Annotated in this window: 61 protein-coding genes, 1 tRNA gene and 1 other RNA gene (1 of these 63 running past the window's edge); 57 read left to right on the top strand and 6 right to left on the bottom strand. The window is 42.7% G+C overall.

The features are described from left to right. Together ACFSMW_RS06445 and ACFSMW_RS06440 are read right to left on the bottom strand one after the other, a co-directional pair. Positions 1 to 187, bottom strand: the start of a protein-coding gene (locus tag ACFSMW_RS06445) for a LysM peptidoglycan-binding domain-containing protein (RefSeq protein WP_390354102.1). It extends 1,112 nt beyond the left edge of the window; only the first 187 of its 1,299 coding nucleotides appear in the window; its start codon is at positions 185 to 187; its stop codon lies beyond the left edge, outside the window. A gap of 64 nt (positions 188 to 251) precedes the next feature. Then, positions 252 to 788, bottom strand: a complete 537-nt coding sequence (locus ACFSMW_RS06440) for a cysteine hydrolase family protein (RefSeq protein WP_390354101.1) — start codon at positions 786 to 788, stop codon at positions 252 to 254. Positions 789 to 948: 160 nt separating this feature from the next. Between ACFSMW_RS06440 and tadA the strand changes: the two genes are divergently transcribed. The 8 genes from tadA (at position 949) to ACFSMW_RS06400 (ending at position 5,898) form a co-directional block, all read left to right on the top strand. Continuing rightward, entirely contained in the window at positions 949 to 1,413 is a 465-nt protein-coding gene (gene tadA, locus ACFSMW_RS06435) for a tRNA adenosine(34) deaminase TadA (protein ID WP_390354100.1), read from the top strand. 258 nt (positions 1,414 to 1,671) lie between these two features. Further along, positions 1,672 to 1,936, top strand: an RNA gene (gene ffs, locus ACFSMW_RS06430) — signal recognition particle sRNA large type. A gap of 203 nt (positions 1,937 to 2,139) precedes the next feature. Then, positions 2,140 to 3,828, top strand: a complete 1,689-nt coding sequence (gene dnaX, locus ACFSMW_RS06425) for a DNA polymerase III subunit gamma/tau (protein ID WP_390354742.1) — start codon at positions 2,140 to 2,142, stop codon at positions 3,826 to 3,828. Positions 3,829 to 3,876: 48 nt separating this feature from the next. Continuing rightward, a complete protein-coding gene (locus tag ACFSMW_RS06420; protein ID WP_390354098.1) occupies positions 3,877 to 4,197 on the top strand; it encodes a YbaB/EbfC family nucleoid-associated protein in 321 nt (106 codons plus the stop codon). 120 nt (positions 4,198 to 4,317) lie between these two features. Continuing rightward, complete coding sequence (gene recR, locus ACFSMW_RS06415) at positions 4,318 to 4,914, top strand: recombination mediator RecR (RefSeq protein WP_390354096.1); 597 nt, start codon at positions 4,318 to 4,320, stop codon at positions 4,912 to 4,914. 24 nt (positions 4,915 to 4,938) lie between these two features. Next, a complete protein-coding gene (locus ACFSMW_RS06410; RefSeq protein ID WP_390354094.1) occupies positions 4,939 to 5,154 on the top strand; it encodes a YaaL family protein in 216 nt (71 codons plus the stop codon). Between the two features lie 134 nt (positions 5,155 to 5,288). Then, a complete protein-coding gene (locus ACFSMW_RS06405; protein WP_390354092.1) occupies positions 5,289 to 5,555 on the top strand; it encodes a pro-sigmaK processing inhibitor BofA family protein in 267 nt (88 codons plus the stop codon). Positions 5,556 to 5,703: 148 nt separating this feature from the next. Continuing rightward, positions 5,704 to 5,898 (top strand): sigma factor G inhibitor Gin, encoded by a 195-nt coding sequence (locus ACFSMW_RS06400; RefSeq protein WP_390354091.1) that lies wholly within the window; start codon positions 5,704 to 5,706, stop codon positions 5,896 to 5,898. Positions 5,899 to 6,009: 111 nt separating this feature from the next. Here the strand turns inward: ACFSMW_RS06400 and ACFSMW_RS06395 are convergent, their stop codons facing one another. After that, positions 6,010 to 6,411 carry a Uma2 family endonuclease gene (locus ACFSMW_RS06395; RefSeq protein ID WP_390354089.1) on the bottom strand — a complete coding sequence of 134 codons (402 nt, stop codon included), beginning with the start codon at positions 6,409 to 6,411 and terminating at the stop codon, positions 6,010 to 6,012. 111 nt (positions 6,412 to 6,522) lie between these two features. Between ACFSMW_RS06395 and ACFSMW_RS06390 the strand changes: the two genes are divergently transcribed. Continuing rightward, positions 6,523 to 7,608 (top strand): N-acetylmuramoyl-L-alanine amidase, encoded by a 1,086-nt coding sequence (locus tag ACFSMW_RS06390; RefSeq protein WP_390354088.1) that lies wholly within the window; start codon positions 6,523 to 6,525, stop codon positions 7,606 to 7,608. A gap of 159 nt (positions 7,609 to 7,767) precedes the next feature. On the opposite strand, the gene ACFSMW_RS06385 is transcribed toward ACFSMW_RS06390, so the two are convergent. Then, a complete protein-coding gene (locus ACFSMW_RS06385) occupies positions 7,768 to 8,814 on the bottom strand; it encodes a MerR family transcriptional regulator (protein ID WP_390354086.1) in 1,047 nt (348 codons plus the stop codon). A gap of 363 nt (positions 8,815 to 9,177) precedes the next feature. Here ACFSMW_RS06385 and tmk point away from each other — a divergent pair, with 363 nt between their 5' ends. From tmk to rsmI, 9 genes are all read left to right on the top strand, one after another. Continuing rightward, positions 9,178 to 9,810, top strand: coding sequence for a dTMP kinase (gene tmk, locus ACFSMW_RS06380; RefSeq protein WP_390354085.1), 633 nt, complete (start codon positions 9,178 to 9,180; stop codon positions 9,808 to 9,810). Positions 9,811 to 9,827: 17 nt separating this feature from the next. Then, positions 9,828 to 10,157 carry a cyclic-di-AMP receptor gene (locus ACFSMW_RS06375; protein ID WP_390354083.1) on the top strand — a complete coding sequence of 110 codons (330 nt, stop codon included), beginning with the start codon at positions 9,828 to 9,830 and terminating at the stop codon, positions 10,155 to 10,157. 21 nt (positions 10,158 to 10,178) lie between these two features. After that, positions 10,179 to 10,619 (top strand): YaaR family protein, encoded by a 441-nt coding sequence (locus ACFSMW_RS06370; protein WP_390354081.1) that lies wholly within the window; start codon positions 10,179 to 10,181, stop codon positions 10,617 to 10,619. A 150-nt stretch (positions 10,620 to 10,769) separates the two neighbouring features. Next, on the top strand, positions 10,770 to 11,759 hold the full coding sequence (gene holB / locus ACFSMW_RS06365; protein ID WP_390354079.1) for a DNA polymerase III subunit delta': 990 nt from the start codon (positions 10,770 to 10,772) through the stop codon (positions 11,757 to 11,759). A 4-nt stretch (positions 11,760 to 11,763) separates the two neighbouring features. Continuing rightward, positions 11,764 to 12,591 (top strand): PSP1 domain-containing protein, encoded by an 828-nt coding sequence (locus tag ACFSMW_RS06360; protein ID WP_390354077.1) that lies wholly within the window; start codon positions 11,764 to 11,766, stop codon positions 12,589 to 12,591. 14 nt (positions 12,592 to 12,605) lie between these two features. Continuing rightward, positions 12,606 to 12,971: a DNA replication initiation control protein YabA gene (gene yabA / locus ACFSMW_RS06355; RefSeq protein ID WP_390354075.1), complete on the top strand. Its 366-nt coding sequence runs from the start codon at positions 12,606 to 12,608 to the stop codon at positions 12,969 to 12,971. A gap of 83 nt (positions 12,972 to 13,054) precedes the next feature. Continuing rightward, on the top strand, positions 13,055 to 13,798 hold the full coding sequence (locus ACFSMW_RS06350) for a tRNA1(Val) (adenine(37)-N6)-methyltransferase (protein WP_390354073.1): 744 nt from the start codon (positions 13,055 to 13,057) through the stop codon (positions 13,796 to 13,798). Further along, positions 13,788 to 14,054 (top strand): GIY-YIG nuclease family protein, encoded by a 267-nt coding sequence (locus tag ACFSMW_RS06345; RefSeq protein WP_390354071.1) that lies wholly within the window; start codon positions 13,788 to 13,790, stop codon positions 14,052 to 14,054. The genes ACFSMW_RS06350 and ACFSMW_RS06345 overlap by 11 nt, the downstream gene beginning before the upstream one ends. Before the next feature lie 4 nt (positions 14,055 to 14,058). After that, positions 14,059 to 14,949 (top strand): 16S rRNA (cytidine(1402)-2'-O)-methyltransferase, encoded by an 891-nt coding sequence (gene rsmI, locus ACFSMW_RS06340; protein WP_390354069.1) that lies wholly within the window; start codon positions 14,059 to 14,061, stop codon positions 14,947 to 14,949. A 44-nt stretch (positions 14,950 to 14,993) separates the two neighbouring features. On the opposite strand, the gene ACFSMW_RS06335 is transcribed toward rsmI, so the two are convergent. Then, on the bottom strand, positions 14,994 to 15,287 hold the full coding sequence (locus ACFSMW_RS06335) for an AbrB/MazE/SpoVT family DNA-binding domain-containing protein (RefSeq protein ID WP_390354067.1): 294 nt from the start codon (positions 15,285 to 15,287) through the stop codon (positions 14,994 to 14,996). Between the two features lie 321 nt (positions 15,288 to 15,608). On the opposite strand from ACFSMW_RS06335, the gene metG reads away from it, so the two are divergent. From metG to ACFSMW_RS06210, 25 genes are all read left to right on the top strand, one after another. After that, positions 15,609 to 17,567, top strand: coding sequence for a methionine--tRNA ligase (gene metG, locus ACFSMW_RS06330; RefSeq protein ID WP_390354065.1), 1,959 nt, complete (start codon positions 15,609 to 15,611; stop codon positions 17,565 to 17,567). 220 nt (positions 17,568 to 17,787) lie between these two features. Further along, positions 17,788 to 18,555 (top strand): TatD family hydrolase, encoded by a 768-nt coding sequence (locus ACFSMW_RS06325; protein WP_390354063.1) that lies wholly within the window; start codon positions 17,788 to 17,790, stop codon positions 18,553 to 18,555. 257 nt (positions 18,556 to 18,812) lie between these two features. Further along, the gene (locus tag ACFSMW_RS06320) at positions 18,813 to 20,114 is read left to right on the top strand and encodes a ubiquitin-like domain-containing protein (RefSeq protein WP_390354061.1); all 1,302 of its coding nucleotides are present in this window, start codon (positions 18,813 to 18,815) and stop codon (positions 20,112 to 20,114) included. A 197-nt stretch (positions 20,115 to 20,311) separates the two neighbouring features. Further along, positions 20,312 to 20,878: a ribonuclease M5 gene (gene rnmV / locus ACFSMW_RS06315; RefSeq protein WP_390354059.1), complete on the top strand. Its 567-nt coding sequence runs from the start codon at positions 20,312 to 20,314 to the stop codon at positions 20,876 to 20,878. Further along, positions 20,871 to 21,761, top strand: coding sequence for a 16S rRNA (adenine(1518)-N(6)/adenine(1519)-N(6))-dimethyltransferase RsmA (rsmA, locus tag ACFSMW_RS06310; protein WP_390354057.1), 891 nt, complete (start codon positions 20,871 to 20,873; stop codon positions 21,759 to 21,761). Before rnmV ends, rsmA begins: the two co-directional genes overlap by 8 nt. 126 nt (positions 21,762 to 21,887) lie before the next feature. Then, positions 21,888 to 22,805, top strand: a complete 918-nt coding sequence (gene yabG, locus ACFSMW_RS06305) for a sporulation peptidase YabG (RefSeq protein ID WP_390354055.1) — start codon at positions 21,888 to 21,890, stop codon at positions 22,803 to 22,805. Between the two features lie 330 nt (positions 22,806 to 23,135). Beyond that, on the top strand, positions 23,136 to 23,399 hold the full coding sequence (veg, locus tag ACFSMW_RS06300; protein WP_390354053.1) for a biofilm formation stimulator Veg: 264 nt from the start codon (positions 23,136 to 23,138) through the stop codon (positions 23,397 to 23,399). 167 nt (positions 23,400 to 23,566) lie between these two features. Then, positions 23,567 to 23,743 carry a small, acid-soluble spore protein, alpha/beta type gene (locus ACFSMW_RS06295; protein ID WP_390354051.1) on the top strand — a complete coding sequence of 59 codons (177 nt, stop codon included), beginning with the start codon at positions 23,567 to 23,569 and terminating at the stop codon, positions 23,741 to 23,743. Between the two features lie 223 nt (positions 23,744 to 23,966). Continuing rightward, on the top strand, positions 23,967 to 24,818 hold the full coding sequence (ispE, locus tag ACFSMW_RS06290; RefSeq protein ID WP_390354049.1) for a 4-(cytidine 5'-diphospho)-2-C-methyl-D-erythritol kinase: 852 nt from the start codon (positions 23,967 to 23,969) through the stop codon (positions 24,816 to 24,818). 69 nt (positions 24,819 to 24,887) lie between these two features. Beyond that, entirely contained in the window at positions 24,888 to 25,721 is an 834-nt protein-coding gene (purR, locus tag ACFSMW_RS06285) for a pur operon repressor (protein WP_390354047.1), read from the top strand. A 323-nt stretch (positions 25,722 to 26,044) separates the two neighbouring features. After that, positions 26,045 to 26,335: a septation regulator SpoVG gene (gene spoVG, locus ACFSMW_RS06280; protein ID WP_390354046.1), complete on the top strand. Its 291-nt coding sequence runs from the start codon at positions 26,045 to 26,047 to the stop codon at positions 26,333 to 26,335. Between the two features lie 467 nt (positions 26,336 to 26,802). Continuing rightward, entirely contained in the window at positions 26,803 to 28,182 is a 1,380-nt protein-coding gene (gene glmU / locus ACFSMW_RS06275; protein ID WP_390354044.1) for a bifunctional UDP-N-acetylglucosamine diphosphorylase/glucosamine-1-phosphate N-acetyltransferase GlmU, read from the top strand. Between the two features lie 15 nt (positions 28,183 to 28,197). Then, positions 28,198 to 29,151: a ribose-phosphate diphosphokinase gene (locus ACFSMW_RS06270; RefSeq protein ID WP_390354042.1), complete on the top strand. Its 954-nt coding sequence runs from the start codon at positions 28,198 to 28,200 to the stop codon at positions 29,149 to 29,151. 379 nt (positions 29,152 to 29,530) lie between these two features. After that, positions 29,531 to 30,160 carry a 50S ribosomal protein L25/general stress protein Ctc gene (locus ACFSMW_RS06265; RefSeq protein ID WP_390354040.1) on the top strand — a complete coding sequence of 210 codons (630 nt, stop codon included), beginning with the start codon at positions 29,531 to 29,533 and terminating at the stop codon, positions 30,158 to 30,160. Positions 30,161 to 30,238: 78 nt separating this feature from the next. After that, positions 30,239 to 30,799, top strand: coding sequence for an aminoacyl-tRNA hydrolase (gene pth / locus ACFSMW_RS06260; RefSeq protein WP_390354038.1), 561 nt, complete (start codon positions 30,239 to 30,241; stop codon positions 30,797 to 30,799). A gap of 108 nt (positions 30,800 to 30,907) precedes the next feature. Further along, positions 30,908 to 31,138 carry an anti-sigma-F factor Fin gene (locus tag ACFSMW_RS06255; protein WP_390354036.1) on the top strand — a complete coding sequence of 77 codons (231 nt, stop codon included), beginning with the start codon at positions 30,908 to 30,910 and terminating at the stop codon, positions 31,136 to 31,138. A 172-nt stretch (positions 31,139 to 31,310) separates the two neighbouring features. After that, positions 31,311 to 34,838 (top strand): transcription-repair coupling factor, encoded by a 3,528-nt coding sequence (gene mfd, locus ACFSMW_RS06250; protein ID WP_390354034.1) that lies wholly within the window; start codon positions 31,311 to 31,313, stop codon positions 34,836 to 34,838. 294 nt (positions 34,839 to 35,132) lie between these two features. After that, the gene (gene spoVT, locus ACFSMW_RS06245) at positions 35,133 to 35,669 is read left to right on the top strand and encodes a stage V sporulation protein T (RefSeq protein WP_390354032.1); all 537 of its coding nucleotides are present in this window, start codon (positions 35,133 to 35,135) and stop codon (positions 35,667 to 35,669) included. Positions 35,670 to 35,897: 228 nt separating this feature from the next. After that, positions 35,898 to 37,481 carry a putative polysaccharide biosynthesis protein gene (locus ACFSMW_RS06240; protein ID WP_390354030.1) on the top strand — a complete coding sequence of 528 codons (1,584 nt, stop codon included), beginning with the start codon at positions 35,898 to 35,900 and terminating at the stop codon, positions 37,479 to 37,481. Between the two features lie 18 nt (positions 37,482 to 37,499). After that, on the top strand, positions 37,500 to 38,936 hold the full coding sequence (gene yabN, locus ACFSMW_RS06235; RefSeq protein WP_390354028.1) for a bifunctional methyltransferase/pyrophosphohydrolase YabN: 1,437 nt from the start codon (positions 37,500 to 37,502) through the stop codon (positions 38,934 to 38,936). 6 nt (positions 38,937 to 38,942) lie between these two features. Then, a complete protein-coding gene (locus ACFSMW_RS06230; RefSeq protein ID WP_390354026.1) occupies positions 38,943 to 39,197 on the top strand; it encodes an RNA-binding S4 domain-containing protein in 255 nt (84 codons plus the stop codon). 120 nt (positions 39,198 to 39,317) lie between these two features. Further along, positions 39,318 to 39,617: a sporulation protein YabP gene (yabP, locus tag ACFSMW_RS06225; protein WP_390354025.1), complete on the top strand. Its 300-nt coding sequence runs from the start codon at positions 39,318 to 39,320 to the stop codon at positions 39,615 to 39,617. After that, positions 39,614 to 40,219 carry a spore cortex biosynthesis protein YabQ gene (gene yabQ / locus ACFSMW_RS06220; RefSeq protein ID WP_390354024.1) on the top strand — a complete coding sequence of 202 codons (606 nt, stop codon included), beginning with the start codon at positions 39,614 to 39,616 and terminating at the stop codon, positions 40,217 to 40,219. Before yabP ends, yabQ begins: the two co-directional genes overlap by 4 nt. Positions 40,220 to 40,224: 5 nt before the next feature. Continuing rightward, positions 40,225 to 40,605 (top strand): FtsB family cell division protein, encoded by a 381-nt coding sequence (locus ACFSMW_RS06215; RefSeq protein ID WP_390354023.1) that lies wholly within the window; start codon positions 40,225 to 40,227, stop codon positions 40,603 to 40,605. Positions 40,606 to 40,679: 74 nt separating this feature from the next. Next, complete coding sequence (locus ACFSMW_RS06210) at positions 40,680 to 41,063, top strand: S1 domain-containing RNA-binding protein (protein WP_390354022.1); 384 nt, start codon at positions 40,680 to 40,682, stop codon at positions 41,061 to 41,063. 292 nt (positions 41,064 to 41,355) lie between these two features. On the opposite strand, the gene ACFSMW_RS06205 is transcribed toward ACFSMW_RS06210, so the two are convergent. After that, positions 41,356 to 41,429: transfer RNA gene (locus ACFSMW_RS06205), tRNA-Met, on the bottom strand. A gap of 333 nt (positions 41,430 to 41,762) precedes the next feature. Here ACFSMW_RS06205 and spoIIE point away from each other — a divergent pair. The 14 genes from spoIIE to lysS all read left to right on the top strand — a co-directional run bounded on the left by spoIIE (position 41,763) and on the right by lysS (position 57,087). Further along, entirely contained in the window at positions 41,763 to 44,201 is a 2,439-nt protein-coding gene (gene spoIIE, locus ACFSMW_RS06200; RefSeq protein ID WP_390354020.1) for a stage II sporulation protein E, read from the top strand. An 84-nt stretch (positions 44,202 to 44,285) separates the two neighbouring features. After that, positions 44,286 to 45,020 (top strand): VWA domain-containing protein, encoded by a 735-nt coding sequence (locus ACFSMW_RS06195; RefSeq protein WP_390354018.1) that lies wholly within the window; start codon positions 44,286 to 44,288, stop codon positions 45,018 to 45,020. Further along, positions 44,992 to 45,909 carry a protein kinase domain-containing protein gene (locus tag ACFSMW_RS06190; RefSeq protein WP_390354016.1) on the top strand — a complete coding sequence of 306 codons (918 nt, stop codon included), beginning with the start codon at positions 44,992 to 44,994 and terminating at the stop codon, positions 45,907 to 45,909. Before ACFSMW_RS06195 ends, ACFSMW_RS06190 begins: the two co-directional genes overlap by 29 nt. Before the next feature lie 199 nt (positions 45,910 to 46,108). Beyond that, positions 46,109 to 47,518: a tRNA lysidine(34) synthetase TilS gene (gene tilS / locus ACFSMW_RS06185; RefSeq protein WP_390354014.1), complete on the top strand. Its 1,410-nt coding sequence runs from the start codon at positions 46,109 to 46,111 to the stop codon at positions 47,516 to 47,518. 2 nt (positions 47,519 to 47,520) lie between these two features. Beyond that, positions 47,521 to 48,069 carry a hypoxanthine phosphoribosyltransferase gene (gene hpt / locus ACFSMW_RS06180; RefSeq protein ID WP_390354012.1) on the top strand — a complete coding sequence of 183 codons (549 nt, stop codon included), beginning with the start codon at positions 47,521 to 47,523 and terminating at the stop codon, positions 48,067 to 48,069. Between the two features lie 145 nt (positions 48,070 to 48,214). After that, a complete protein-coding gene (gene ftsH / locus ACFSMW_RS06175) occupies positions 48,215 to 50,275 on the top strand; it encodes an ATP-dependent zinc metalloprotease FtsH (protein WP_390354011.1) in 2,061 nt (686 codons plus the stop codon). Between the two features lie 195 nt (positions 50,276 to 50,470). Beyond that, positions 50,471 to 51,247, top strand: coding sequence for a type III pantothenate kinase (locus ACFSMW_RS06170; protein WP_390354009.1), 777 nt, complete (start codon positions 50,471 to 50,473; stop codon positions 51,245 to 51,247). A 19-nt stretch (positions 51,248 to 51,266) separates the two neighbouring features. Continuing rightward, positions 51,267 to 52,139 (top strand): Hsp33 family molecular chaperone HslO, encoded by an 873-nt coding sequence (gene hslO / locus ACFSMW_RS06165; protein WP_390354007.1) that lies wholly within the window; start codon positions 51,267 to 51,269, stop codon positions 52,137 to 52,139. Between the two features lie 138 nt (positions 52,140 to 52,277). After that, positions 52,278 to 53,198: a cysteine synthase A gene (gene cysK, locus ACFSMW_RS06160; protein WP_390354005.1), complete on the top strand. Its 921-nt coding sequence runs from the start codon at positions 52,278 to 52,280 to the stop codon at positions 53,196 to 53,198. A gap of 258 nt (positions 53,199 to 53,456) precedes the next feature. Further along, a complete protein-coding gene (folP, locus tag ACFSMW_RS06155) occupies positions 53,457 to 54,287 on the top strand; it encodes a dihydropteroate synthase (RefSeq protein ID WP_390354003.1) in 831 nt (276 codons plus the stop codon). Then, complete coding sequence (gene folB / locus ACFSMW_RS06150; RefSeq protein ID WP_390354002.1) at positions 54,280 to 54,645, top strand: dihydroneopterin aldolase; 366 nt, start codon at positions 54,280 to 54,282, stop codon at positions 54,643 to 54,645. The genes folP and folB overlap by 8 nt, the downstream gene beginning before the upstream one ends. Beyond that, the gene (gene folK, locus ACFSMW_RS06145) at positions 54,642 to 55,154 is read left to right on the top strand and encodes a 2-amino-4-hydroxy-6-hydroxymethyldihydropteridine diphosphokinase (RefSeq protein ID WP_390354000.1); all 513 of its coding nucleotides are present in this window, start codon (positions 54,642 to 54,644) and stop codon (positions 55,152 to 55,154) included. The genes folB and folK overlap by 4 nt, the downstream gene beginning before the upstream one ends. Beyond that, positions 55,124 to 55,348 carry a helix-turn-helix domain-containing protein gene (locus tag ACFSMW_RS06140; protein ID WP_390353998.1) on the top strand — a complete coding sequence of 75 codons (225 nt, stop codon included), beginning with the start codon at positions 55,124 to 55,126 and terminating at the stop codon, positions 55,346 to 55,348. Before folK ends, ACFSMW_RS06140 begins: the two co-directional genes overlap by 31 nt. A 254-nt stretch (positions 55,349 to 55,602) precedes the next feature. Continuing rightward, a complete protein-coding gene (gene lysS / locus ACFSMW_RS06135; protein WP_390353996.1) occupies positions 55,603 to 57,087 on the top strand; it encodes a lysine--tRNA ligase in 1,485 nt (494 codons plus the stop codon). Positions 57,088 to 57,671: the final 584 nt, after the last annotated feature.

Raw genomic sequence — 57,671 nt, 5'->3', positions numbered from 1 at the left:
TATATAAGCTATCTCCGGCTTTGACTATGTAAAATTGCCCCATAATGGGGATGACCAATGCTTGCCCTGTAACAAGCTGATCCGGTGCATCCAATTCGTTCGCCTGAATGATTGCTTGCGCGGCAATGCCGTACATACTGGCGATATTACCCACTGTTTCCCCTTGGCGGGCTATATGGATCTGCATGTGTTTCCCTCCCTCTGCATAATGAATTCTTTTTATATGATATGAAGAGAAAAAACAAGTTATGTCATGAAATCGGATCGATATCAGCTTTCATGACGGAATGCATCAGGTACAATGCGTATTCATTGCCATCTTCATCCTCTGAGGCCATGCAGTCCTTGGGAACCCACATATTGAAACCGTACATATAAGCATCCTTTGCGGAAAATAAAACACAAATATCTCCTGCAATGCCAGACATGATCAGATGTTTTTTGTTAATTTCCTGCAATAGTGATTGTAATGGCGTCTGGAAAAATGCGGAATGCTGGGGTTTCATCAAAAAATAATCATCTTTTGTCGGGCGCAGTTGTTCGATGACGTGTTTACTTGTTTCATTGGTACAGTGCTCAATGATTTGATGCAAGTCTGCTTGCCAAACGCCGTAATGATCATTAACATAGATGACGGGAATATGATGGTCATTGGCAAACTTTTTCAATTTGACCATATTCGGCAATATTTTCTCTGTATGTGTGATCAGTTTATCCGCTCCATCGAATTGAAAATCATTGATCACGTCAATAAAAACAACAGCGCTGTCTTGATAATTATGAGACATAGGCAGCTCCTTTACTTTTTTCCTGTTATTGCTATCAGCGGCTAACCGGATGAATAGCTTTTGCCAGGCAGAATGTTTAATGTGTATCATAATAGTTATTTACATATTATTATTTCCCTTCTCGCTTTTTTAAAAACTAATTTGAAAGCTGTGATGCAATATGTCTGATGAAAAGTTTATGGCACTGGCGCTGGCAGAGGCAAAAAAAGCGCAGAAAATCGAAGAAGTACCGATCGGCGCGGTCATCGTGTATGGGGACGAAGTGATCGCAAGCGGGTATAATGTCCGCGAAAACATGCAAAAAACACTGTCTCATGCAGAACTGCTTGCCATCAACGCCGCGAATGAGAAGATTGGCAGCTGGCGCTTGGAAAATTGCACACTGTATGTCACGCTGGAGCCTTGCCCGATGTGTGCTGGAGCGATCGTTCAGTCCCGCATTCCAAGAGTTGTCTTCGGAGCTGCTGATCCGAAAGCTGGATGTGCCGGCACCTTGATGAATTTGCTTGATGACAGTCGATTCAACCACCAGGTAAAGGTGACAGGCGGTGTGCTGAAAGAGGAATGCAGCCAGCTGTTGAAGGATTTTTTTCGGCAACTGCGCAGTGAAAAAAGAAAAACATAGTCTCAGAAAACTGACATCGTTTCACCGTCAGATGTTTTTCATGATTTTTTTGATCTGTTTGACGTGAGGAACGATATCGGTTTATAAGGGTGCCTTTTCCATATAACGCATGGTCCATAGACCATGACACCAACTGATTTGAACGTCAATTAAAATTTCAGCCATGTGCTGGTCTGTTTGGGTAATCGTTTTGACGTATATCAGACGTCCTGGGACATGATTTGCATTTTTCTTCTAAAATCAGTATAATATATCATATCGTGCTAGGCGGGGAGGTAGCGGTGCCCTGTACTCGCAATCCGCTGTAGCGAGGCTGAATTCCCATTCGAGGTGTACGGTTTGATGGTCTGCCTTAAGGAATTGGTGCTGACGTTTAGGTCCTGCGCAACAGAAACCCATGAACCCTGTCAGGTCCGGAAGGAAGCAGCAGTAAGTGGTCATTTCTGTGTGCCGCAGGGTCACCTAGACTGAGCCATGAACTTAAGTAACGCATGGGACCGTCACATCGACAATGGGTGCACGGTTACTACATAAAAATTTAAACTAATATAACAAAAGAGCCCCCCATTGCCATATCGGCAAAGGGGGTTGTTTGTCTATTGCGCAGTCTCCTCCACTACACTAATGCGTTGCCAGACCCCATTACAGTTCCACATTGAAAATCCTTCACATTCACCCGGTAAATAGGATATAATTAGGAAGATATGGTAGAAGGGGTCGTGAATGATGAGCTATCAGGCGTTATATCGCAAGTGGCGTCCGCGCAGTTTCGCGGATGTCGCAGGACAGCAGCATATCACAAGAACATTGCAAAATGCGATGGTGCAAGAGAAATTTTCTCATGCTTATTTGTTTACCGGTCCAAGGGGAACAGGAAAAACAAGTGCGGCGAAGATATTTGCCAAGGCGATAAATTGCGAACACCAGCCTGCCAAAGAACCGTGTAATGAATGTGCGGCTTGCCTCGGCATTCAGGACGGATCGATTTCAGATGTCATTGAAATTGACGCAGCCTCCAACACAAGTGTGGAAGATATACGTGAGATACGGGATAAAGTGAAATATGCCCCAAGTGCGGTTGCTTATAAAGTGTATATCATTGATGAGGTGCACATGATCTCGACAAGCGCCTTCAATGCCTTATTGAAAACGTTAGAAGAACCGCCCAAGCATGTTGTCTTTATTCTGGCGACAACGGAACCGCATAAAATCCCGCTGACAATCATATCCCGATGCCAGCGTTTTGATTTTAAACCAATTTCCAATCAAGCTATTATCGAACGGATGCGGCACATCATCCAAGCAGAAGAAATCAATGTTTCCGAGGATGCCCTCCATGCAGTCGCACTGGCTGCTGAAGGCGGAATGCGTGATGCATTAAGCATCCTGGACCAGGCCATTTCTTATAGCGACGAAAGTGTTGGACTCTCGGATGTACTTGCAGTTACTGGCGGTGTTTCTCAGCAAATCTTGACACAAATAGCCGACAGCATGTTTGAAAGAGATATGCAGCAGGCACTGAAATTATTGGATGAGTTGATACAGAACGGAAAAGACCCTGGGCGCTTCGTATACGATATGATCTATTTCCTGCGTGATATCCTGTTGTATAAAAGTGCACCGGACTTAGCGGGTATCCTGGAACGTGCCATGCTTGATGACGCATTCAAGGAATTGGCTGAGAAGCTTACCGGGAATTGGATTCAAGACGCTATCATGCAGTTGAACCAGTGTCAGCAGGAAATCAAGTGGACGAACAATCCGAAGGTTTTCATTGAAATCACAATTATCTCCATCACAAATCGCTATCATCAATCCGACACGCAAAACAATGTGGACGAAACAGAAATCATCCATTTGAAAAATAAATTGTCCCAACTGGAAAAAGAAATGGAGAAAATAAAACAAACTCCAGTCCAGGTGAATGAACAAACACCAGCTGAGCCTCGCAAAAGGCCGGCAAGACAGACGAAAAACAGTTATAAAATACCTTATGAAAAGGTGCGCATGTGCTTGCAAGATGCCCAAAAACAATCATTAAAGCAAGTACAAGGCGAGTGGGCGAACTTTTTAAGCAAGCTGAAAGCACAAAGTGCTCCTGCACATGCTACTATTCAGGATTCCAAGCCTGTTGCAGCATCGGAGAAAACCGTTGTGGTAGCATTCAAATACGAAATTCACTGTTCCTTGTTTTTGGATAATCGTCAAATGGTGGAAAATGTGCTCGCAGGCACCGTACAAAAAGAGCTGACCATCATTCCGATACCGGTGGACGATTGGAAAGCGCTGCGCAGTGAATACGTGAAGGAACATGAGTCAGCAGATGAGCAGCAGCATGCACAGCAAGCAGAAGATCCATTCATTGCTGAAGCAAGAAAGCTTGCAGGCGATGATTTGATTCAGATACATGATTGACGAATATATAAAATAACCTACATTCCATGTATAAGGGAGGCGTTTTCCATGAAAGGTATGGGAAATATGGGCAATATGATGAAACAGATGCAAAAAATGCAGAAGAAGATGATGAAAGCACAGGAAGAATTATTCGAGATGGAGTTTGAAGCGACTGCCGGCGGTGGTATGGTAACCGTAAAAGCGAATGGCAAAAAAGAAATCATTGACGTAGAGATCAAAGAAGAAGTCGTAGATCCCGATGATGTGGAAATGCTGCAGGATTTAGTACTGGCAGCTACCAACGATGTGCTAAATCAAGTAGATGAAAAGTCCAATGCAACGATGGGGCAATTCACAAAAGGCTTGCCGGGCGGCGGCATGTTCTAAAATAAATAGGGAGATCCTGTTACCCGGCGCTATCCTGATGAGGAAACGACAGTGCTGGCCAGCCAATTACAGGCAAGCGACAATTGCCTGTAATTGGTTTAGCTTTTAGGAGGGCGTTTGATGTACTATCCAGAACCAATTTCCAAACTGATTGACAGTTTTACGAAATTGCCGGGAATCGGGCCGAAAACGGCTGTTCGACTGGCTTTTTTTGTTTTGAATATGCAAGATGATGATGTGATGGAGTTTGCACAAGCATTGATCAATGCCAAACGTGAACTGACACATTGTTCCATTTGCGGCCATATTACTGACCAGGATCCTTGCGCCATTTGTCAGGATACCAGTCGGGATACCTCTGTCATCTGCGTTGTACAGGATCCGAAAGACGTGATTGCGATGGAAAAAATGAAAGAATTTCATGGCAAATATCATGTGCTGCATGGGGCAATTTCTCCGATGGATGGCATTGGTCCAGAGGATATCAATGTTCCGTCACTATTAAATCGACTAAAGGATGAAGAAGTGAAGGAACTGATATTGGCTACCAACCCGAACATTGAGGGTGAGGCAACTGCCATGTATATTTCCAGGCTTGTCAAACCGTCAGGCATCAAGACAACACGCATCGCCCATGGGCTGCCAGTTGGCGGTGATTTGGAATATGCCGATGAAGTGACATTATCCAAAGCACTTGAGGGTAGAAGAGAACTGTAGTAGTTTAAATGGGTGGGTGATACCGTGGCCAAGAAGCTAAAAAAGCAAGATGTTGACAATGCGTTATTGGACGCCGTCTTTACAGTGGAAGCGGAATGGAAGCAGCTCCGTTCCATCATTTCCCAAAGTATTGAACCGACAATGGATGGACAAAACAGTGTCGCTTTAGCACAAGCGAAATATCTATACTTGCTTCGCGAAGCAAGACACCGTAAAATTAGTGCGATTCGTTATAATTGAAAATAAAAGAGCAAAGAGACAAGGTGAGAAAGTTCCCTTGTCTCTTTTTTACATATACAGCTGCCCCAGTTCTACATGTACCGGTTGAAACATACATACTAATATAAGGACAGGATCAAAGGAGCTGAAGTCCAGTGAGTTCAACGGTTGTCATTTCAATTGTCGTCGCGCTGATCATCATTTTATTGTTTGTTGGCGCCCCTGTAAAGCCGATGCGTTTTATCGGACAAGGCATCGTCAAGCTTGGTATCGGTGTTTTGTTTTTATTCTTCCTTAACGTATTTGGCGGAGCAATCGGGCTGCATGTGCCTATCAATCTCTTCACGGTGTTTATTTCCGGTTTCTTGGGAATCTTCGGTGTTGCTTCCCTTGCCGCCATACAAATGTTCATATTTGTTTGAAATGGATGGAAGAAACACACAAAGCCGTCTTATCTGTAGAGACCGGAACAAGCTGTCCCCATAGCAGCTTGTTTTTCTATGAAATTTTTTTGATTGAGACGTATATATTTACGAGATTCGGAGATGATAGAAGTATGGAGGTGGGAACATGGCAAAACCAATATTGGAATGGGAAAGCTGTGGCATATGCGAGGAGAAAAAAGAGCAAGGTATCCATTTGTACAACATGTTTATTTGCTGCGAATGTGAGTATAATATGATTCACACAGAACCACGTGAAGAAAAGTACCACTATTACTTGCAAAAACTTAAAAATATCAGCCAGCCTAAATTATATTCATAATAACCATCCAATTTGTATTCCTTCCCTATTAATATATGAAGTTGCGAGTCTTTGCCGTGTTGCAAAGGCTATTTTTTTGACATAAAAATAGCCCTATGTGGGTGGGCCAAATCATTCTTTAAATATATTTTTCAAATCAATTTGCAGCTCTGGCAGAATATGCCCTGTCAGCTGTTCATCTTTTACATAAACAGCCGTTTGCTTGAAATCTTTTTCTTTGGAAAGATAAACCTCGACTGACATATTATATGGATCGACTATCCAATACTCCCGTACTCCGGCCTTTAGATAACTGTTGAACTTAATCATCCGATCATTTCTTGCTGTCAAAGGAGAAAGCACCTCTATAACCAAATCCGGTGCTCCGTTTATATATTTTTCACCAATTTTGTCTGGATTGCAAACCACAAAAAGATCTGGCTGCACCCAATCCATGATGTCTTCAGGTTTTGAATTTTCATCAGCAAAGAGACAAACGTCCATCGGTGCAGAATTTGTGAATATATTATTCAAGGCCGTCACTTTTTCACACAAACTGACAAACTATTTTCTAGCCTATATGTATAATAGACTTCCTTCTTGGCAAACCTTGCAATATAGCATTCTATCAAGGAGGAATTTTTCATGAGAAAAACACTAGCCATCGGCTTGGCTGTTTTTGCCTTCCTACTATTTTTTATTCCGAAAGTTGAAGCCGAAAGCGGACAATTATATCAGGTGAATTCGGAAAAGTTAATGGTGCGGGCGTCTGCTGATCCACAGGGAGAAATAGTATCCGAACTGTACAAAGGTGATCTTGTAACTATTTTTTCGGAAACCTTCGGCTGGGGCAGGACCTTTTTCAATGGTCAGGAAGCCTGGGTGGCCATGCATCATCTTACACGAATAAATGATGAAACAGATTCTATGAAAAAGCCGGAAAAAAAAGATATACAGGAGAAAACCGATAAAGCAAAAAGTAATACAAATGATAAGCAAGCAAAAAAGGAAGAAACGAAGCAAGCGGAAGGAAAAAAAGCAGAAGGCAAATCCAATGAAACCCATGACAATGACTCTGTCAGCCCATCAAAGCAATCAAGGAATGATCAATGGCAAAAGAAAGATGGCGCGGAGAGAAAGCTGTCATCATCCATCAATATAGAAAAAAAGAATAAACACCAAAAACAAAAGAAACCTTTGTCAGGCTATCATTTTGTGATTGATCCTGGTCATGGCGGAAAAGATCCTGGGACAAAAGGGGCGGATGTGCTGGAGAAAACGTTGACATTGCGTACAGCAAAAAAAGTAGCAAAGAACTTGAATCAGCAGGGCGCTGCCGTTACCATGACAAGGACAGACGATCGTTTTATATCGCTGGCAAGAAGGGTGCAAATCAGTAATGCTCATCAGACGGATGCGTTCATCAGTCTTCACTTCAATTCTTACCCGAACACAAGTATAACTGGTCTGAACACTTTTTATTACAGCGGCGGGAAAGATGCACAGCTTGCAAAAAAGCTTCAGTCAGCACTTATTCGCCATATCGGGCTTGCTGACCGCGGTGCAAGGAAAGCTGATTACTATGTGCTGCGTCATAACAAGGATTTGGCTGTGCTGATAGAACTTGGTTTCCTAAGTAATCCGCAAGAGCGGGCCAAAGTGCAGACCGAGGCCTATCAACAACAAGTTGCCAAAGGTATCACAGCAGGGCTGGAAGATTATTTTAAATGACGAAAACCAGGCGTTTGATACAGCGCCTGGTTTTCGTATGGAGATATGATGTTACTTAACCACCAACAATTTTAAGCAATGCTCCTATGCAAAACGATGAGTTTTCCCTTTTTTACCCTCCACACGAATACCTCTGTCTGGGCGATAAGCCAGCCGCAATTATAAAGCAGGCTGCTTGACTGCGTGTATAACGGATAAGATATCATTGATTGTTATGGCCGCCACATGATAGCGGTGCTTGGTCAGCCAATCTTCCAAAATGGATCTGTCAGCATAATATTCATCCTCTATGGCATCAACTGCCAATTCATTACCGGCCTCTTGGAACGCTTCGAGGACTTTCTTTCGGTGACGGCCATTCTCAAACATCAGATCGGCAATACAGATTTGACCGCCTGTTTTTAATACCCTGTCCATTTCCACGAAGGCGAGTAATTTCTCGGCATCAGGTAAATGATGCAATGCATAACTGGAAACAACGGCGTTAACTTGCTGGTCCAACACAGGCAAGGCGAGAAAATGTCCCTTGCGCACCTCAATTTCAGGGTGTTTTTGCTTGCAGGCTTCCAGCATATTTTCCGCTTGATCGACTCCAATGACATGTACGCCCTTTTGCAGGAACTTCGCACCCAAATTCCCTGTGCCAATGCCAATATCAAGGCAGGTATCATTTGTTTTCATTTGCACATAATCAGTAACCATTTGCAGTGCCTTATCATAGTCTTGGTGCACATTGAAACGGTATCCTTGCATTTTGATGTTGTCATCATAGTCATCAGCCTGATCGTTGAAATTCCATCGATCTTGCCACTCTGTTCGCTTTGTTTTGATATGCTTCAATTGTTTCGCTAATTCATGTATATCTTGCATCTGAAAATCCTTTCCCTCTGTTCGTTTCACCATTTGATCTATGGTTTGGATCATATCTTTGATGGCCAGCCACCTTTCAAAGAGAGCTGACCGCTGGATATTCAGGTACTGATTCATATCCATGTCGTCATTTTCCAGCAATTTTTTGATATCAGCTACCGGAACATCGATTTCACGTAATGCCAGAATGGTGCTTAATCGCAGCAAATTTTTCTCATTGAAATTGCGATAACCGTTTGTTATATCTTTTTCAGGCGTCAGCAAGCCTTCTTTCTCGTAAAATCGAATGGCCTTCGCCGTTGTATGCAGTGTTTCAGCTGCTTGCAGGATACGCATTGCCACCACCTCCAGTTTTTATCATAAACGTTGACCATGGGGGAAGGTAAAGTGTTTTTTTAAAATTCTTTACGATATCAATCCATTAATACGAATTAAAATCGATTACTTGGTAAAAACGCTCTTAGATAACCATACTTCTAAAGGGCCGTTGAAATTTCTTTTATGTATGTTTTAAAAAAACAATCGAAACATGCTACAATAGATATGAATTAAATTATAATAAAAAAGTAATGAACAGGGATTAAATTATGTTTAATAAAGTAATGAACATGAATCAAACTATAAATAATTACGTTAACATTTATGATAGCTGTTCACAGGTTTGTGCAGCTGGCATTGCATGAAAAAGGAGAAAATACATTGAGCGGTTATTTTATCACATTGGAAGGCGGGGAAGGCGCTGGGAAAACGACAGTGTTGCCTTTATTAAAAGAGAAGCTTTCCAATTTGGGTTATGATGTTCTGCTGACAAGGGAACCCGGCGGCATCGAGATTGCAGAAAAAATCAGGGATATCGTGTTAGACAAAAACCATCCGGAAATGGACCGCCGCACAGAGGCATTGCTTTTTGCCGCAGCAAGGAGACAGCATCTGGTGCAAAAGGTTTTGCCAGCGCTTAAAGCGGGCAAAATAGTGGTATGTGACCGCTTTATCGATTCCAGCCTTGCTTATCAAGGTTATGCAAGCGGGTTGGATATGGAAGAAGTCTTTATGGTGAACCAATTTGCAATTGAAGATACGATGCCTGATATAACGATTTTCTTTGATATTTCACCACAGCAGGGATTAGAACGCATCGCAGCGAATACACATAGAGAAAGAAATCGTTTGGATTTAGAAAATCTGGCATATCATGAGAAAGTTTATACAGCATATCGCATGCTGCTTCAAAAAGATTCCAGGCGCATAAAGGCAATTGATGCAAGTCAGAGACTTGAACAAGTGGCAAATGAAGCAATGAAAGTGATCACAAACTTTTTGCAGGACCATTAAAAATGGGAGGGATTACCATGAAATTGGTCATTACAGTTGTACAGGATAAAGATACAAACCGTTTGGTGGACGCTTTGGGAGAAGGAAATTTCAAGGTGACCAAATTGGCTTCGACAGGCGGGTTTTTAAAAGAAGGGAATACGACATTGATGATCGGCTGCGAGGATGCCTATGTAGATGAATGTCTCGATATTATCCGTGATAATTGTTCGCATCGCGAGCAAATGGTCGCGCCTATTTCTCCAATGGGAGGCAATGCCGACTCATATATTCCAAGACCCGTCAAAGTGGAGGTTGGCGGTGCAACAGTTTTTATTCTGCCAATCGAATCTTTCTTTCAGTTTTAGTGTATAAAAGGAGCCCGTACGATGAAAATTTCCCAGGAAATGGCAACACAGCTTGATACTGCCAAGAAGAATATGAAAACCGCTGCAGATGGTACGCAGGGATTTCACCGTATGGTACAATCCCGGACACACCAATTGCAACAGAATGAAATGCAGAAGCTCCTTGCCGACATTTCTGAACAGGGAGACAGGCTTTCTAAATTCCGTTCATTCCGTGATTTAGCTAAATTCAAGCAGATGGTCAAACGATTCTTGAAAGAAGCAATTGGCAATGGCTATGATTTGCAAAAGTCCTATGGCTTTAGCATGTCTGGCCATGCCGGTAACTTGACGACCGTCAAAAAAGTGGATGAAAAACTGGTAAAGTTGACAGAGGATGTATTGGATCAAGAAAAGAAAACAGTTGATTTGCTGGATACTATCGGTGAAATCAAAGGATTGCTGGTCAATATATATATGTGACTATTTATTATAATAGGTAGAAACAAGTTTTTTGAGCGTTCTTAGTCTGACTGGGAACGCTCATATTGCAGTTATGAACAAAAATATCTTTAACTTTGTTAGAATATATACTAATGGTAGTTGCTGCTTGAAATATAAAGGGTGGATGGCATGAAAACATTTGCAGAATTGGCAGAGGCTCAGCCGCTGGCAAGCAAAATTATTACGAATAGCATTAAAAAACACCGCATATCTCACGCCTATTTAATTACAGGAGCCCGTGGAACGGGAAAAAAGGCTGTCGCTACATTACTTGCGAAAACACTTTTTTGCGAGTACCCAGAGGGGATAGAGCCTTGCAACCAATGCAATATGTGCAAAAGAATCGATTCTCACAATCACCCTGATGTGCATTGGATCCAGCCAGAAGGCAAAACCATTAAGAAAGAACAAGTTGCCCATTTGCAGAAAGAATTTGCTTATTCCGGCATGGAAACAAATAAAAAGGTGTATATCGTTTCTGCGGCTGATACGCTTACCGTAAATGCTGCTAACCGGATATTGAAATTTTTAGAGGAACCAAGCAAACAGACGATAGCGGTTCTGTTGACTGAAAATAGCCAGTCCATTTTGCCAACCATACGCTCAAGATGCCAGGTTATCGATTTGAAGCCGCTTCACCCACAGCGTTTCAAACAGGAGCTTATGGATAAAGGGATCTCAGAGTCCCAGGCCGCATTGGTAAGTACATTGACAAATGATATGGATGAAGCTTTTCGGTTGAATGATGATGATTGGTTTGCCCAAGCAAGAAAAACAATGGTACAATTAATAGAAGCACTTGCTGAAAGTGTTAATGATGCATACTTATCCATACATAGCCAATGGGAATCTCTATTCAAAGATAGAGATCAGCAAGAGATGGGGCTGGATTTGCTGTTGCTTGGGTTTAGGGACATTTTATATTTCCATATGGAGAAAACGGCATCAATGGTACTTTTTCAGCCTGATGGTGAAAAAATCAATCGACTTGCCATCCGTTTTTCCCAGGAAAAGCTGATCTTTATATTGCAGCTGACTCTAAAAGCAAAGCAGAAACTGAAGCAGAACGTGCACCCTACATTGGTGATGGAGCAACTTGTACTTCAAATACAGGGGTGATGAAATGCTTGACGTGATTGGTGTCCGCTTTAAAAAAGCGGGTAAAATATATTATTTTGATCCCGGGTGTTTCGATATCAGCAATGATGACTATGTGATTGTTGAAACGATACGCGGGGTAGAATTTGGGAAAGTAGTCATTCAGCATAAGCGGGTCGATGAAGAGGATGTTGTCCTGCCGCTGAAGAAGGTGATCCGTGTTGCTGATGATGCCGATAAAAGGCTTGTTTTGGAAAATCAGGAGTCTGCCAAAGAAGCATTCGCCATTTGTTCCAACAAAATCAGCGCACATAGCCTTGAAATGAGTCTGGTAGATGTCGAATTCACATTTGACCGCAATAAGATCATTTTCTATTTCACGGCAGATGGCCGCATTGATTTTCGCAATCTGGTCAAAGATTTGGCAGCTGAATTCAAAACGAGAATCGAATTGCGCCAAATTGGCGTCCGTGATGAAGCAAAAATGCTTGGCGGGATTGGGCCGTGTGGCAGAATGTTGTGTTGTTCGACATTTTTAGGAGATTTTGAGCCGGTATCGATTAAAATGGCTAAGGATCAGGATCTTTCTCTGAATCCGGCGAAAATTTCGGGATTGTGCGGCCGTTTGATGTGCTGCCTGAAATATGAAAACGACATGTATGAAGACGCCAAAAAGGAAATGCCGGATTTAGGTCAAAAAATCCACACACCGTATGGCAGTGGAAAAGTCGTCGGTGTCAACATTCTGGAAAAATTGATTCAGATTGAAATTGCGGAAAAGGAACGAGTAATTGAATATACAGTGGATGAGATGATTGAAGAAGGTATCATAACAACGCAAGCCACTAAATAACAGGGTGAACAAGCGTGAAAAAAAGACAAATTTTTGATCAGGTAATGGATATGAAAAAACAAATAGGTGAGTTCTATGAACAACTGGGCGATTTGCAGAATAAGCTGAGTGATTTGCTTGAGGAAAACAACCGTTTGGAAATGGAAAATCATCATTTGCGAAATCGTTTGCAGCTTCAGGAAGACAATGAGATACCTGGTGATGAAGTTGAATCGTACCGTGAACCTGAAAAAGGCAATCCGCCAGGTGAAGGTTATGATAACCTGGCAAGAATTTATGAGGAAGGCTTCCACATCTGCAATTTGCAATTCGGCAGTCCGAGGCAGGACGAAGATTGCATTTTCTGTTTAGAACTCTTAAGCAAAAAAAATCAATTATGATAGACAAGCTGTCCTTGCTCACTGGGACAGCTTTTGTTTAGCAGGAAACCGTCGAAAAAGAAATATTGGAAAGGACTACTTACATGGTTTTTTTACGTGATGATGAGCGGATGGACTATCTGCTCGCTAATAAACAGATGAAAGTCATTCAAAGCCCGACTGCTTTTTCGTTTTCATTGGATGCGGTCCTGCTGGCACATTTCGCGACTGTACCTGTTAAAAGAGGCAGTATTTTGGATCTCTGTTCCGGCAATGGTGTCATTCCATTGCTGCTTTCCCAGCGTACAAATGCCTCCATTTGCGGTGTGGAAATCCAGGAGCGGCTTTATGATATGGCAAAAAGAAGCGTGGAGTGGAACGGACTTGATACTAGAATCCGTATGATTTGCGGTGATCTGAAAAAAATGCAGCCCGTTCTTCAGCACAGCACATTTGATTTGGTCACATGCAATCCGCCTTATTTTAAAACACCAGCACCGACAGAGTACAACCACAATGAATATTTGACCATAGCGCGCCACGAAGTGTATTGCACATTGGAAGATGTCGTGAAAGCCTGTAAGCTGCATGTCCGTCCAGGGGGAAAAGTCGCTTTGGTCCATCGCCCTGGAAGATTGGTTGATATCATGACATTGATGCGCAGGTACCGCATTGAGCCAAAACGTATGCGGTTGGTTTACCCCAAACAGGGTCGTGAAGCAAATACATTGCTGATCGAAGGAATCCGTGACGGCAAGGCTGATTTGAAGATTCTTCCGCCATTGTATATTTATCAGGAAAATGGCGCATATACAAAAGAGGCAGAGGAAATCATCTATGGCGGATGAGCAACATGTCGTTTATATACTCCGCTGCTGTGACAACACGCTTTATACAGGCTATACGAATGATCTGCCGAATCGCCTGCGAATGCATTCAGAGGGCAAAGGAGCCAAATATACCCGGGGGCGCGGACCTTTTGAACTGGTGCATGTGGAGAATTTTTCGACAAAAGGAGCGGCACTATCCCGGGAGTATGCCATTAAACAGCTGAACCGCAAGGAAAAGTTGCAGCTGATCCGAAATGCGGAGAAAGGTGAGTAGCGAAATGAACATTCAAAAAAGCTTTGACCAGGAGTATGCACCTAAATTATATATCGTGCCAACCCCGATTGGAAATTTGGAAGATATCACGATTCGGGCATTGCGTATATTGAAGGCTGTCGATATGATTGCTGCGGAAGATACAAGGAATACACAAAAACTGCTGAATCATTTTGAAATCAAGACGCCGCTGATTAGCTATCATGAACATAATAAACAAACCAGGGGAACACTGCTGCTTGAGAAACTGCAATCCGGTCAATCGATTGCTGCTGTGAGTGACGCAGGTATGCCTGCGATATCCGATCCAGGTCAGGAGTTGGTTCGCTTGGCAATTGAAAATGATATCGATGTGGTGGTCTTGCCAGGAGCTAATGCAGCGCTTTGCGCATTGGTCGGTTCCGGGTTGGATACGAGATCCTTCCTGTTTTACGGGTTTCTCCCCCGCAAGAAAAAGGATAAGGAGATTGAATTGGAAAAGTTGAATTATATGCAAGCATCCATCCTTCTTTATGAATCCCCTTATCGTGTCAAAGAGACATTACAGACGATGCAAAAAATCTTTGATTCCCGTAGACAGATAGTATTAGCCAGAGAACTTACAAAACGTTTTGAAGAATATGCGCGCGGTACAATAGAAGAATTATTGGATTGGGCAGCTGGCAGGGAACTGAAAGGTGAGTTTTGCATGGTGGTTGCAGGAAATGAAAATGCAGCAGATGAACTGTCCCCTGAGAAGTGGTGGGAAGAGGAACAGCTCACTGCCAAGGAACATGTCGCCTATATCATAGAAAATGAAGGAATTACAAGTAAGGAAGCGATCAAACGCGTTGCCGCGGAGAGAAAGCAACCGAAGCGAGAGATTTACCAAGCTTACCATCAGCTGGGAGAATGAAGCGCAAAAAGGCAGGTGCCTCATATGAAGGCGCCTGCTTTCCACTATTCCGCAATCTTTTCCGTGTTGAGACGGTTTTGTAATTCATCGATTAGTTGTTTTGCACTAGTAGGACTTAAAATCAATTTGCCTTCGGCTAAAGATAAGTTGTCTTCAGAGACTTCCCCCGTCAGCTGGCAAGCCATACTTGGCTGATGTTTCTTCAGGATGATTTTATCGCTGTCAGTATAGATTTCCAAGGAATCTTTCACATTGATTTGCAGAGATTTACGCAATTCAATCGGAATGACAACCCTTCCTAAAGCGTCCACTTTGCGAACAATACCCGTTGATTTCATAAAATTGACTCCCCTCAAGAAAATAATATGAATTTCGTCAAGGTTCGACATATACTAGGAATATAGTACCAGTATTGTATATTTGTGTCAATATAAAAAATAAAAATAAATTAGACAATTATTGTTGCATGATGAAGATGTCATAAAGAATCGGCAAGAATCCTCCCGCCAGGTTCGGTAATTTCTCTGCAAATTTCGACGAAATGGCAGTTCTTTAGCCATATCTTTGATTGGAATCGTCTGATAATGGAAATCCTGATGTAAAATAGATACAATAGAATAATAACTGCATGTTTAGTGAAGTAAAAGGAGGCAAAACAAGTGGCGGAAGAAAAGAAAACTTTTTACATAACCACACCAATTTATTACCCGAGCGGTAAGTTGCATATAGGGCATGCGTATTCGACAGTGGCAGGAGATGTCATGGCAAGGTATAAGCGGATGCGCGGTTTTGATGTGATGTATTTGACAGGAACGGACGAGCACGGTCAAAAGATACAGAAAAAGGCCGCCGAAAAAGGCGTAACACCGCAGGAGTATGTCGATGAAATCGTCAGCGGCATCCAGGATCTTTGGAAAAAACTTAAAATCAGCAATGACGATTTTATCAGGACCACTCAAAAGCGCCATGAAGAAGTCGTCCAGAAAGTATTTGATCAGTTAATACAGCAGGGTGATATTTATTTGGACGAATATGAAGGCTGGTATTGTACGTCTTGTGAATCTTTCTTCACTGAACGTCAGCTTGTGGACGGGCATTGTCCCGACTGTGGCGGGCCAGTGGATAAAGTACGGGAAGAGTCCTATTTCTTCAAAATGAGTAAGTATGTCGATAGACTTGTGAAATATTATGAGGATCATCCTGATTTCATTCAGCCAGTGAGCCGGAAAAACGAGATGCTGAACAACTTCATCAAACCTGGCCTGGAGGATTTGGCAGTCTCTCGTACAACGTTTGACTGGGGCGTCAAAGTTCCAGGGGATCCGAAACATGTCGTTTATGTTTGGGTAGATGCTTTGATTAACTATATTTCCGCATTGGGATATGGCACTGAACATGATGAAAAGTTTCAGAAATACTGGCCGGCCAATGTTCATTTGATGAGCAAGGAAATTGTCCGTTTCCATACTATTTATTGGCCGATCATGTTAATGGCATTGGATCTGCCGCTGCCAGAGAAAATTTTTGCGCACGGCTGGATTCTGATGAAAGATGGCAAAATGTCGAAATCCAAAGGGAATGTTGTCGATCCGGTCTCCCTGATCGACCGTTATGGGTTGGATGCGCTTCGTTACTATCTATTGCGGGAAGTACCATTCGGCCATGATGGCGTGTTCACTCCTGAAGGTTTTGTAGAGAGGACAAACTTCGATTTAGCCAATGATCTCGGCAATTTGCTCAATCGTACCGTCGCTATGATCAATAAATATTTTGATGGGGTGATGCCAGCATACACCGCTTCTGAGACAGAAGTTGACAAATCGCTGGAGAGCTTCATTTCCGAGACGGTCGAACAAGTCGAGGAGAATCTGGAAAATATGCAGTTCTCTGTCGCTCTTAGTTCTTTATGGCAACTGATCAGCCGGACGAATAAGTATATCGACGAAACAGAACCTTGGAAGCTTGCGAAAGATGGTGCCAATCAGGAACGGCTTGGTAATGTGATGGCTCATTTGGCAGACTCCCTGCGAGTGATCGGTGTAATGCTGCAGCCATTCATGACAGAGGCGCCTGCTGAGATTTTCCGTCAGCTGGGTATTCAGGATAAGCTGTTGACAGAATGGGACAGTATCTATCGACAAGGCCAAGTGGCATCCGGTAAGGTTGAAAAAGGTAAACCAATTTTTCCTCGGCTTGATGTGGAAGCTGAAATCAAAGCCATTAAAGAAATGATGTCTGGTCCTGCTGCAGATAAGCAAGGGAATGCTGTCGAAACAGCTGAGAAAAAGCCGGAAGTCACGTATGATGATTTTATGAAAATGGACCTGCGTGTTGCAGAAGTTGTCAAATGTGAGAAAATGAAAAACGCTGACAAGCTGTTAAAGTTTCAGCTTGACCTCGGTTCTGAGAAAAGACAAATCATCTCTGGTATAGCAAAGTACTATGAGCCAGAAGAGCTGATCGGTAAAAAAGTGATCTGTATCATTAATTTGAAACCTGTAAAACTACGTGGAGAAATGTCTGAAGGCATGATTTTATCTGGGGAGGATCCAGAAAGCGGAAAATTGGCAGTGGCCATTGCCAATCAGTCATTACCTAACGGTTCAGTTGTAAAATAGCATGCAAAACATCTGTTTCTCCACTTTCCGTGGAGGAGCAGATTATTTTTTACGATCTTTTCATAATGGTACCTGGTTTACCTGAATGGCCTAGACTTGACCACAAACGCAAGCTTTTTCAAAACTTTTGGTATACAGGAAAAGCCTAAATGATCCAAATTTGGAGGTCAGCCGGAAGGGAACATAATGAGGCGAATATGACAAAAAAGGAGCGTTGTCCATGTTATTTGATACACATGTGCATTTAAATGCGAGAGATTTTATGAAAGACAGAGAAGAAGTGATCCATCGGGCTTTCGAAAATGGGGTGAAGTATATGAATGTCGTCGGATTTGACCGTGAAACGATCCCCTTGGCGATTGAAATTGCCGAGCAGTATGAAAATATATACGCATCCGTCGGTTGGCATCCGGTCGATGCTGTAGATATGACAGCGGAAGATCTGAAGTGGATTGAAGAGCTCTCCTTCCATCCCAAAGTGGTCGCTATTGGTGAAATGGGGTTGGATTATCACTGGGATAAGTCACCAAAAGATGTGCAGGAAAAGGTGTTTCGTCAACAAATCAGACTAGCTAAAAAAGTGAATATGCCGATCATTATCCATAACAGAGAGGCGACAGAGGATATCATCCGCATTCTTCAAGAAGAAAATGCTGACGAGGTAGGCGGGATCATGCATTGTTATAATGACGATGTGTCACACGTGCAGGCGTGTCTGGATATGAACTTCTATATTTCCCTCGGTGGTCCTGTCACATTTAAAAATGCGCCCTTGCCGAAAGAAGTGGCTAAACAGGTACCACTTGATCGTCTATTGGTTGAAACCGATGCGCCATTTTTAGCTCCGCACCCTAATCGTGGGAAAAGAAATGAACCTGCCTATGTGAAATTAGTAGCTGAACAAATCTCTTTACTCCGTGAAATGAATTTTGCCACTTTAAGTGAGCAGACAACAAAAAATGCCAGGAACATTTTTAAGCTTGGATGATGGTTAAATCGTTTGAAATGGAAAAAAATGTTAATTTTTTTCAACTGAAATGTCGTTCATATTACAAGAAAAAAACATACATGGATAATATGCATAAAATCCTTTTATATCAACGGTTTAAAGTGGACAAAACAAAATAAAATTTTTGGCAGGACTTGCTAAATGTAACCAAACTGTAATTAAACCGTAATCGTAATAGCTTTGACAGTGCCATAAGTCTGTTTATATAATCAACACGATTAAAGGAGGCAATGTGCATGCGAATTTTTCTAAAGCAATTGTTCGCGTCAAAGCTGAAAATTACGATTTCCAGTCTTGGGATTATTGCATTATTGGCATTCTCGGGAATCATGATTTTTCAGATGACAAAGGTTGAAGTGGCTTTTGCGGAAGACGGGGAAGAAAAAATTATCCAAACACATGCAAAAACAGTTGCTGAACTTCTTGAAGAATTGAACATTACACCAGGGGAACATGACGCCTTGTCACACCGGTTGAACGAGAAGCTTGCAAACGGCATGAATATTGCATTCACAACTGGAAAAGACGTCACATTAACAATAGACAATCAAGATCAACATTACATAACTACAGCAGGAACAGTCGGCGAGTTTTTGCAAAACGAAGGGTTGCAGCTATCTTCGCATGATGAGGCGACATTTGAAGAATCAGATGAAATTGAAGATGGCATGCATTTGAAGTTGGCTAAAGCTTTTCAGATCATCATCAATGATGGCGGTAAAAAAAGAAAAGTATGGGCCACTGCAAACCAAACTTATGGGCAGGTACTCGCAGATAATGACATAGCATACAAGAATAACAGCGATGACAAAATGAATAATAAGCTGGATGACCATGTGAAAAAAGGCAAGGATCTCACTATCACACGCATTGCTTATGCGTATAAAGAGAAAGAGATCACTGAACCATTCGATACGGTCAAGAAATATGACGACAGTATTGACAAAGGCACAGAGAAAGTCACACAAGCTGGCAAAAATGGTCTTAGTAGGGTTAAATACAGGGTGATGAAGAAAAACAATAAGCATGCGGATAAGGAAATGGTCTCTAAAGAAACATTGAGGCAGACGCAAAACAAGATTATCGTCATTGGAACAAAGGAACCTGAAGCAACGGTGGCACAAATGAGCAACAAGCCGGAAAACGTCAAAAACAGTGAAGAGAAAAAGCCGGAATCAGCTGCTAGTAGCAATAACAATACAAAAAAAGTTCAAGCAGCTAGTGAACGGACGGAGCCATCGGCTTCCAAAAAAACGCTTACCATGTCTGCTAGCGCGTATACCGCCAATTGTGGCGGCTGCTCGGGTTTTACAGCGACAGGAATAAATCTGAAATCAAATCCAAATGCGAAGGTGGTTGCTGTGGACCCTAGCGTTATTCCGCTTGGTACAAAAGTATGGGTGGAGGGTTATGGGGTCGCAGTTGCAGGAGATACAGGCGGCTCCATTCAAGGAAACCGTATCGATTTGCATGTGGCGTCAAGCAGCCAGGCACATGCTTTTGGCACACGCACAGTAACCGTAAAAATTTTAGATTGAATGAAATATATGCTCTTGCCATGTTATAGTGGTGAGAGCATATTCTATTTTAAAATCTTTTATTGTCTGATAAATTAACATACATTACCACTGAAAAAGTAATCCTTTAGAAAAAACACTGCATTTCTCAAGGGTTTTTCGCGCTAGCAGGTGATTCGGCAAGATTGACCAGATGGTGATAGAGAAGAGGAAGATTGGTGAAAATCAAAGAAATCATCGTTGTGGAAGGAAAAGATGATACAGTGAAAATAAAAGCAGCTGTCGATGCTGATACTATTGAGACCAATGGTTCTGCTATCGACAGGGAGACATTGGATCGGATCCGCCATGCAAAGGAAAAACGCGGTGTGATCATTTTTACGGATCCAGATTACCCTGGTCAGCGCATCCGAAGCCTGATTGAACAGGCTGTGCCAGGATGTAAACATGCCTTCTTAACCAAAGCACAAGCCCGCGCAAAACGTCCTAAAGGGAAAAGCCTTGGCATCGAACATGCTACGGCAGAGGCTATCCGCCATGCGTTGCAGGGTGTATATGAACCAGGGGAGGAACGCGTGAGTGATATCACCCAGGATGATTTGCTTGCTTTAGGCCTTGTAGGGGGCACGGGATCAAGCAACCGCCGCAAACAAATCGGAGAAATGCTGAAGATCGGGGATACTAATGGCAAGCAACTGTTGAAACGGCTGCAAATGTTTCAAATTACAAAGACACAGCTGGCAGAAGCCGTCGATTCGCTAAAACAGGAGGACCACCATGACTGATAAACGTTTTATAGCAACACCGAGCAGAACAAAAGAAATACTTCAGAAATATCACTTCACATTCAAAAAAAGCTTGGGACAAAATTTCCTGGTGGATGCGAATATTTTGGTGAATGTCATGAAAAAAGCAGGTATTGATAAAAAATGTGGAGCAATTGAAATCGGTCCCGGCATAGGTGCGTTGACGGAGCAGCTTGCCATCCATGCCGATCAGGTCGTGGCATTCGAAATTGACCAGCGTCTGTTGCCGATTTTGAAAGATACCCTGCAGGATTATGAGAATGTCCATATTATTCATGAAGATATTTTAAAAGCAGATATCCAATCGGTGATGGGTGATCACTTCCATCCTGGGCAGCCTGTGCATGTGGTGGCGAATTTACCCTATTACATCACGACACCAATTTTGATGAAGCTCCTGCAGCAGCATTTACCTATCACCAGCTTGACGGTCATGATGCAAAAGGAGGTGGCCGACAGGATGGCAGCTGAGCCCAATTCCAAAAGCTATGGTTCACTCAGTATCGCTGTGCAATACTATACAACGGCTAAAGTATTGGCAAATGTTCCCAAGACTGTTTTTATGCCGCAGCCCAATGTAGACTCCAGTATACTTCAGCTGACGATGCGTGAGACATCACCGGTGATGGTAAACGATGAGACGTACTTTTTTCAATTTGTCCAGGCCTGTTTTGCGCAGCGAAGAAAAACATTGCGCAACAATCTTATTTCTTTCTTCAAACAACGTATGCCAAAAGAAAAAGTGGAAGAGGTGCTGCAGCAATCAGGCATTGATGGCGGCAGAAGAGGTGAATCACTGCATATGGAGGAATTCGCTTCACTTGCCAATACTTTTTGGAAGAAAGAACAACAAATCGTCTGATGCTGAAAAAACAACCAGCGGACTCCTGTAAAGCACGCTGCCCGCACGATTTGGGCCATGCACGCATTATTCTAATCGCACATAGTGTATGGTATTAAGCCTAAGAATGGCGAGCGGGGTGGAATAATGAAGGCTGTAGATGCTTTTTCTGCAGGTGAATTGGTTACCAGGATTTCTCACCAGCATGATTTGCTTTTTCGCGTCGCCTCTATGAAACAAAACCAAGCAGTATTACATGGTGAAGATATGCGTTTGCTTGCCGATGCACCGTTGGAAGACTTGGTTAAAATACAAGCAAGAGATTTGATCAAACGCGAAAAGAAACAGAAAGAGAAAGAAGACTATTCCTTTCGTCTATTCCGTCAGGACTACCAGCTGATGAAGGAAAAGCGTGATTACCAGGCAAGTGACGGTTATCAGTATGCCCAATACTTTCAGCTTCCTGCCAATGTTCTCCATTTGGATGGGGATCAAATGTATTTGCGTAAATGCATTGAACTTTATCAGCGGATTGGTCTGCAGGTACATGGTGTGCACATTCATGAAAAAGACATGCCGCTTCGCATTGGGGAATTGGTAAAGAAGATTCAGCCAGACATTATTGTCATCACAGGTCATGACTCTTATTCAAAAGGAAAAGGTGAAAAAAATGATTTGCGGGCATACCGGCATTCAAGATATTTCGCGGAAACCGTCCGTGAAGCGAGGGCAATCGCTCCGAATCTGGATCAACCGGTCATATTTGCAGGTGCATGCCAATCTCATTTCGAGTCTTTGATCAGAGCGGGAGCCAACTTTGCAAGCTCACCACTGCGTGTGAATATCCACGCCCTTGATCCGGTTTATATCGTCGCCAAGATAGCATATACACCATTTATGGAAAAGGTAAATGTATGGGATGCCCTTCGCAATACATTGACCAAAGACAAGGGTCTGGGAGGGATTGAAACGAAGGGGATGCAGCGTACAGGCATGCCGTATATGCTGGAAGAAGAAGAGATGAAGCAAGATGATGAAGAAGAGAATATCAATTTGGGTGAATAGAAAAATACTGTCTTCATCCGGAGCCAGAGCCAGAACCGTCCAGTCATATGTATATTATTTGTACATTGACGGTCGGAAGAAGGTCTGGCTTTTTTTCGCTGGAATAGCCTCAAGCCGTAAAAAATAAAAACGAGACATACACAGAGTAATGCTGCGAAAATATAAGCTAAAACATGCAAAAGCATACATAATTTGTTAACAACTGAAAATAATATGAGAGAACTTAGTATTTTGTTGTTGACATTAAAAACCATACCTTGTTATAATATATGTTTTTATTTGACTTTAAAACAAGCATGTGGTATAGTTAAAACAGTGAGGTGGAGTGTAGTGGCTAAAACATTACTCGAAATTAAGCATGGTCTTGAAGGTCAGATAGGCAAGCGATTGCGTTTGCGCGCAAACGGCGGCAGAAGAAAGACAGTCGAGCGAAATGGTGTACTGGCAGAAACGTATCCTGCTGTTTTCATCGTCGAACTTGATCAGGACGAGAACTCATTCGAACGTGTTTCATACAGCTATACAGATGTTTTGACCGAAACGGTTGAATTAAGCTTCATCGATGAACGACATAAAAAAGCTGTTTCCGAGTAGCGAAGCGATTTGCTGCTCGTGTTTTTTACCTGATTTTATTTGAAAATTCCGCATATAAAGGTGTTAATTTTTCCTTTTTTGTATACATATGGTGAGGGTATTTCATTGCGTTACACATAAACTAAGTATGTCGTAAAGACGCATCTGCAGAAAGGGGAGATTCTTTCATGGCCAGACGTGGGATAATGTCGGAGCAGTTGAAAGAAGAGATAGCAAAGGAAATGGGTATTTACGACACGGTGCAGAAAGAAGGATGGGGCGGCATCAGAGCAAGAGATGCCGGGAATATGGTCAAAAGAGCGATTGAAATAGCGGAAGAAAGTATGAAACAAGGCAGATCCTAATCAGATCTGCCTTGTTTTTCTGTGATTCGAATACATAATACTTTTGGTAATCATGAATGACAAAGCAGACAACCGATTTCACAAATTGTAAACAGGGCATATTTTAACCCACTGCAACCGGACAAGGAATCAGGCTGTGAATCACTTCCACCTTCTATCCGCTATCAGTCGCCTCACCTTTTTGAATGTGATACAATCTCTTTATATAAAGTAGGTGACGGATATGGCTGTTTTTGAAAAAGCACCAGCAAAAATCAATCTTTCTCTCGATGTTTTATATAAACGCCCGGATGCTTATCATGAGGTCGCCATGATTATGACTTCGATTGATTTATATGACCATATTGAACTTACACCTATACAGTCGGATAGGATCGAGGTCACATTATACAGCAGATATGTGCCAAATGATGAGCGGAATTTAGCATATAAAGCTGCAAAAGTGTTTAAAGAGCGATACAGGATAAGAGCTGGCGTGCATATAAATATTGAAAAAAACATTCCTGTCAGCGCGGGGCTCGGAGGAGGCAGCACTGACGCAGCTGCTGTTCTGCGGGGGTTGAATGAAATGTGGCAAGTGGGTGCTTCCTTGCATGAACTTGCAGAACTGGGTGGCGTCATTGGTTCAGATGTCCCGTTTTGTGTGTATGGGCATACTGCCATTGCTACTGGAAGAGGAGAAAAAATCAGGCATTTGCCTTCGCCTGTTCCCTGCTGGGTGATATTAGCAAAACCGGATATTGGAGTATCGACAGGAACTGTTTTTAGGCATGTGGATTTGAAATATATCAGACATCCGAATACAGAAAAAATAATGGCTTCCCTGTACCATGGCGATTTCATGCAGCTTTGTGAAAATATCGGCAATGCACTGGAAACAACAACGATGGGATTGCATCCGGAAGTGCAATACATCAAAGAGAAGATGGTGCAAGCCGGTGCGGCAGGGGCATTGATGAGCGGCAGCGGGCCGACCATTTACGGGCTTGTACAGCAGCAAGGTAAAGCGCAGAGAATTTATAATGGCATGCGTGGTTTTTGCCAGGAAGTCTTCATGGTGCGTACCCTTGTCTGACCTTGCTTAAAAGGGAATAATAGTGGTATATTAAATGCACGAATAGTTGTATGACTTAGAGGTGTGGCAATGAAACGTTTCAATCGGATCGCAGCAATGATGAACTATTTGCTGGAACATCCCAGAACCCAGGTGAACCTGGAATATTTTGTGAAAAAATATGATGTCTCCAAGGCAACTGCCAGTGATGATCTCAATGTTGTCGACAGCACGTTCCAGGAAGAAGGCTTGGGAAAGCTGAGACGTGTCATCGGTCCTTCTGGTGGTATCCAGTATATTCCGGAGCTGAGCGCGGAGAAAAGCTTGGAATATGTAGAGAGTCTTTGCAGCAATCTGTCGGACCCTACCCGCATACTGCCTGGTGGATATTTGTATATGACAGATATTTTGGGTGATCCTTTCTGTGTACGAAAGATCGGCCAGATTATTGCATCTGTATTTGCAGATAAGCAAATTGATGTGGTCATGACAGTGGAAACTAAAGGTATCCCGATTGCTTATGCAGTCGCATCGTTTTTAAATGTTCCTGTCATTATTGTGCGGCGTGATCCTAAAGTGACGGAAGGATCCTCTGTCAGCATCAATTACGTTTCCGGATCCTCCCGGAAAATCCAGACAATGGTCATGACAAAAAGAAGCCTGCGTGAAAATATGCGTGTATGTATCGTTGACGATTTTATGAAGGCAGGAGGAACCATCAATGGCATGATCAGTCTTGTGGAGGAATTCGAAGCAGAAACTGCGGCGATTGCTGTACTGGCGGAAGCGGATGATGAGGAAGAAGACAGGGTAATCGAAAATTACACTTCTTTGATAAAAATTTCCAATGTCGATATCAGACACAAAAAAATCAATGTACAGCCAGGGAATTTTTTGACAGATAAGAAATTATCATTGGAATAACGGACAAGCATTCCCTAGTTCGTTAGCGAACACGATAGAGTCTCCTTTAGGGACTCTTTTTTTGTGAGGTAATGTTTGTTAAAATCAGCAAACTTCGATGTGTAGTTGGTCTTATTTCTACCATTTTCAAAAAAGTAAGTATAAATTTAAACTTTTTTCAAAATTAAGCAGGATTTCCAATTCTTTTGTAGAACATGTATAATAGGTTCTTTTTTTTGGCAGTGGAAGACATGAAAAAATTCTTGTTTCCTGCTGCATAAGTACAGCTAAGTCATACATCATAGGCTTGCTGAATGCCAAGATTAAAAAAGGGGTGAAACAGCATGGAAGTAACTGACGTCAGACTGCGCCGTGTCCATTCTGAAGGAAGAATGCGGGCGATTGCCTCAATTACACTTGATCAAGAGTTTGTGGTCCATGATATTCGGGTGATTGATGGGAATAATGGTCTATTTGTGGCTATGCCGTCTAAACGTACTCCAGATGGAGAATTCAGAGATATTGCGCATCCGATCAATTCTAATACACGGGGTAAGATCCAAAACGCTGTATTAGAAGCGTACAGCCAAGCGGGTGAGCAAGAGGTAGAATATGAGGAAGCGGGCGCTTCCTGAATATGGGCATCCAGAGGTCTAATCTTATCGCAGATTAGCTCTCTTTTTTTATAGGTAAGAGAGAATGACCTCTTGCAAAATCTCCTTCTGACACGGAGGGCAGCTGTTCTTCGCCAACCCCTTATTTTGCAGTAAAGCGAAATGGGAGAGGACACAGGTTAAAATGGTTATTTTACGCAGCAGCGACAGCCTCTCTTTTTATGGAAGTACAGTTTTAATTAAGAAACGTGCGACTTTGTTATAGAATTACAGGTACGGTAAAAAATCACTGTTAACTATTGAAATAGGGATTTTTTTGATATATATTCGTAAGTGTTGCCATTTTTTATGATGGCATTGAATTTACACTAGTCAGTATACATAGTTTAGAAAAGGCTATTGAGATAAATCCACTCGAAGGAGGTGGGATCTGATTGTTTTAAAGCGGATTACGGTTAGTGTGTGCTTTGGAATGATCAGGCTTCATCATGAAAAAACATTATGCAATTGTGCTTGCTGCAGGACAGGGAACAAGAATGAAATCCAAATTGTACAAAGTCCTGCATCCAGTGATGGGTGTGCCGATGGTGAAGCATGTACTGCATGCCATCAAAGGTGCGGGGATGGATGAAATTGTGACAATTGTCGGTCATGGAGCTGAAGAAGTCCAGGCCTATATCGGCGAGGAAAGTGAATTTGCCGTCCAGGAAGAACAACTGGGAACCGGGCATGCTGCTGTCCAAGCGGGCTCACTTTTAAAAGGAAAAGCTGGTACGACGCTAGTTGTGTGCGGAGACACACCACTGATCGAGCAGGAAACGTTTCAAAAACTGATTGCCCATCATGAAAAATCAGGTGCCAAAGCGACCATTCTGACGACAGAAATGCCTGATCCTGCTGGCTATGGCCGAGTTGTGCGCGATGCAAAGAATGAAGTGGAAAGAATTGTGGAGCATAAAGATGCAAGTGAGAAAGAACATCGCATCAAAGAGATAAACACAGGTACATACTGTTTTGACAACGAGGCATTATTTACCGCTTTGGAGAATTTGTCCAACGATAATGCGCAGGGTGAATATTACTTGACTGACGTGATTGGCATTCTGAAACAGGCAGGAAAAAAAGTAGAAGCATACGTCACCCCTGATGCAGATGAAACCCTTGGTGTCAATGACCGAATTGCGTTAGCGGAAGCTGAACAAACAATGAAAAAACGTACAAACATAAAACACATGAAGAATGGTGTGACAATCATTGACCCGGATAATACCTACATCGATCCGCGTGCATGCATTGAATCTGATGTGACTGTATACCCTGGAAGTATCATCCGTGGAGATTCTGTGATTAAGTCAGAAGCTGTAATCGGTCCAAATACCGAAATCAGCAATTGTCATGTCGGCAGCGGGACAGTAGTGAAGCACAGTGTTGCAGCTGACAGCCTTATTGGAGAGAATGTCCAAATAGGTCCTTTTGCACATATCAGACCGGAATCGGAAATCGGCAACCACGTGAAAATTGGTAATTTCATGGAAATCAAAAAAGCCAAACTTGGCGAGAATAGTAAGTTCTCGCATTTGAGCTATATCGGAGACGCACATGTAGGAAGCAATGTGAACATCGGTTGTGGTACAATAACAGTGAACTATGATGGCAAAAACAAGTATTTGACCACTATTGAAGATGATGCATTCATCGGATGCAATTCAAACTTGGTAGCTCCTGTTACTGTAGGAAAAGGGTCTTACGTAGCAGCAGGATCAACGATCACAAAAGATGTACCTGCAGAGGCGCTGTCGATTGCACGCAGCAGACAGTCAAATAAAGAAGGCTATGCCACCAGATTAAAGAATCGAAAAAAAGACTAACGGAGGGTATTATTCATGGCATCTACTTACAAAGACAAGTCTTTGAAAGTATTAACGTTAAATTCAAATCGCAAATTGGCTGAGGACATCGCCAGCCACATTGGAACAACACTGGGAAAATGCACTGTATCGAGTTTTAGTGATGGAGAAATTCAAATCAACATCGAGGAGAGCGTCCGTGGTTATGATGTATATGTCATACAATCAACTTGTTCGCCGGTGAACAAGCATATCATGGAACTGCTCATCATGATTGATGCCTTGAAACGTGCCTCCGCAAAAACAATTAATATCGTAATGCCATATTATGGCTACGCAAGACAAGATAGAAAAGCGAGATCAAGAGAGCCTATTACAGCAAAATTGATTGCGGATCTGCTGCAGACTGCTGGCGCAAGCCGTGTCATTTCCTTGGATTTGCATGCACCGCAAATCCAAGGATTCTTTGACGTACCGATAGATAATTTACAGGCAGAGCCGTTGCTCTCGAATTATTTTGAGGCAAAAGGATTGGATGACGTCGTCGTGGTATCGCCGGATCATGGCGGTGTGACACGTGCAAGAAAAATGGCGGACAGGCTTAAAACGCCGATCGGCATCATTGATAAAAGACGCCCGCGGCCGAATGTTGCTGAAGTCATGAATATTATCGGAAAAATCAAAGGAAAAACAGCTATCCTGATCGATGATATTATCGATACTGCAGGCACCATCACTCTTGCAGCCAATGCGCTAATTGAAAGTGGAGCCAAAGAAGTGTATGCTTGTTGTACACACCCGGTGTTGTCGGGACCAGCGATTGAAAGGATTGCCAATTCCAAGATTAAGGAACTGGTAGTGACTAATACAATTCCGCTCCCTGAAGAAAAATTGATCGACAAGGTTACACCGCTATCCATCGCACCATTAATTGGAGAGGCAATCATCCGTGTGCACGAAAAGAAATCAGTTAGTAAATTGTTTGAATAATATCCGTTGATGTGGTTTGGCCCGGCTGCCATACAGCCTTTCTTATTTGACAGTGCACATAACGATGTTTAAATCGGTATATTTTAGGGAATCTAATGTATTGAACGTTTTTGCTGTATCGCGTATGAATTCATGTTGGAGAGAAAAGCTCTAGCGCCCGTTCAGAAATGTACAAACCGGAAAGCTTCTGGGGTCTGCGAATACTCGCCCCACCGTAAAGATTTGCATGAGATAAAGGAAACACGATAAGCTGAAAGCGAATCGGTGTTGACTTGTCGTAGAAGGAAGCTTGAAATTTACTCGTTGCTGGGTGCTAAAGCTGGACATTCTAAAATAAATAAACCTGTAAACAGGGTTATGATTAATGGAGGATGATTTCATGGCAACAACATTGAAAGCAGTAAAAAGAGAAGATCATAAAGGTTCAGCTACAAGAAAATTACGGTTAAATGGACAAGTTCCAGGCATTGTTTATGGCAAAGAAAAAGGAAATACTTCCATTTCGCTGGACAGTTTGGAGTTGATCAAAGCAGTCCGCGATGATGGGCGTAACGCGATATTCAAGCTGGCAGTAGACAGCGGACAGCCGTTGGAAGTGATGCTGCATGACTATCAGATGGAACCTATCAAAGATGAGCTGGTCCATGTGGACTTTTACATCGTTGACATGAAAGAAGAAATGGATGTGGAAGTCGCTTTAGTACTTACAGGGGAAGCCCCTGGCGCAAAAACGGGCGGAGTTTTACAGCAGCCGCTGTATGAGCTTCAAGTAAGGGCTAAGCCGAAAAATATACCGGAAGAAATAACTGTAGATGTTTCACAGTTGGAAGTCGGAGATTCTATTTCTGTCGCCGACTTGCCGATATCGGATAAATATGAAATCACTGATGATCCGGATACAACGATTGCAACTGTTCTCGCTCCTGATACAATTGAAGATGTAGAGGAAGCTCCATCAGAAAATGATGAGCCGGAATTAGTTGATCCGGATGCAGAAGGAAAAAAATAATGCAAGAAATGCAGCAACCCTCCCGAAAAACGGGAGGGCTTGTTCTGCATGAACACGAAATAGAAGAGGAAGAAATAAATGAAATGTATTGTTGGTTTAGGTAACCCAGGCAGGAAATACCAGCAAACCCGGCATAATATCGGGTTCATTACAATCGATGAATTGCTTCATAGAAACCAATGGCAACTGGAAAAAGAAAAGTTCAATGGATGCTACACTATTCAGCATTTGGAGGGTGAAAAAGTACTTTTGCTGAAACCGCTGACGTTCATGAATCTGTCTGGAGAAGCAATACGCCCGTTGTTAGAATACTATGATATTTCCACAGAAGATCTGCTTGTGGTTTATGATGATTTAGATTTGCCGACTGGGAAGGTAAGACTTCGCCAAAAAGGCGGGCATGGCGGTCATAATGGTATTCGTTCGACAATTGACCAGTTGAAAACGAAGGATTTCAATCGTCTCCGTATTGGCATTGGAAGACCGGCTAACGCTATGCCTGTTGTGGATTATGTATTAGGCAAATTTCAAAAAGATGAATTGGATCGTGTTGTCAGCGGTATCAAACACGCTGCGGACGCATGTGAGGCATGGATGAAAAAGCCTTTTGCGCAGGTTATGAATGAATACAATCAGTAGACGCAATCCGAATGTGCAGTCTTGAATGCCCCTTGTCTTCATATGTATAATTAACCCCTTTTCGGTTAAGCTATAAAAATAGCTGAATCGAGGAGGATATGATACAATATGGCAATTGTCTATTCGTGCAGGCATTGTAAGCATGTCATCGGAAAAATACAAAACGAGGAAGCGGATATATCGATGCTAGGGTGGGATCGTCTCTCAGCTGCTGACAAAGAGTCCATGATCCAATATCAAGATAATGGCGACATCCAGATACAAACGATTTGCGAAAACTGTCAGCAATCACTAATCAAAAATCCGCATTATCATGAGCTGGATTTTTTCATACAATAACAGGTTCTTCAGGAGCTTAGCTTTGGTTGCGCAACCAAAGCATTTTTGCGCTATGCCTCACGGATTTAAACAGGGATAGTTGTTTTAATATTATGAAAACCAAAATGAAAGCAATCCATACTGATAGCAATTTTTAAGCATCTTGAGATGCAGGTTTTAATGGGGGATTGAAATGGAAGGCATTAATCAATATTTACGTTCAAAAGAGGATATCCGTTCAATTTTGGAAGGAATTGAAAGCGGTATGGGCGAACAGATGGTGGCAGGTCTTGCCGGATCTGCACGTTCACTGCTCGTTTCCATCATACAGGAATCCAGCAATCGCCCGATATTGCTGATTACTTATCAATTGGCACAAGCTCAGCAGCTTTATGATGATCTGTCTGTCTTTGCGGGCAGTGAAGATATTCACTTATATCCAGTCAATGAGATGATCGCGTCAGAAATCGCTGTTGCAAGTCCCGAATTGAAGAGTCAGCGGATAGAGGCATTGACGGAATGGACCCAACGGAAATCGGGAATTTTGATCGCTCCTGTAGCAGCGGTCAAACGTTTACTCCCACCAATGGCTTACTGGGAAAAATACCAGCTTGATTTTACTGTTGGAAATGATATTGCGGTCGACACCTATTTGAATGCATTGGTCGACATGGGTTATACACATGCATCTATGGTGACATCACCCGGAGAATTCAGTCGCCGGGGAGGCATCATCGATATCTATCCGGTGACTGAGGAGCACCCGATTCGCATCGAATTATTCGATGAAGAAGTCGATTCTATCCGATACTTTGATGCGGAGACTCAAAGATCGCTTGAACAACTGAAAGAAATTACTGTAGGTCCTGCAACAGAGCTGTTATTATCCAAGGAAGATATTTTATCCGCTACCCAGAAGCTGGAAGAGGCGCTTGCTGCGACATTGCAAAAGCGAAAATCTTCGGAAGAAAAACAAATTCTATCAGAAACGATTGAGCAGGATCTTAGTCGTATGAAAGATTTTGAACATTTTCAGGAGATGAACAAATATATCGGTTTTCTTTATGATAAGCCGGCTAGTTTGCTAGATTACCTATCAAATGACGGACTGGTCATTTTGGATGAAATGGGCCGGATTCAAGAATCAGCACAAAATCTAGACCATGAGGAAGCGGAATGGTACAGCAGTTTACTGGAGAGCAGTAAAATGGTGAAGGACAGTCGTTTTTCTTTTGACTGGCAAACTGTTATGGATAAAATGTCGGGGAACAGGCGGATTTATCTATCCGTTTTTTTGCGGCATATTCCGAACACAAGCCCACAGAATATCATTAACTTATCAGGAAGAGTCATGCAGGATTTTCATGGCCAAATGCACTTATTTAAGAGTGAGTTAAAGCGCTGGGAAAAAAGCGGTGATTCTGTCGTTATTTTAGTAAGAGATGAAGAGCGGATGGAAAAAGTCCAATCCATTTTACAGGACTATCAAATAGAGGCAGATATATCAAAAAACTTACATCTCCCTGTTGAAAAGCCGACAATCACGATTGGCAATATTTCTTCAGGGCTTGAGATGCCGATCCACAAGCTTGCAGTTATCACGGAAAATGAATTGTTTAAAAAGCAAATGAAACGTCCGCGAAAGCGACAGAAGATGTCCAATGCTGAAAGAATCAAAAATTACCAGGAACTGAAAGTCGGCGATTATGTCGTCCATGCCAACCACGGCATCGGGCGCTATTATGGTGTAGAAACCTTGGATGTAGCCGGGCGTCACAAAGATTATATGTTAATCAAATATGCAGGCGATGATAAGCTTTTTGTGCCAATCGATCAAATAGACCTTGTACAAAAATTCGTCGGTTCAGAAGGAAAAGAGCCCAAACTATATAAACTTGGCGGCAGTGAATGGACGAAAGTCAAACGTAAAGTACAATCCTCTGTAGAAGATATCGCTGATGATCTGATTAAGTTGTATGCGGAGCGGGAAGCACAAAAAGGGTTTGCATTTAGTGAAGACGGTGAGCTGCAACGCGAATTCGACAGCTCCTTTGCTTATCAGGAGACAGAGGACCAGCTGCGATGCATTGAAGAAATCAAACAAGACATGGAAAGAGAACGTCCGATGGACAGACTGCTTTGCGGGGATGTCGGATATGGAAAGACAGAGGTTGCCATACGCGCTGTTTTCAAGGCAGTTGCCGATGGAAAACAAGTGGCTGTATTGGTTCCTACAACCATACTGGCACAACAGCATTATGAGACATTTCGCGAGCGCTTCATGGATTATCCTATCAATATCCATCTTTTAAGCCGTTTCCGTACACAAAAGCAGCAAAAAGAAACAAAAAACGGTCTGGAGAATGGTTCAGTCGATATTGTGATTGGCACGCACCGCATTCTTTCCAAAGACATCCATTACAAGGACCTTGGTTTACTTATCGTGGACGAAGAGCAGCGTTTTGGTGTAAAGCATAAAGAGAAAATCAAGCAAATGAAAACGAATGTCGATGTGCTGACGCTGACAGCCACGCCAATCCCACGGACATTGCATATGTCAATGCTTGGGGTAAGAGATTTATCGGTTATTGAAACGCCGCCGGAAAACCGTTTTCCAATCCAAACCTATGTGTTGGAATATAACCCCATCCTTGTCCGTGAGGCCATCGAAAGGGAAATGGCACGAAACGGTCAGGTATTTTTCTTATATAATCGTGTCGAAAGCATTGATAAAATTGCGCGTGATATCGGCATGCTCGTACCGGAGGCTAAGATTGCGATTGCCCATGGCCGAATGAATGAGACTGAACTGGAAAATGTCATGATCGGGTTTTTGGAAGGAGAATTTGATGTTCTGGTAAGCACAACTATTATCGAAACTGGCGTGGATATTCCCAATGTCAATACACTAATCGTTTATGATGCGGATCACATGGGGCTGAGCCAGCTTTACCAGCTTCGCGGACGTGTCGGACGATCCAACCGGGTGGCATATGCTTATTTTACCTATCGAAAGGATAAGGTGCTCACGGAGGTTGCTGAAAAACGCTTGCAGGCCATTAAGGAATTCACTGAACTTGGTTCTGGCTTCAAGATTGCAATGCGGGACTTGTCCATTCGTGGTGCTGGAAATCTGCTTGGCTCTCAACAGCATGGTTTTATCGACTCTGTCGGCTATGATATGTATTCACAAATGCTTAAAGAAGCGATTGATGCGCGCAAAGCCGGAAAAGATATTGAAGCAGCGACACCTTTTGAACCCGAAATCTCTTTGAAAGTGGATGCTTATATTCCAGAAGAATATATTGCTGATGAAAAGCAGAAAATCGACATGTACAAAGCTATCCAGAATATCGCATCCGAAAAGGACGCTACAGAGCTGGAAGGCGAGTTGCTGGATCGGTTCGGAGACTTTCCAGAGGAAGTAAGCAATTTATTGGCAGTATCCAAATTGCGCTGGATTGCGAAAGAACAAAAAGTAGCTACGATTGTGGAGAAAAAAGATAAAATTGAACTGTTGCTCACTGCAGAAAGAAGCAGTCATATCGATGGCGCGAAATTATTTGAGCTGGCCAATGAATACGGACGCAATATCCAGCTAGGCACGGAGAACAGCCAGTTGAAAATCACGTATCGTTCTTCTGCTAACAAAGCTACACAGCGGTATGATGTCATTCAAAAATTCATGGCTGATTTGGAAAAAGTTGACCGTGATTCATAGAAATTGCCAATTTCATGCATACTTCCCGATGCTTGATTTATACTACTTAACACAAATGGTGTTTTTTTCCCAAATAGAAAGAAACAGGCAAGCAGGCCAGTAACCGGGCATAACAATCGCTTATGATCTTGGATTCGCTAAGCTGATAGTGAACGCCTTTGTTACAAATGCAGTAAGGGAAAGGGTTCTTATACTTTCCTTTCTGCCAAAAAACACCAAACGTGTTGTTTTGCTTCGAAGTGCACAACTAGCAAACATCGTAGAGATCATCATCGGAAAGTGAGGCTTTATAACATGAAAGCAACAGGAATAGTCAGACGCATTGATGATTTGGGCAGGGTGGTTGTACCAAAAGAAATCAGAAGAACATTGCGTATTCGTGAAGGGGATCCTTTGGAGATTTTCATTGATCGTGAAGGTGAGGTCATTTTGAAGAAATACTCCCCGATCCATGAATTAGGAAGTTTTGCACAAGAATATGCAGAGGCTTTATTTGATTCACTCCATTTTCCAACATTGATTTGTGATCGGGATGAGATTATCGCTGTCAGTGGGGAATCCAAAAAAGATTATTTGAACAAACCTATCGGCAAACAACTTGAACAGACAATGGAAAGCCGCAATGCAGAGACCCAAACGGAAAAAACGGGGATTGAAATAGTTGAAGGAAAAGAAGTGGATTTGACTGGATACACAATTTGTCCAATCATCGCAAGCGGTGATCCAATTGGCTGTGTCATGATGTTTTCCAAGGAAGGGAATGCTGTGGGTCAAACGGAACAAAAAGTTGTGGAGACAGCAGCAAGCTTTTTAGCGAAACAAATGGAATAAAGCTATAAATAGACAAGCCATAAACCGGAGTCTTCCGGTTTATGGCTTTCCTTGTATTATATATACCAAACAAAGAACGGTTTATTCCGTAAAGCAATATGAGGTGCCGGCATGATAGTTGCTTTTCTATTGGCAGCCCTATGAGGAGATCACAGAAACACCAAAAATGAGATCGCCAAGTGTGCTATAATGAGACTAAATTTTCATTAGATTGGATAAGACATTTTTATGCATAAACATGACACGAATACTTTCGTCAGAGGTGCATTGCTTTTGGCGCTGGCAGGTTTTATCAGCAAGGTACTCAGCGCTGGCTATCGCATACCATTACAAAATCTCACTGGTGATATCGGATTCTATATTTATCAGCAAGTCTACCCCATTTTAGGTATAGCCACGGCTTTGGCATTGTATGGCTTCCCTGCCGCAGTATCCAAAATCGCTGCTGAAAAAAGAGCTGCCGGCAAAACACTATCTTTTGCCAACTTTTTCGCACCTGTCGGAATGATTTTGTTTGTATTCAATGGCGCAATTTTTTTGATGCTATGGACGCAGGCAGATATATTTGCCGAATGGATTGGCGACCGCAGGCTGGTTCCGGCTTATAAACTGGCTGGTTTCATATTCCTGCTGCTGCCACTTCCTGCTATACTGCGTGGCTGGTTCCAAGCTCAGGAAGATATGAAACCGACAGCATTTTCTCAGGTTATCGAGCAATTGGTGCGTGTCGGTATTATCATCACAGCTGCAATTTGGATCGCAAAAGGAAATGCCGATCTGTATCATATCGCTTCTGCGGCCGGAATAGCCGCTATATGTGGTGGTGCTGCAGCTGTGATAGTGCTGTTTACATTTTATCGAAGAAGTAAAATGCCACCAGCTGTAACAATCACGGAGAAAATTGATTGGAATGGTTATTTTCATTCGATACTATTGTTTGGTATTGTGCAAGCCTTGACACATATGGTTCTGCTGATTATCCAGTTTGCCGATACGTTCACATTGCTTCCTGGTTTGATGGATCACGGGTTTTCCAAACTGGAGGCGATGGAGGAGAAGGGAATTTTTGACCGCGGGCAGCCGCTGATCCAATTTGGTATGGTGATGGGTTCTTCATTTGCTCTCGCCCTTGTCCCAAATATGGCTAAGTCACGTTTGCAGGAACATGAAACAGTATTCATGGAAAGTGTCAGGACAGCTTTATCTGTCGGATTCTATATTGCTGCAGGCGCGTCAATCGGTTTGATATTATTGTTTCCGGAAATCAACTTACTCTTATATCGGGACGTATCTGGAACCTATAGTCTGCAGTTTCTGATGCTGGCAGTCGTACTCAGTTCCCTGGCGATTACGGGTTCCTCCATATTGCAAGCGCTTGGTTATGTCAAACAGACAGCAATCTTTATTCTTATTGCTTTTATCTGCAAATGGGCAGCCAACCATGTTTTTGTCGTGTGGTGGGGGATTACCGGGAGCGCACTGGCAACGGTCTTAGCATTAGCTTTATTATGCATATTGGTCATGAGTGGGCTGAAGCAGCGGCTTCGCGGTTTTTCCTGGGTTCGGCAAATTTACTGGCAAGCTTTTTTTACTGCTTCTCTTGTGATGGCAGGGTTTATTTTCTTATGTAAACACCTGTTTCCGCACATGGATACACTAGCTCGGTGGCAACAGTTTTGTTTGCTTATGCCAGTCATTGCAGCCGGAGCTTTGCTGTACGGCGGGGTGTTAGTGAAGATGAGGGCATTCTCACAAAAAGAACTTGAAATGTTGCCATTTGTTTCGCGTTTTTACCGAAATAAACATGATTGAAACGCTAAGGAGGATAACATGTCACAAATTGAAATCATTGGACTGGGCGCTGGTGATATCGATCAGCTGCCATTGGGGATATATAAAAAATTGCTCCATGCAAAAGGGGTGGTCTGGGCGCGAACATTGGACCATCCAGTAATTACGGTACTGGAAAAAGAAGGCATAACATTTTCCTCATTTGATGACGTCTATGAAGGGGAAGATGTTTTCGAAAGTGTATATGAGAAAATAGCGGGTATCCTATTGGAAAAATCCCGGGAAATGGGAAAAGTCGTCTATGCTGTTCCCGGCCATCCAATGCTTGCCGAAAAGACTGTCCAGCTGCTACTGGAGCAGGAGGATGTTTCTGTAACGGTTGCGGGAGGACAAAGCTATTTGGATGCACTTTTCACTTCTTTACAAATCGATCCAATTGATGGATTTCAATTTGTCGATGCGACCAATTTTCAGCGCAGTGAACTGAATTACCGAACAAACATCGTGTTTTGTCAGGTGTATGATGCTTTTGTTGCCTCAGACGTCAAACTGACATTGCTTGAGGACCTTCCAGCCTCTTATGAAGTAACAGTCATTGAAGCTGCCGGAAGCGCTCTGGAAAAAAAAGTGACCGTGCCGCTGGAAGATTTGGACAGAGTGATGGAAATCAGCAATTTAACGAGTGTCTATATACCCGCTGCTCCAGCAGGACTTCTGCACCATACTTTTGGAAGTTTGCGGGAAGTCATACATATTTTGCGCGCCCCTGGCGGATGTCCTTGGGACCAGGCTCAGACACATGAAACGTTAAAGGAATATGCAATAGAAGAAATCTATGAATTGATTGATGCCATTGATGAAAAAGATGATGCAGGTATGATTGAAGAGCTAGGTGATGTCTTGCTTCAGGTCATGCTGCACAGCCAGATTGGGGAAGACGAAGGCTATTTCACTATCGATGATGTTATCCAAAGTGTGACAGATAAAATGGTCCATCGTCATCCACATGTTTTCACTCCGGAATCAGGTGAACAAAAGGACTGGGATGCTTTAAAACAGGAAGAAAAAGGAAAGAAAGTTCGCAAATCCTTGCTTTCTGGAATCGCAAAATCACTCCCAGCATTATCCAAAGCTTACCAGCTGCAGAAAAGAGCTGCGAAAGTCGGTTTTGACTGGGAAAACGCGACTGATATTTGGGATAAGCTTGAGGAAGAAATCCGGGAGGTAAAAGAGGCCGTTGATAATGGAAATGTGAAAGAAATAGAAAAAGAGTTCGGCGATATATTATTTGTCCTTGCCAATTTGACAAGGTATTATAAAATCAATCCGGAGTTCGCGCTTCACACAAGCAACCAAAAGTTCATCAGCCGTTTCAATTATATTGAACAACAAGTGAAAGCACGCGAGCGGAGCTTACAAGAAACTAGCTTGGAAGAAATGGATAAATACTGGGATGAAGCAAAAGAAAGAGAGTGATGATGTATGCGTTTGGATAAATTTTTGAAAATATCACGCCTGATTAAGCGTCGGACGTTGGCCAAAGAGGTTGCCGATCAGGGAAGGATCAGCATCAATGGCAAACAGGCGAAGGCGTCTTCGATTGTCTCTGTGGGTGACGAATTGGTTATTCGCTTTGGTCAAAAACTGGTAACAATCCAAATAACAGCATTACGTGAAACCGTAAAAAAAGACGAAGCGCAAGAATTATATCAAATCATTAAAGAAGAAAAAGCTTAACAGAGACAGGTTGAAGTTCCCTGTATCCATGTACAGTTTTTAGCCGGGAGATTTGCCTAATAGAAGGTTCTATACTTGTCCTTTCCATCATAAAGTAGTACGGATAAGGAGGACGAGTATATGAATTATTATGATAAAGAAGTGAGAAGCCCGGTGGAAAAGGAACATCAGTTGAAATTGCATAATCGAAAGCTTTTGGAAATCACTGGTGTCAAAGAGGTAGACAGCTTTGATAATGAAGAGTTCCTGCTGGAAACAGTGATGGGTTATCTTATCGTGCGCGGCCAGAATTTGCAGTTGAAGAACCTTGATGTAGGTGAGGGCATTGTATCCATAAAAGGTAAAATATATGAAATGTCCTACGTGGATGAAGGCGGTCAGGAGAAAGCTAAAGGATTCTTTAGCAAGCTGTTCAAATGATGCAGCTGAGTGTCCAGCTGACAACAATGGCTGCCATGGTAATAAGTGGAATTTATCTTGGGGCTGTACGTGATACATTCCAAAGAATGGCCTGGCATTGGAAACAACGTACTATTTTCAAATATGTAATGGAAATCAGTTTTTGGCTGGTGCAAACGTTTGTCGTTTACTATGTGTTGTTCCTCGTCAATTACGGGGAGCTGCGAATGTATATTTTTCTCGCATGCCTGCTTGGCTACGCAATGTATCAGGCGTTGCTGGCCAAGCTTTATCGCTATGTGCTGGAAATGCTGATCAAAGCTCTCAAAGCCATTTATCGGTTCATTTATAATATTATCAGGACGTTCATCTATATACCGATACGTTTTTTGGTGCATACTTTGATTGTTTGTGTATTATTTTTGCTGCAAATCACTTATACTATCATCAGATTTTGCTTAAAAGTCGTGTTTTTCCCGCTGATTTGGCTGGCAAAAGTCATATACAAGCATCTTCCCGAAAAATTTAAAAAGATTTTCCCCAAATTTGCAGGAGTTTATAGTAGAATAAAGAATATATATAGTAGGATCAAGCATTTTTTCATATCAAGGAGAAGGAGGTAACATTCATGTCGGAAGAGAAAAAGCCTGTGACCAGACTTGAATCAGTCTACATGAAGCAATATGATGCGCAAATGCTCAGACAGAAAAAAAAGCGTCAGCGCCTGATTCGCAGGCTTGTTCTGTTCATTGTCGTGTTCATGCTCGTTGCCGGCTCCTTGGCTGCATATCATTTTAAACAAAGAAGCATACGAGCTGAAAAAGTGGACGAGTATCATGAACTTCAGCAGAAATATGCGGATTTGCAAAAGAAAGAGCAAAACCTCAAAGAGGAAATCAAGCTGTTGAATGATGATGACTACATTTTGGATATTGCCCGTACGAACTATTTCTTTTCCAAAAAGGGAGAAGTGATATTTAAAAACGAGCAAAAGGACCCATCTTATTGACACGCTTTCATCTTCTTAGCTATACTATATAGAGGTAAGTATTTTTTTAAAATTTAAGGAGGAGCATTTTCTTTATGTCAATCGAAGCAGGCAGCAAGCTGCAAGGCAAGGTAACGGGAATCACTAATTTTGGTGCTTTTGTAGAACTTGAACAAGGCAAGACTGGCCTTGTCCATATTAGTGAAGTCGCCGATAATTATGTAAAGGACATTCATGATCATTTGAGTGTCGGAGATATGGTCGAGGTAAAAGTCATCAATGTGGAAAAAGACGGTAAAATCGGCTTATCCATTAAAAAGGCGAAGGATAAACCGGTAAGACAAAAAAATCCAAGACAACGTTCAGAGTCTTTTGAATCCAAAATGAACCGCTTTTTGAAGGACTCCGAGGACCGTTTAGCCTCCCTTAAAAAGCACACGGAATCCAAACGTGGAGGTCGAGGTGCTAGAAGAGGATAGCAGCAGCTGTCTAATTGGAATGCTCTATATTATATATACAAAGCAGATACCTCACAGGGTATCTGCTTTTTTTCAGGTTACAGGGTGAAAGAATAATCTCATGAAAGACATTCATTCTACACAAGTATGCAACATTAATATACATTCCGATTCTTCCCACAATACTAAAGCGATATAACAGTATGGTAGTCCAATAGAGAGGAAGGTGTGCCAGTTGTTGGCAAGCACTTTTTATCCAATAAAAAAACATCTCCATGCAAAACAACCGTTTTGAAAAGAGATGCTTATATGATAGCGGCGGAGGGGATCGAACCCACGACCTCACGGGTATGAACCGTACGCTCTCGCCAGCTGAGCTACGCCGCCAAATTTGCCAACAGAAATTATCATACAACAGGCGGTACAGCTTGTCAATAGAGAAATTTTAAGTTCTCCCTTTTTCTTCAAATCTTTCATATCACACTTCATATAGCCGGGTGGGCAGGCATCTGAGTCCTCTTTATAAAGTAATGTAAGACGTATCGCAATAGCAAAACCGCATTTTCCCAGCAAAAATAGACAGCAAAGTGACTACCTTTGTAAAAAACTGCTTGTCTTGATGAAAAGCCGTCGAACGATTTATTATGTTTGACTATCTATTTTGACAAATTATGAAATTGATTTGTGTTTTAATGATGCTAGAAGAGGGAGGGCTTATTCATGATGGATACAATATCTGGAGTGGAGAAAAAGCGAATGGAGGAAAAGAGGACGAGTCTGCATCGGATGTCCAGCAAAATGGCAGTGAAGGCACATTCAGTCTTTCTTGAAAAAGGATGGCTGTTTTACATCATTGCATTCTTGCTGTCCAGGGCTGTCATTTTGTCAGTGGTTTCGCCTTTTACCATCGCATTTTTAGCTACCATTTGGTTTATGCAGCGGGATAAAGCTGCTAAAACAATTATTGCTATGCTTGCAGGGGGGCTAAGTCTATCCGTTTCGCAAGGGGTATACGTAGGGCTTTCCATGCTGTCGTTTCTGTTTTTGGCAGGCCTTTGCAAGCATATGAAGAAATTACAATTTTATATACCTTTTTTGGTGTTTGCTGCTATTGCTGTCGCTCGGATCTGTACGTATTCGTTTACAGGAAAACTGACTTCGTATGAATGGATGCTGCTGTCAGTCGAAGGGGTCCTGGGAATGCTGCTAGTATTGATATTTATGCAAAGTGTTCCACTGATATCACCAAAAAGATATAAACCTACCTTAAAAAATGAAGAAATTGTTTGCATAATCATTTTAATCGCTTCCATTCTGACAGGAATGATTGGCTGGGAAATTTACGGTGCTTCTATTGAGCAGGTTTTTTCCCGTTATTTTGTGCTGGTCCTGGCATACATAGGGGGCGCGGCAATCGGTTCCACCGTCGGGGTGGTTGCCGGACTCATCTTATCATTAGCCAATGTGGTCAATATTTATCAAATGAGTCTGCTTGCATTTTCCGGATTGCTTGGCGGGCTGCTGAAAGAAGGGAAGAAAGCCGGGGTGGCGGTCGGTTTACTTGCGGGTACGTTGCTCATCAGTATTTATGGCGGAACAGAAGGGCTGGCGGCATCCTTTGCAGAATCAATTGCTGCTGCCGCCATGTTCCTCCTCACACCGGCAAAATGGTTTCATAAACTGGCTAAATATATTCCGGGTACAGAAGAGAATGCCAATGAGCAGGAGCAGTACTTACAGAAGGTGCGCAATGTTACCGCCAAACGGGTTGAACAATTTTCCGATGTTTTTGAAGCGCTGTCGAAAAGTTTCATGACCGCTGATTCACCTGATCTTGAGGAAAATGAAGCGCGGAAAGAAACCGATTATTTCCTGAGCCGGGTGGCAGAAAAGACCTGCCAAAATTGTTTTATGAAGGAACGATGCTGGCAGCAGCAATTCGATAAAACATATTCCTTATTAGAAAATATCAAAGATGATCTGGTGGCAAATAAACCACCGAATCATTTCACATATAAAGATTTTGCCAGTCACTGCGTCAAATCAAAAAAGGTGCTTGATAAGATGACGGAAGAGGCTTCCTATTTAGAAGCCAACCGTAAATTAAAACAGCAAGTACTGGAAAGCAAACGTCTTGTCGCTGAGCAATTACAGGGAGTGTCTGAAGTGATGGATGATTTCGCCAGTGAAATTTTGAAAGAGAGAGAACATCATGAAAAACAGGAAATGCAAATCATCCACGCCTTAGATCATATGGGGCTGGAGCTTGAAAAATTGGATATCTTCCGTTTGGAAAAAGGTAATGTCGATATCGAAATGAGCCTCTCTTTTTATGATTACCATGGGGAAGGTCCAAAATTGATCGCACCAGTCTTGACGGAAATTCTGCACGAATTGATTGTTGTTAAATATGAAGAGATTTCACCGTTTCCAAATGGATACTCCTTTTTGAAATTCGGATCGGCTAAAGAATTTGTCGTACAAACAGGTATTGCGAATGCTGCTAAAGGAGGGGGCCTCATTTCAGGTGATAGCTACACAACCATGGAGCTGGGTGAAGGAAAATACGCGATGGCTATCAGTGATGGGATGGGCAATGGCAGCAGAGCGAATGAGGAGAGCAGGGAAACCTTGCGCTTGCTCCAGCAAATTTTGCAGACGGGCATACCGGAAAAGGTTGCAATTAAATCAATCAATTCCATTTTATCATTGCGTACAACGGATGAGATGTTTGCGACGCTGGATTTGGCAATGATCAATTTGCATAATGCTCATGCGCGTTTTTTAAAGATCGGAACGGCACCAAGCTATGTCAAACGAGGTGACAGACTGTTTGAAATTGAGGCGAGTAATCTTCCGATGGGGATCATCAGAGAGTTCGAAGTGGATATTGTCAATGAGCAGTTGATGAGCGGTGATATTCTGATCATGATGAGTGACGGTATTTTTGAAGGACCGAAACATGTAGAAAACACAGATATCTGGATTAAGCGCAAACTGAGAGAAATCAAAACAAATGATCCGCAAGAAATCGCTGACCTGCTGCTTGAAGAGGTGGTCCGCACCCAATCTGGAGCTATCGAGGACGATATGACTGTACTCGTTGCCAAAGTAGAGAAACATATACCACAGTGGTCAGCTATCGACATTCCAAGCTGAGCAGCGGGATGGTCCCCAAATCCGGGTATATTCCATTAATTTTTTGGTGATGCTGTTAGTGGAATTTGCCTGGAGGTGGTTTAAATGAAAAAAGGTACGTTGAAACAGATTTTATTGCTGACAGACGGCTGCTCAAATAAAGGGGAGGATCCCTCAGCGGTGGCGGCGTTAGCTTTTGAACAAGGAATTTCTGTTAATGTCATCGGTATTCTGGCGGACGATCAGACTGAACAACCACAGGGGCTTGAAGAGGTTGAACAGATCGCGTTATCAGGCGGGGGAGTAAGCCAGCTCGTATATACACAAACGCTCTCTCAAACCGTACAAATGGTGACCAAACAAGCGATGACACAGACATTGCAGGGATTTGTCAATTCAGAGCTCAAACAAATACTGGGGCCCGGCCAGACGATGGAGGATCTTGCTCCGGATAAACGCGGGGAAATCATGGAGGTAGTGGAGGATCTGGGTGAGACATGTGACCTGGAAGTCGTGGTATTGGTTGACACCAGCGCCAGCATGCGGGACAAGCTGCCGACAGTCAAGGAAGCATTAATTGATTTGTCTATTAGCTTGAACGCACGTATCGGGCGCAACCGTTTTTCCATTTTCAGCTTCCCTGGCCGCAGGAAGGATATCCAGAAGGTGCTTGACTGGTCTCCCGGACTCGACAATATTTCCAGCGTGTTCCCAAAGCTGACAAGTGGAGGCGTTACGCCAACGGGGCCTGCATTGCGCGAGGCGATTTATCAATTTAGTAAAAAGAGCCTGCTAAGGAGCTTCAGGGAAAATGAAGAATCAGACATCGAAGAAGCTTGATATCGCACCGGGGACCCGGATCCGCGGTAAATGGCATCATAATGAATATGTCATCAGGCGCAAACTGGGCAGCGGAGCTATTGGCAGCGTCTATCTATGTACGATTAATCAAAAAGAAGCGGCATTGAAGATCAGTGATAAAAGCACATCGATGATGATGGAAGTCAATGTTCTCAAATCACTGCACAAGGTCCAGGGGGTAAATCTTGGGCCTTCTTTAATGGATGTAGACGATTGGGCCAGCTCAAATGGAGGAACATTCACCTTTTATGTCATGGAGTATATTCGTGGACAAGCCTTACAACATTTTTTACAGCATAACGGCAAAGAATGGATAGGTGTGTTCATGTTGCAGCTGCTGGATGATTTGGAGAAACTGCATCAAGCTGGCTGGATTTTCGGGGATCTGAAAGAGGAAAACCTGCTGGTGGCATCGTCGCCGACAAAACTTCGCTGGATTGATGTCGGCGGAACAACTCAAATTGGTCGCGCGATCAAGGAATACAGTGAGTTTTATGACCGGGGTTACTGGGAAATGGGTACCCGTAAAGCTGAGCCTGGTTATGATTTATTCGCATTTGCTATGGTATTCCTCAGTCTTTGCTATCCAAGACGCTTTGAAAAAGGGAAACATCCACAGCAGCAATTGATGAAAAAGCTGTATGAAGCCCCGGATTTGCGTATGTACAGGCCAGCTTTACAAAAGGCACTGCAAGGGAACTATCAGACTAGCGCACAAATGAGGCAAGAAGTCAGCGAAATCATTCACCATATGCGGCAAAGAAAAGGGAAGCAAGGTAATCGTATGTCTTTATCCTTTACAGGAGAGCTTGTGGGAATTTCTATTATTTCGAGTATATATTATGTGTTTTCACTATTCCTTTCATGAAAAAATGCAGCAGTTACGAAATAATGCATCTTGTGAATCCTGATCATATGATTTTCGGAGAAAAATGGCAGTCCAAATGCTTTTTCGGGCTGATGAATTGCGGTTTAAAAGTCTAATCAAGCCTGTGGATTAGGACAAAAGAGAAAACATTATGATACAATAAAAGTTAATATAATCAAGCACTTCGGAGATGGACAACATGGAACAGGAAGTAACTGCATTTATTGAAAATAAACAGCTTCTTACTGAGAACGCAACCGTTCTGATCGCCGTTTCAGGCGGATCAGATTCCATGGCTTTGCTGCATTATCTATGCATGAAAAGAAAAACGTGGAACCTGCGACTGATCGCTGTGTCAGTAGATCATCAGCTGCGAGGGCAGCAAAGCAAAGAAGACTTGCTGTTTGTCAAAGAAATTTGCAAGGAATGGGATATCGCATTCGCAGGCGGTTCTGTAGATGTCAAGGGGTATAAGCAACTCACCGGCAAAGGCACCCAACAAGCATGCCGGGATCTGCGATATCGTTTTTTCGAGGAACAAATGGAACGCTATGCTGCAGACTATCTGGCCCTTGCCCATCATGGCGATGATCAAGTGGAAACATTGCTCATGCGTCTTGTCCGTGTGGCTGATGCGCAGCAATTCTCCGGAATTCCGCTGAAACGGGAGTTTGCAGGCGGCGAAATCATCCGCCCATTTCTATGTGTCACAAAAGATCAAATCGAGACTTATTGCCATATAAACCGTATAAGTTGGAGATTGGATCCTTCCAATAATGAAACGGATTATACGAGAAATTATTTTCGGAAGTATCTTATTCCGTTGATAAAAGAGAAAAATCATCATATACATAGGACACAGCAGCATTTAAGTGAAACATTGCACGAAGATGAAATGTTTTTGCAGGCAGAGGCTGAAAAAATGGTGAAGTCAGTTGTTCGCTTTGAGGAAAAAGATCTGAAGGCTTCTTTTGAAATCGATACTTTTCTCTCCTACCCAACCGCTTTACAAAGAAGGGTCTATCATCTAATATTAAACTATCTATACCAAAGTCTGCCAAAAAAACTTACATATGTTCATGAGGCGAACTTTTTGGGCTTGCTGAAAAGTAAACAAGGCACAGCCGCAATAGATTTTCCTCAAGGGCTGAGAGTGGAAAGATCTTATCAGCGTGTCACATGTTATTTCCCAGCACAGCAGCTTATTCAAAAATCCTCTTTTCATTATGAATTAACGGTTCCTGGACAAATTACTCTTCCAGATGGGGCAGTCATCATAACAAACTTTGTTGATGACACAAATTCTGAAGATGATTATACATATATTTGCACAACAGATCATATTACTTTGCCGTTGCATGTGCGCACGCGACTGCCAGGAGACCGTATGAGCTGGAAGAAGCTCAATGGCAGCAAAAAAATCAAAGATATTTTCATCGACGAAAAAATTCCTGTCCAGTCACGCAGCACTTGGCCGCTGGTAACCGATGACCAGGGACGTATACTTTGGCTAATAGGTCTAAAAAAAGCAGAGGGCGGAAATCCAACTGCAAATCAATCTATGATTCAAATGCAATACAGAAGAGATACATCATCAGGAGGGAAATAACGGTGCGTAACGAAATCAAGGAAATACTTGTCTCAGAAGAAGAGATCTATGCAAAATGCAAGGAGCTTGGTGAACAGCTGACAAAAGAATATGAGGGTAAATTCCCACTTGTCATTGGTGTTTTAAAAGGTGCATTGCCTTTCATGTCGGATCTGCTCAGACAAATTGACACACATGTGGAAATGGATTTCATGGATGTTTCCAGCTATGGCGGTAAAAGTACAAAGTCTTCCGGAGAAGTTAAAATCGTCAAGGATCTGGATACGAAAGTAGAAGGCCGCGATCTGCTGATCATTGAGGATATCATCGACAGCGGTCTGACACTGAGCTATCTGGTCGACCTGTTCAAGTACCGCAAAGCGAAATCAATCAAGATTGTCACACTGCTGGATAAGCCATCGGGCCGCACCGCCAATATTAAAGCGGATCTTGTAGGATTTGAAGTCCCAAGTGAATTTGTGGTCGGCTATGGGTTGGACTACGATGAAAAGTATCGCAACCTGCCATATATCGGTGTTTTAAAACCAGAAATTTACGGTGGAGAAGAATAATCAATTCAAGCGAAACAAAACAGTGGTGAATACATTTGAAATTATCCTGCAATATTGTGGTAATAATAAGCGATATTAGTTGTAAACCAAGTTTTCACTATGGTACGATACTATATAGTTTTTCCCGTTTGGGAGGAGGTTGGCAATGAACCGGATATTTCGGAATACTTTCTTTTATTTACTCCTTCTATTGGTTGTTATCGGTGTGATTGGAGTATTTAATGGACAAGGTGATCAGGCAAAAGAATATAACGTAAAACAATTTACGCAGGCGTTGGATAATGGCGAAATCAAAAAAATGACGATGCAGCCTTCCAATGGCATCATGCGCATCACAGGTGAGTTGGAGAAGGGAAGCAAGCAGTTTGTTGCTCAAGTACCCGATAACCCTGAGATTGTTAAAGATATAACGCAAAAAGGAATGGACCAAAGTGTCCTGAAGGTCAAAGAAGAAGAAAAACCGAGTGTATGGGTTTCATTTTTGACCGGAATCATCCCTTTCTTGATTTTAGGGTTGTTTATTTTCTTCCTGCTCAGCCAGGCACAAGGCGGCGGTGGCGGCCGAGTGATGAATTTTGGCAAAAGCAAGGCGAAAATGTATAGTGAAGAAAAGAAAAAAGTACGATTTAAAGATGTTGCAGGTGCCGATGAGGAAAAACAGGAGCTTGTGGAAGTAGTGGAATTTCTGAAAGATCCACGCAAGTTCTCTGATTTGGGTGCCCGTATTCCAAAAGGTGTTCTTTTGGTGGGACCTCCTGGTACTGGTAAAACATTGCTAGCGCGAGCTGTTGCAGGTGAAGCCGGTGTACCGTTTTTCTCTATCAGCGGATCTGATTTCGTAGAGATGTTTGTTGGTGTCGGTGCTTCCCGTGTACGTGACTTGTTTGAAAACGCGAAGAAAAATTCCCCATGTATCATCTTTATTGATGAGATCGATGCTGTTGGTCGCCAGCGCGGTGCTGGATTAGGCGGCGGTCATGACGAGCGGGAACAAACACTGAATCAGCTGCTTGTTGAGATGGATGGTTTTGGCGGAAATGAAGGAATCATTATCATTGCCGCGACAAACCGCCCTGATATATTAGACCCGGCATTGCTGCGTCCGGGACGTTTTGACCGTCAAATTACCGTAGACCGTCCGGATGTCAAAGGCCGTGAAGCTGTACTTAAAGTGCATGCAAGGAACAAACCACTGGATAAATCAGTGGATATGAAAACAATTGCGATGCGCACCCCTGGATTTTCCGGTGCCGATTTGGAAAACTTACTTAATGAAGCCGCTCTGGTAGCTGCGCGGCAAGACAAGAAAACAATTGGTATGCTGGATGTGGACGAGGCCATCGATCGTGTAATTGCTGGTACTGCCAAGAAGAGCAGAGTCGTATCTGAAAAAGAACGCAATATCGTCGCTTACCATGAAAGTGGCCACACTGTCATCGGCATGGTACTCGATGATGCAGACATGGTCCATAAGGTAACCATCGTACCACGCGGCCAGGCTGGCGGTTATGCTGTCATGCTTCCTAGAGAAGATCGTTACATGATGACGAAACCGGAGTTGATGGATAAAATCACCGGACTGCTTGGCGGCCGTGTATCAGAGGAAATCAATTTCGGAGAAGTCAGCACTGGCGCTTCCAATGACTTTGAACGGGCAACAGGTATTGCTCGTAAAATGGTTACAGAGTATGGGATGAGTGATAAAATCGGTCCGACTCAGTTTAGTGGCGGAGGCGGTCAGGTATTCCTTGGACGCGATATTCAGAATGAGCAGAACTATAGTGACACCATTGCTTATGAAATTGATAAGGAAATGCAAAAAATTATCAATGACTGCTACAGTCGTGCAAAAGAAATATTGCTTGAACATAAAGAGCAGCTTGAACTGATCGCGAAAACATTGCTCGATGTGGAAACGCTGGATGCCAAGCAAATCAAATCATTGTTTGATGAAGGTGTACTTCCAGAGCCGGAATATGACAGCGACCAAGCTGATGGTGATGTTAAAGTTAATATTCAGTCGAAAGAAGACAACGAATCTCCTGAATCCTATGAGACAGCAAAGAAAAAATCAGATGCTAAACTGTCACAAGATAAGGAAGACGAGTCTGAGGAAGAAGGATTGAATAAAATCACCAAGGGATTGGAAGACTTGAATAAAGGCTCCGATAAAAACAATGATGCTAACGAAGATAAAAAAGAATAATCGTTTTCTGGTATAGCAAGGCAAAAAAGCAGTCTGTATGATGACAGGCTGCCTTTTTTGTGTCCAATATTAACGGCATTTTAAGGAGTGTAGAGCCGCAGCAGTATTTACCAAGGCATGGCAAGTGCCAAGGTTTTCTAATCAAATGGTGATTGTGGTATATTAAAGTTAAATTGATGCGGAAGGTTTGATGAAATGATTTTTGTGATAGATGTGGGAAACACCAATACGGTGCTTGGTGTTTTTCAAGATAGTGTATTAATTCAGGAATGGCGTATCAAAACCGACCGGCATAAAACGGAAGATGAATATGCAATGCTGATTAAATCTCTTTTTACCGACAAAGAACTCACCTTTCATGATATGGACGGCATTATTATCTCGTCTGTGGTACCGCCGATTATGTTCGCACTTGAAAAAATGTGTAAAGATTATTTTTACATTGAACCCCTGATCGTTGGAGCCGGCACGATCCAGAACCAATTGAAAATGAGATATCCAAATCCCTCTGAAATCGGGGCGGACCGTATTGTGAATGCTATCGGGGCAATTGAAGAATACGGCTCTCCATTGATCATCATCGACTTTGGTACTGCAACAACGTATTGCTATATCAATGACAAACAGGAGTACCACGGCGGTGTGATCGCGCCAGGCATCAATATTTCCATGGATGCACTGTACCGTAACACAGCTAAACTGCCGAAAATAGAATTGGAGGCTCCTCCCAGAGTAATCGGAAACAATACAATTGAAGCAATGCAGTCAGGGATATTTAACGGGTCAGTTGCACAGGTAGACGGCATTGTAAATCGCATGCAATCCGAGATGGCAACGGATGCGAAGGTGATTGCCACGGGTGGACTTGCTCCATTGGTTTCAGCAGCATCCGAAACGATAGATGTTGTCGATACTTTCCTCACTTTGAAAGGACTGTACTTGATTTATCAAAATAAAATGTCACAGCAATGAATGAGAAGGAGCGTTGAAAATGGCAAAAGATTATTTGATTAAAGCAACAGCATTTGAAGGCAAAGTACGTGCATATGCCATCACATCGACACATACAGTGTATGAAGCGCAAGAAAGGCTGGATACTTGGGCGACCGCTACGGCGGCACTTGGAAGAACATTGACCATCACTGCCATGATGGGAGCCATGCTCAAGGGGGACGATAGCATCACGGTTAAAATCGAAGGCGGCGGACCAATCGGAGCCATCGTCACTGATGGCAATGCAAAAGGGGAAGTACGAGGCTACGCAGTCAATCCGCATGTCGATTTCGATTTAAATGAAAAAGGCAAATTGGATGTGGCGAGAGCCGTTGGTACGGATGGTACGCTAAGTGTTGTGAAGGATTTAGGTCTGAAAGATTACTTCACTGGCCAGGTACCAGTTGTTTCCGGAGAGATTAGTGAGGACTTCACCTATTATTTCGCGAATTCAGAGCAGGTTCCTTCAGCGGTCGGCGCTGGTGTGCTTGTCAATCCGGATCACAGCGTCCTGGCTGCAGGTGGGTTTATTGTTCAGGTGATGCCGGGAATTGAGGAGGACATGGTTACTCGGCTTGAAGAACAAATCCAGGCATTTCCTCCAATTTCGACACTTATCCGGGAAGGAAAAACACCGGAAGAAATATTGGAACGTTTATTTGCTGGAGAAACTTTCAAGATACACGAGAAAATGCCTGTCCGTTTCCAGTGTAATTGTTCAAAGGAACGTTTCCAGAATGCTATTCAGGGTCTTGGCAATGAAGAAATCCAAAGCATGATTGATGAGGATCATGGAGCTGAGGCGGTTTGCCATTTTTGTAATGAAAAATACCATTTTACAGAGGAAGAACTGGAAGCATTGAAAAACTGACTGGCTGGGCCACATATTGATATGACGGACTGTAATAAGTTTCAAATAAAGCTTATAGGTTGACATTTTTAGAGGTATAAGCGTACATTATAAATAAACTTATAAGAATAGTAGGAATTAGAATCTAGGAGGGTTAACATGCGTGTAGCAGATAACATTACTGGTTTGATTGGCGAAACGCCTATTGTGAAATTGAAGCAGACTGATAAAAACAGTGCCGATATTTATGCAAAACTGGAATTCTTCAACCCGGGAAGTTCGGTAAAAGATCGAATTGCATTGGCTATGATAGAAGCTGCTGAAGAGAGCGGACAACTCCAGGAAGGTAATACTATCATCGAACCGACGAGCGGAAATACTGGTATAGGTCTGGCGATGGTTGCTGCCGCAAAAGGCTATCGGCTTGTTGTTGTGATGCCGGATACAATGAGTCAGGAACGCCGTAACATACTCAAAGCATATGGTGCTGAATTGATTCTTACCCCCGGAGCAGAAGGTATGAAAGGTGCAATTGGCAAGGCAGAACAATTGCAGAAGGAAAAAGGTTATTTCATGCCGCAGCAATTTAATAACGAAGCAAATCCTGAAGTTCATGCTCGTACAACAGGCAAGGAAATCGTGCAACAGATGGAAGATGGGCTTGATGCTTTTGTTTCTGGTATTGGAACAGGTGGTACGATCACTGGTGCGGGAAAAGTGCTGAAAGACCACTTCAAGGATATCCAAATATATGCTGTAGAACCTGAGGATTCCGCAATTCTTTCCGGTGATAAACCGGGACCGCATAAAATTCAGGGCCTTGGTGCCGGTTTCGTTCCGAAGACATTGGATACGTCGGTTTATGATGAAGTGATCCGTGTAAGTAATGATCAGGCGTTTGAAACAACCAGAGATGTAGCGAAGTCGGATGGGGTACTTGGTGGTATTTCGGCAGGTGCTGCGATTTATGCCGCCAGGAAAGTAGCCAAGGAACTGGGAGCTGGCAAAAAGGTGCTTGCTGTTCTTCCAGACAATGGCGAACGTTATCTGTCTACGCCTTTATTTCAATTTGAAGACTAGGCATCATGTGCAGCAGAAAATCTGTGATATGAAACTTAAATGATCGCCGGTATAAATAGCGGCGATGGGAAATTATCTTCCATTGCATTTCAAATATCAGTTTTCTAACGTTACAATATTCTGGCTGGCCATCATGGCCGGCCTTTTTATTGGCTTGGCTGCTTGGTCCCTGCAAGCAAAATCATCGTGACAGCAATTGCCATCTTTGATACGATAGTAACTGAATTAAGAAGAGAAGATATAAAGGGCGGTTGTGCAATGGAGTTGGCAACAAGGACAAAAACGTTTGACTTATCGTCGAGAACCCATGTGATGGGAATACTGAATGTGACACCGGACTCTTTTTCTGACGGGGGAAGCTATACGACCCTGGATAAAGCGGTACACCAGGCGGAAAAAATGGTATCTGAAGGGGCGGATATCATCGATATTGGCGGAGAGTCTACCCGGCCGGATCATCAAGCTGTCCCCCTTGAAAAAGAGCTGGAGCGGGTTATTCCAATGATCCATGCCGTGGCAGAAAAAATAACCTCACCTATTTCGATTGATACGTATAAAGCAGAAACAGCACGGCAGGCAATGGAAGCTGGCGCCCAAGTCATCAATGATATCTGGGGTGCCAAGAAGGATCCAGAAATTGCCGCGGTTGCAGCCGCGTATGATGTACCAATCATTTTAATGCACAATCGAGACAACCGAAACTACACAAATATCATGGAAGATATAAAAAGCGATCTTGCGGAAAGTATAGAAATAGCGATAAAAGCAGGGGTTAAAGAGAAAAGAATTATGATTGACCCGGGCATCGGTTTTGCTAAAACAGGCGCTGATAACCTGGTTGTCATGAACCATTTGGAACAACTGTCGGATCTTGGCTACCCATTGCTCCTGGCTGCATCCCGCAAACGATTTTTAGGAGATATTCTGCAGGCAGAAGCCTCTGATCGTGATAATGGAACAGCCGCCACGACTTGTTTAGGCATTACCAAGGGTGCCCATATGGTACGGGTTCACAATGTGAAGTTGAACAAGGAAATGGCATTGGTGATGGACGCAATACTCGGGAAGGGAGTTGGTATAAATGGATAAAATCATGCTGAATGGCATGTCTTTTTATGGTTACCATGGTCTGTTCCCTGAAGAAAATAAACTGGGACAGCCTTTCATTGCAGATGTAACGCTTTTTCTGGATCTCCGTGCAGCTGGTCAAACAGATGAAATGAATGATTCTGTTGATTATGGACAAGTATACGGGCTTATCAAAGAGCGGGTGGAAGGCGAAGCGAAAAATCTCATTGAATCGTTAGCTGAAGATGTAGCAAGTGATTTATTGCGGTCATTTGAATTGGTGCAAGCATGCAAAGTCAGGATCACCAAGCCCAACCCGCCTATTGCCGGGCATTATGAATCAGTTTCTGCTGAAATTTACAGGGAGCGCCAAAAATGAATATAGCTTATATCGCACTTGGATCCAACATTGAACCACGTCAGGAATTTTTGCAAAAGGCAATCAGTCAGCTGAAACAACATGGAAAAATCAACGTATGCCAATTGTCTTCCATTTATGAAACTACACCGGTCGGTTATGCTGACCAAGGAGATTTTTTAAATATGGTTTTGGAGGTGCAAACATCTTTAGCTGCGGAAGATTTATTGGATGTGTGTCAGGAGATTGAACAGCAGTTCGGCCGGAGGCGTACAATTCGCAATGGCCCGCGGACCATCGACCTTGACATTTTGGCATATAATCAAGAGAATATAAACACGGATAGATTAATTGTTCCGCATCCGAGAATGCATGAAAGAGCTTTTGTACTTGTGCCATTAAATGAGATAGCACCTGATTTGATTTTGCCTTCAGTGAACGAAAGTGTTGCACAACTCACCGGACATATTGCACTTCACCATGGAAAGGAAGTATCCCTATGGAAGCGAAACGGGTTGGGCGAAGAATAAAATCTTATCGGAAGCTGAAACGCTACACCCAGCAGCAGTTTGCCGATCAACTGCATATATCAGTAGGCTTGCTCAGTGCCGTGGAAAGAGGTGCTAAAGAAGCACCTGATGAGCTATTGCAGAAAATCGTTGCAACACTTCAGATAGACAAGCAGGAATTAATTGACGCAGACGGTCATGATGATAAAGGATGAAAGTGTTTAAAAAATCTGTGGTACTGTGTCGGACCGTTCTTTTTAACAGAATGAAGAACCAGCATGATTGAAAAAATTTTATAAGCTTGCTGAGCAAACAGAGCATCAAATGTAAGCATCTTTTCGTGCTTGTTTGAGCAGGAAGAGGAGTATAAAAACCCTTTTTCACTGCATAATTGCATTTCGGCATCGTTGAGACTAGACTATATTGAATGCCAATTTTTTAATAAGGAATAGTAAATGGAGTGATGGACATGTCTGAAGAATTGAATGAACATATGCGGGTCAGACGGGAAAAGCTGGCTGAATACCGTGAGCTGGGTATTGACCCTTTCGGCGGAAAATTTGAACGCACACATCTGGCCAAAGAATTGCTGGAACAATATGACCATATGACCAAGGAGGAAATTTCCAGTAAGGAGCTTCCTGAAGTGACAATTGCCGGCAGGGTCATGACGAAACGCGGAAAAGGCAAGGCTGGGTTTGCGCATGTTCAGGATGCAAGCGGTCAAATTCAAATATATGTACGAAAAGATGCCATTGGCGAGAAAGCCTATGAAATCTTTAAAACAATCGACTTAGGCGATATAATCGGCATCACTGGAGAAGTGATGAAAACCAATGTCGGTGAACTTTCGATAAAAGCTAACCAATTTCAGCTGCTGACAAAATCTTTGCGAGCGTTGCCGGAAAAATATCATGGCCTGAAGGACATTGAACAACGGTATCGTCAGCGCTATTTGGATTTAATTACAAATATGCAAAGCAAGGAAACATTCGTACTGCGCAGCAAAATTATCCAGGAAATGCGCAATTACTTGAATGACCAGGGCTTTCTTGAAGTAGAGACGCCTATGATGCACGGTATTCCCGGGGGAGCGGCTGCCCGCCCATTTGTGACACACCACAATGCATTGGATATTCCTTTATACATGCGTATTGCCATCGAACTTCATTTAAAACGCCTGATTGTCGGAGGCATGGAAAAAGTATATGAAATCGGACGCGTTTTCCGTAACGAGGGTGTGTCTACAAGGCATAATCCGGAGTTCACAATGATGGAGCTTTACGAAGCGTACGCCGATTTCCATGATGTTATGGCACTCACGGAAAACCTAGTTGCTCACATTGCTCAAAAAGTACTAGGTACAGCGAAGATTTCTTATGATGATCAAGAAATTGACCTGACCCCACAATGGACAAGATTGCATATGGTTGATGCAGTCAAGCAATACACAGGTGTTGACTTCTGGGAAGAAATGACCGATGAACGAGCACGGGAACTTGCAAAAGAACATGGTATTGAAATTAAAGAATCCATGACATTCGGACATGTTGTAAACGAATTTTTTGAACAACGGGTCGAAGAAAAGCTTATCCAGCCCACCTTTGTCTACGGGCACCCGGTGGAAATATCTCCGCTGGCCAAAAAGAACAAAGAAGACGGCAGGTTCACGGACCGTTTTGAATTGTTTATTGTCGGTCGTGAACATGCTAATGCCTTCAGCGAATTAAATGACCCAATCGACCAGCGGGAACGTTTTGAAGCACAGGTCAAGGAGCGCGACGAAGGAAATGATGAGGCTCATCTAATGGATGAAGACTTCCTGGAGGCTCTTGAATACGGGATGCCTCCAACTGGTGGCCTGGGTATTGGTATTGATCGACTTGTGATGCTGTTGACGAATTCACCATCCATACGTGACGTATTACTGTTTCCTCAGATGCGTAATAAATAATGTTCAGGTACACAATCTATTCATCCGAAAGGACTGCGCAGCGACTGTTAGCGGGTTGATAGCAGCATTTCTGTTCCATGGATGTATAAATAGCAACAAAATGCAGATGCTTGATTAGAAGCATCTGCATTTTGCTTTAAAGAATAGAAGTCTCTCACATAGCAAGAAGTTTCAGAGCGTGGTGCTGAAATAAGGCTTGGCAATTTTTTAGGTATAGTAGAAATAAGGCTGGAGAAAAAAAGCTGATAAATGCGTAAATACGGAAATAATAATAAACATATATTTCCATTTTTATTTTTAAAAAAGACTTGCATTGTAGGGGAAATCATGATAAATTTATAAACGTTGTTAAAAACAAACCTCATACAGCGCAAGCGATGAAGTGAAATATCATGAAAAAAACATTTAAAAAGTTGTTGACATGATAAGCTGTAAATGGTATGATAATTAAGTCGCCAATTTGAAGCGACAAACAATTTTTCGTTCTTTGAAAACTGAACAAAACGACCAGTATGTCAAGCGAATTCGATGCAAGTCATCGAATGGAAGATGAAAAAACAACCCTGTTTTTTCAATAAAGCAAG

It is taken from the genome of Tigheibacillus halophilus, assembly GCF_042683165.1.
GTDB classification, from domain to species: Bacteria; Bacillota; Bacilli; order Bacillales; family Amphibacillaceae; genus Tigheibacillus; species Tigheibacillus halophilus.
Note: the sequence above shows the minus strand (reverse complement) of the source record. Positions and strands in the feature narration are given on the sequence as shown.

Bases quoted from the DNA above. Each gene is read 5' to 3' on its own strand.
- ACFSMW_RS06440 (WP_390354101.1), bottom strand. From the start codon at position 788: ATGTCTCATAATTATCAAGACAGCGCTGTTGTTTTTATTGACGTGATC.
- tadA (WP_390354100.1), top strand. From the start codon at position 949: ATGTCTGATGAAAAGTTTATGGCACTGGCGCTGGCAGAGGCAAAAAAA.
- dnaX (WP_390354742.1), top strand. From the start codon at position 2,140: ATGAGCTATCAGGCGTTATATCGCAAGTGGCGTCCGCGCAGTTTCGCG.
- ACFSMW_RS06420 (WP_390354098.1), top strand. From the start codon at position 3,877: ATGAAAGGTATGGGAAATATGGGCAATATGATGAAACAGATGCAAAAA.
- recR (WP_390354096.1), top strand. From the start codon at position 4,318: ATGTACTATCCAGAACCAATTTCCAAACTGATTGACAGTTTTACGAAA.
- ACFSMW_RS06400 (WP_390354091.1), top strand. From the start codon at position 5,704: ATGGCAAAACCAATATTGGAATGGGAAAGCTGTGGCATATGCGAGGAG.
- ACFSMW_RS06390 (WP_390354088.1), top strand. From the start codon at position 6,523: ATGAGAAAAACACTAGCCATCGGCTTGGCTGTTTTTGCCTTCCTACTA.
- ACFSMW_RS06385 (WP_390354086.1), bottom strand. From the start codon at position 8,814: ATGCGTATCCTGCAAGCAGCTGAAACACTGCATACAACGGCGAAGGCC.
- ACFSMW_RS06375 (WP_390354083.1), top strand. From the start codon at position 9,828: ATGAAATTGGTCATTACAGTTGTACAGGATAAAGATACAAACCGTTTG.
- ACFSMW_RS06370 (WP_390354081.1), top strand. From the start codon at position 10,179: ATGAAAATTTCCCAGGAAATGGCAACACAGCTTGATACTGCCAAGAAG.
- holB (WP_390354079.1), top strand. From the start codon at position 10,770: ATGAAAACATTTGCAGAATTGGCAGAGGCTCAGCCGCTGGCAAGCAAA.
- ACFSMW_RS06360 (WP_390354077.1), top strand. From the start codon at position 11,764: ATGCTTGACGTGATTGGTGTCCGCTTTAAAAAAGCGGGTAAAATATAT.
- ACFSMW_RS06350 (WP_390354073.1), top strand. From the start codon at position 13,055: ATGGTTTTTTTACGTGATGATGAGCGGATGGACTATCTGCTCGCTAAT.
- ACFSMW_RS06345 (WP_390354071.1), top strand. From the start codon at position 13,788: ATGGCGGATGAGCAACATGTCGTTTATATACTCCGCTGCTGTGACAAC.
- rsmI (WP_390354069.1), top strand. From the start codon at position 14,059: ATGAACATTCAAAAAAGCTTTGACCAGGAGTATGCACCTAAATTATAT.
- ACFSMW_RS06335 (WP_390354067.1), bottom strand. From the start codon at position 15,287: ATGAAATCAACGGGTATTGTTCGCAAAGTGGACGCTTTAGGAAGGGTT.
- ACFSMW_RS06325 (WP_390354063.1), top strand. From the start codon at position 17,788: ATGTTATTTGATACACATGTGCATTTAAATGCGAGAGATTTTATGAAA.
- ACFSMW_RS06320 (WP_390354061.1), top strand. From the start codon at position 18,813: ATGCGAATTTTTCTAAAGCAATTGTTCGCGTCAAAGCTGAAAATTACG.
- rsmA (WP_390354057.1), top strand. From the start codon at position 20,871: ATGACTGATAAACGTTTTATAGCAACACCGAGCAGAACAAAAGAAATA.
- yabG (WP_390354055.1), top strand. From the start codon at position 21,888: ATGAAGGCTGTAGATGCTTTTTCTGCAGGTGAATTGGTTACCAGGATT.
- ACFSMW_RS06295 (WP_390354051.1), top strand. From the start codon at position 23,567: ATGGCCAGACGTGGGATAATGTCGGAGCAGTTGAAAGAAGAGATAGCA.
- ispE (WP_390354049.1), top strand. From the start codon at position 23,967: ATGGCTGTTTTTGAAAAAGCACCAGCAAAAATCAATCTTTCTCTCGAT.
- purR (WP_390354047.1), top strand. From the start codon at position 24,888: ATGAAACGTTTCAATCGGATCGCAGCAATGATGAACTATTTGCTGGAA.
- spoVG (WP_390354046.1), top strand. From the start codon at position 26,045: ATGGAAGTAACTGACGTCAGACTGCGCCGTGTCCATTCTGAAGGAAGA.
- glmU (WP_390354044.1), top strand. From the start codon at position 26,803: ATGAAAAAACATTATGCAATTGTGCTTGCTGCAGGACAGGGAACAAGA.
- ACFSMW_RS06270 (WP_390354042.1), top strand. From the start codon at position 28,198: ATGGCATCTACTTACAAAGACAAGTCTTTGAAAGTATTAACGTTAAAT.
- ACFSMW_RS06265 (WP_390354040.1), top strand. From the start codon at position 29,531: ATGGCAACAACATTGAAAGCAGTAAAAAGAGAAGATCATAAAGGTTCA.
- pth (WP_390354038.1), top strand. From the start codon at position 30,239: ATGAAATGTATTGTTGGTTTAGGTAACCCAGGCAGGAAATACCAGCAA.
- ACFSMW_RS06255 (WP_390354036.1), top strand. From the start codon at position 30,908: ATGGCAATTGTCTATTCGTGCAGGCATTGTAAGCATGTCATCGGAAAA.
- mfd (WP_390354034.1), top strand. From the start codon at position 31,311: ATGGAAGGCATTAATCAATATTTACGTTCAAAAGAGGATATCCGTTCA.
- spoVT (WP_390354032.1), top strand. From the start codon at position 35,133: ATGAAAGCAACAGGAATAGTCAGACGCATTGATGATTTGGGCAGGGTG.
- ACFSMW_RS06240 (WP_390354030.1), top strand. From the start codon at position 35,898: ATGCATAAACATGACACGAATACTTTCGTCAGAGGTGCATTGCTTTTG.
- yabN (WP_390354028.1), top strand. From the start codon at position 37,500: ATGTCACAAATTGAAATCATTGGACTGGGCGCTGGTGATATCGATCAG.
- ACFSMW_RS06230 (WP_390354026.1), top strand. From the start codon at position 38,943: ATGCGTTTGGATAAATTTTTGAAAATATCACGCCTGATTAAGCGTCGG.
- yabP (WP_390354025.1), top strand. From the start codon at position 39,318: ATGAATTATTATGATAAAGAAGTGAGAAGCCCGGTGGAAAAGGAACAT.
- yabQ (WP_390354024.1), top strand. From the start codon at position 39,614: ATGATGCAGCTGAGTGTCCAGCTGACAACAATGGCTGCCATGGTAATA.
- ACFSMW_RS06215 (WP_390354023.1), top strand. From the start codon at position 40,225: ATGTCGGAAGAGAAAAAGCCTGTGACCAGACTTGAATCAGTCTACATG.
- ACFSMW_RS06210 (WP_390354022.1), top strand. From the start codon at position 40,680: ATGTCAATCGAAGCAGGCAGCAAGCTGCAAGGCAAGGTAACGGGAATC.
- spoIIE (WP_390354020.1), top strand. From the start codon at position 41,763: ATGATGGATACAATATCTGGAGTGGAGAAAAAGCGAATGGAGGAAAAG.
- ACFSMW_RS06195 (WP_390354018.1), top strand. From the start codon at position 44,286: ATGAAAAAAGGTACGTTGAAACAGATTTTATTGCTGACAGACGGCTGC.
- ACFSMW_RS06190 (WP_390354016.1), top strand. From the start codon at position 44,992: ATGAAGAATCAGACATCGAAGAAGCTTGATATCGCACCGGGGACCCGG.
- tilS (WP_390354014.1), top strand. From the start codon at position 46,109: ATGGAACAGGAAGTAACTGCATTTATTGAAAATAAACAGCTTCTTACT.
- ftsH (WP_390354011.1), top strand. From the start codon at position 48,215: ATGAACCGGATATTTCGGAATACTTTCTTTTATTTACTCCTTCTATTG.
- ACFSMW_RS06170 (WP_390354009.1), top strand. From the start codon at position 50,471: ATGATTTTTGTGATAGATGTGGGAAACACCAATACGGTGCTTGGTGTT.
- hslO (WP_390354007.1), top strand. From the start codon at position 51,267: ATGGCAAAAGATTATTTGATTAAAGCAACAGCATTTGAAGGCAAAGTA.
- cysK (WP_390354005.1), top strand. From the start codon at position 52,278: ATGCGTGTAGCAGATAACATTACTGGTTTGATTGGCGAAACGCCTATT.
- folP (WP_390354003.1), top strand. From the start codon at position 53,457: ATGGAGTTGGCAACAAGGACAAAAACGTTTGACTTATCGTCGAGAACC.
- folB (WP_390354002.1), top strand. From the start codon at position 54,280: ATGGATAAAATCATGCTGAATGGCATGTCTTTTTATGGTTACCATGGT.
- folK (WP_390354000.1), top strand. From the start codon at position 54,642: ATGAATATAGCTTATATCGCACTTGGATCCAACATTGAACCACGTCAG.
- ACFSMW_RS06140 (WP_390353998.1), top strand. From the start codon at position 55,124: ATGGAAGCGAAACGGGTTGGGCGAAGAATAAAATCTTATCGGAAGCTG.
- lysS (WP_390353996.1), top strand. From the start codon at position 55,603: ATGTCTGAAGAATTGAATGAACATATGCGGGTCAGACGGGAAAAGCTG.